Source organism: Streptomyces rimosus subsp. rimosus, from assembly GCF_000720725.1.
Lineage (GTDB): Bacteria > Actinomycetota > Actinomycetes > Streptomycetales > Streptomycetaceae > Streptomyces > Streptomyces rimosus_A.
Window position 1 is genome coordinate 56,471 of sequence record NZ_JOCQ01000021.1, and the last position, 47,587, is coordinate 104,057.

General features: G+C 71.8%; 44 protein-coding genes, 1 tRNA gene and 1 riboswitch (1 of these 46 only partly in view). Of the genes, 12 read left to right on the forward strand and 33 right to left on the reverse strand.

All coding sequences use genetic code 11. The features are described from left to right. Window positions 1–142 carry the 3' portion of a DUF4287 domain-containing protein gene (locus tag IH45_RS0113680; RefSeq protein WP_003984087.1) on the forward strand. It extends 86 nt beyond the left edge of the window, so the window shows 142 of its 228 coding nt (coding positions 87–228); the start codon falls outside the window, past its left edge; its stop codon occupies window positions 140–142. 103 nt (window positions 143–245) lie between these two features. Here IH45_RS0113680 and IH45_RS0113685 read toward each other — a convergent pair whose 3' ends face one another. Continuing rightward, window positions 246–1,106 carry a Bax inhibitor-1/YccA family protein gene (locus IH45_RS0113685; RefSeq protein WP_030666645.1) on the reverse strand — a complete coding sequence of 287 codons (861 nt, stop codon included), beginning with the start codon at window positions 1,104–1,106 and terminating at the stop codon, window positions 246–248. A gap of 260 nt (window positions 1,107–1,366) precedes the next feature. Beyond that, window positions 1,367–1,765 (reverse strand): rodlin, encoded by a 399-nt coding sequence (locus IH45_RS0113690; protein WP_030666649.1) that lies wholly within the window; start codon window positions 1,763–1,765, stop codon window positions 1,367–1,369. A gap of 210 nt (window positions 1,766–1,975) precedes the next feature. Between IH45_RS0113690 and IH45_RS1000000148695 the strand changes: the two genes are divergently transcribed. Beyond that, window positions 1,976–2,149: a hypothetical protein gene (locus tag IH45_RS1000000148695; protein ID WP_158813073.1), complete on the forward strand. Its 174-nt coding sequence runs from the start codon at window positions 1,976–1,978 to the stop codon at window positions 2,147–2,149. Between the two features lie 99 nt (window positions 2,150–2,248). On the opposite strand, the gene IH45_RS0113700 is transcribed toward IH45_RS1000000148695, so the two are convergent. The 5 genes from IH45_RS0113700 to IH45_RS0113720 all read right to left on the reverse strand — a co-directional run bounded on the left by IH45_RS0113700 (window position 2,249) and on the right by IH45_RS0113720 (window position 4,994). Further along, a complete protein-coding gene (locus IH45_RS0113700) occupies window positions 2,249–2,650 on the reverse strand; it encodes a rodlin (protein ID WP_030666650.1) in 402 nt (133 codons plus the stop codon). Between the two features lie 208 nt (window positions 2,651–2,858). Next, window positions 2,859–3,167 carry a hypothetical protein gene (locus IH45_RS01000000143610; protein ID WP_032917391.1) on the reverse strand — a complete coding sequence of 103 codons (309 nt, stop codon included), beginning with the start codon at window positions 3,165–3,167 and terminating at the stop codon, window positions 2,859–2,861. Between the two features lie 238 nt (window positions 3,168–3,405). Then, the gene (locus IH45_RS0113710) at window positions 3,406–3,639 is read right to left on the reverse strand and encodes a chaplin (protein ID WP_030666654.1); all 234 of its coding nucleotides are present in this window, start codon (window positions 3,637–3,639) and stop codon (window positions 3,406–3,408) included. Between the two features lie 281 nt (window positions 3,640–3,920). Beyond that, entirely contained in the window at window positions 3,921–4,322 is a 402-nt protein-coding gene (locus IH45_RS0113715) for a rodlin (protein ID WP_003984093.1), read from the reverse strand. A 381-nt stretch (window positions 4,323–4,703) separates the two neighbouring features. Further along, window positions 4,704–4,994 carry a hypothetical protein gene (locus IH45_RS0113720; protein ID WP_003984094.1) on the reverse strand — a complete coding sequence of 97 codons (291 nt, stop codon included), beginning with the start codon at window positions 4,992–4,994 and terminating at the stop codon, window positions 4,704–4,706. A gap of 352 nt (window positions 4,995–5,346) precedes the next feature. On the opposite strand from IH45_RS0113720, the gene IH45_RS0113725 reads away from it, so the two are divergent. Continuing rightward, window positions 5,347–5,844, forward strand: coding sequence for an STAS domain-containing protein (locus tag IH45_RS0113725; RefSeq protein WP_030666656.1), 498 nt, complete (start codon window positions 5,347–5,349; stop codon window positions 5,842–5,844). Between the two features lie 158 nt (window positions 5,845–6,002). Here the strand turns inward: IH45_RS0113725 and IH45_RS0113730 are convergent. Then, window positions 6,003–6,084: transfer RNA gene (locus IH45_RS0113730), tRNA-Leu, on the reverse strand. A gap of 426 nt (window positions 6,085–6,510) precedes the next feature. Between IH45_RS0113730 and IH45_RS0113735 the strand changes: the two genes are divergently transcribed. Both IH45_RS0113735 and IH45_RS0113740 read left to right on the forward strand, forming a co-directional pair. Next, on the forward strand, window positions 6,511–7,290 hold the full coding sequence (locus tag IH45_RS0113735; RefSeq protein ID WP_030666658.1) for an ABC transporter ATP-binding protein: 780 nt from the start codon (window positions 6,511–6,513) through the stop codon (window positions 7,288–7,290). 46 nt (window positions 7,291–7,336) lie between these two features. Continuing rightward, entirely contained in the window at window positions 7,337–9,880 is a 2,544-nt protein-coding gene (locus tag IH45_RS0113740) for an ABC transporter permease (RefSeq protein WP_030666659.1), read from the forward strand. A gap of 80 nt (window positions 9,881–9,960) precedes the next feature. On the opposite strand, the gene IH45_RS0113745 is transcribed toward IH45_RS0113740, so the two are convergent. From IH45_RS0113745 to IH45_RS1000000149885, 5 genes are all read right to left on the reverse strand, one after another. Next, the gene (locus IH45_RS0113745; RefSeq protein ID WP_030666662.1) at window positions 9,961–11,271 is read right to left on the reverse strand and encodes an SAM-dependent methyltransferase; all 1,311 of its coding nucleotides are present in this window, start codon (window positions 11,269–11,271) and stop codon (window positions 9,961–9,963) included. A 225-nt stretch (window positions 11,272–11,496) separates the two neighbouring features. Then, window positions 11,497–12,906, reverse strand: a complete 1,410-nt coding sequence (locus IH45_RS0113750; RefSeq protein WP_030666664.1) for an NAD(P)/FAD-dependent oxidoreductase — start codon at window positions 12,904–12,906, stop codon at window positions 11,497–11,499. A 450-nt stretch (window positions 12,907–13,356) separates the two neighbouring features. Next, a complete protein-coding gene (locus tag IH45_RS0113755) occupies window positions 13,357–13,932 on the reverse strand; it encodes an HD domain-containing protein (RefSeq protein ID WP_030666666.1) in 576 nt (191 codons plus the stop codon). A gap of 22 nt (window positions 13,933–13,954) precedes the next feature. Then, the gene (locus IH45_RS1000000149880; RefSeq protein WP_234440533.1) at window positions 13,955–14,347 is read right to left on the reverse strand and encodes a hypothetical protein; all 393 of its coding nucleotides are present in this window, start codon (window positions 14,345–14,347) and stop codon (window positions 13,955–13,957) included. Window positions 14,348–14,697: 350 nt separating this feature from the next. After that, a complete protein-coding gene (locus tag IH45_RS1000000149885; RefSeq protein ID WP_234440534.1) occupies window positions 14,698–15,108 on the reverse strand; it encodes a helix-turn-helix domain-containing protein in 411 nt (136 codons plus the stop codon). A gap of 225 nt (window positions 15,109–15,333) precedes the next feature. Here IH45_RS1000000149885 and IH45_RS0113765 point away from each other — a divergent pair, with 225 nt between their 5' ends. Continuing rightward, complete coding sequence (locus tag IH45_RS0113765; RefSeq protein WP_030666668.1) at window positions 15,334–15,762, forward strand: ATP-binding protein; 429 nt, start codon at window positions 15,334–15,336, stop codon at window positions 15,760–15,762. Next, window positions 15,753–16,259 carry a hypothetical protein gene (locus IH45_RS01000000143620; RefSeq protein WP_050514813.1) on the forward strand — a complete coding sequence of 169 codons (507 nt, stop codon included), beginning with the start codon at window positions 15,753–15,755 and terminating at the stop codon, window positions 16,257–16,259. The genes IH45_RS0113765 and IH45_RS01000000143620 overlap by 10 nt, the downstream gene beginning before the upstream one ends. Window positions 16,260–16,310: 51 nt before the next feature. Here the strand turns inward: IH45_RS01000000143620 and IH45_RS0113775 are convergent, their stop codons facing one another. The 9 genes from IH45_RS0113775 to IH45_RS0113815 all read right to left on the reverse strand — a co-directional run bounded on the left by IH45_RS0113775 (window position 16,311) and on the right by IH45_RS0113815 (window position 25,471). Then, on the reverse strand, window positions 16,311–17,306 hold the full coding sequence (locus IH45_RS0113775) for a Ppx/GppA phosphatase family protein (protein WP_030666672.1): 996 nt from the start codon (window positions 17,304–17,306) through the stop codon (window positions 16,311–16,313). Then, entirely contained in the window at window positions 17,303–17,860 is a 558-nt protein-coding gene (locus IH45_RS0113780) for a DUF501 domain-containing protein (RefSeq protein ID WP_394298674.1), read from the reverse strand. Before IH45_RS0113780 ends, IH45_RS0113775 begins: the two co-directional genes overlap by 4 nt. Window positions 17,861–17,923: 63 nt before the next feature. Then, a complete protein-coding gene (locus IH45_RS0113785; protein WP_030666676.1) occupies window positions 17,924–18,373 on the reverse strand; it encodes an FtsB family cell division protein in 450 nt (149 codons plus the stop codon). A 157-nt stretch (window positions 18,374–18,530) separates the two neighbouring features. Next, entirely contained in the window at window positions 18,531–19,817 is a 1,287-nt protein-coding gene (gene eno, locus IH45_RS0113790) for a phosphopyruvate hydratase (RefSeq protein WP_030666678.1), read from the reverse strand. A gap of 438 nt (window positions 19,818–20,255) precedes the next feature. Beyond that, window positions 20,256–20,945, reverse strand: coding sequence for a transglycosylase family protein (locus IH45_RS0113795; RefSeq protein WP_030666680.1), 690 nt, complete (start codon window positions 20,943–20,945; stop codon window positions 20,256–20,258). A gap of 3 nt (window positions 20,946–20,948) precedes the next feature. Next, a riboswitch (cyclic di-AMP (ydaO/yuaA leader) is annotated at window positions 20,949–21,116 on the reverse strand. Window positions 21,117–21,361: 245 nt separating this feature from the next. Next, window positions 21,362–22,366, reverse strand: coding sequence for a LysM peptidoglycan-binding domain-containing protein (locus IH45_RS0113800; protein WP_030666682.1), 1,005 nt, complete (start codon window positions 22,364–22,366; stop codon window positions 21,362–21,364). Between the two features lie 228 nt (window positions 22,367–22,594). Continuing rightward, the gene (locus IH45_RS0113805) at window positions 22,595–23,944 is read right to left on the reverse strand and encodes a cytochrome P450 family protein (RefSeq protein WP_050514814.1); all 1,350 of its coding nucleotides are present in this window, start codon (window positions 23,942–23,944) and stop codon (window positions 22,595–22,597) included. A 9-nt stretch (window positions 23,945–23,953) separates the two neighbouring features. Next, complete coding sequence (locus IH45_RS0113810) at window positions 23,954–24,352, reverse strand: DUF6479 family protein (RefSeq protein ID WP_234440536.1); 399 nt, start codon at window positions 24,350–24,352, stop codon at window positions 23,954–23,956. A 108-nt stretch (window positions 24,353–24,460) separates the two neighbouring features. Continuing rightward, window positions 24,461–25,471 carry a LysR family transcriptional regulator gene (locus IH45_RS0113815; RefSeq protein ID WP_234440537.1) on the reverse strand — a complete coding sequence of 337 codons (1,011 nt, stop codon included), beginning with the start codon at window positions 25,469–25,471 and terminating at the stop codon, window positions 24,461–24,463. 153 nt (window positions 25,472–25,624) lie between these two features. Here IH45_RS0113815 and IH45_RS0113820 point away from each other — a divergent pair, with 153 nt between their 5' ends. Further along, window positions 25,625–26,893, forward strand: coding sequence for an MFS transporter (locus tag IH45_RS0113820; protein WP_030666690.1), 1,269 nt, complete (start codon window positions 25,625–25,627; stop codon window positions 26,891–26,893). Here the strand turns inward: IH45_RS0113820 and IH45_RS0113825 are convergent. The 5 genes from IH45_RS0113825 to IH45_RS0113845 form a co-directional block, all read right to left on the reverse strand. Continuing rightward, the gene (locus IH45_RS0113825; protein WP_030666692.1) at window positions 26,839–27,834 is read right to left on the reverse strand and encodes a nucleoside triphosphate pyrophosphohydrolase; all 996 of its coding nucleotides are present in this window, start codon (window positions 27,832–27,834) and stop codon (window positions 26,839–26,841) included. The two genes, IH45_RS0113820 and IH45_RS0113825, sit on opposite strands and share 55 nt — an antisense overlap. Before the next feature lie 93 nt (window positions 27,835–27,927). Next, window positions 27,928–28,575: a SurA N-terminal domain-containing protein gene (locus IH45_RS0113830; RefSeq protein WP_030666694.1), complete on the reverse strand. Its 648-nt coding sequence runs from the start codon at window positions 28,573–28,575 to the stop codon at window positions 27,928–27,930. A gap of 260 nt (window positions 28,576–28,835) precedes the next feature. Next, on the reverse strand, window positions 28,836–30,497 hold the full coding sequence (locus tag IH45_RS0113835; RefSeq protein WP_030666696.1) for a serine/threonine-protein kinase: 1,662 nt from the start codon (window positions 30,495–30,497) through the stop codon (window positions 28,836–28,838). Next, window positions 30,494–31,132, reverse strand: a complete 639-nt coding sequence (locus IH45_RS0113840) for a hypothetical protein (RefSeq protein WP_030666698.1) — start codon at window positions 31,130–31,132, stop codon at window positions 30,494–30,496. The genes IH45_RS0113835 and IH45_RS0113840 overlap by 4 nt, the downstream gene beginning before the upstream one ends. 122 nt (window positions 31,133–31,254) lie before the next feature. Further along, window positions 31,255–33,378: an N-6 DNA methylase gene (locus tag IH45_RS0113845; protein ID WP_234440538.1), complete on the reverse strand. Its 2,124-nt coding sequence runs from the start codon at window positions 33,376–33,378 to the stop codon at window positions 31,255–31,257. A 351-nt stretch (window positions 33,379–33,729) separates the two neighbouring features. Here IH45_RS0113845 and IH45_RS0113850 point away from each other — a divergent pair, with 351 nt between their 5' ends. Next, window positions 33,730–34,512: a DUF4190 domain-containing protein gene (locus tag IH45_RS0113850; protein WP_030666703.1), complete on the forward strand. Its 783-nt coding sequence runs from the start codon at window positions 33,730–33,732 to the stop codon at window positions 34,510–34,512. Window positions 34,513–34,639: 127 nt separating this feature from the next. On the opposite strand, the gene IH45_RS0113855 is transcribed toward IH45_RS0113850, so the two are convergent. After that, window positions 34,640–35,428: an HNH endonuclease family protein gene (locus IH45_RS0113855; protein WP_050514815.1), complete on the reverse strand. Its 789-nt coding sequence runs from the start codon at window positions 35,426–35,428 to the stop codon at window positions 34,640–34,642. 79 nt (window positions 35,429–35,507) lie between these two features. Between IH45_RS0113855 and IH45_RS0113860 the strand changes: the two genes are divergently transcribed. Next, window positions 35,508–36,971 carry a DUF2079 domain-containing protein gene (locus IH45_RS0113860; RefSeq protein ID WP_030666707.1) on the forward strand — a complete coding sequence of 488 codons (1,464 nt, stop codon included), beginning with the start codon at window positions 35,508–35,510 and terminating at the stop codon, window positions 36,969–36,971. 93 nt (window positions 36,972–37,064) lie between these two features. Next, window positions 37,065–37,634: a chloramphenicol phosphotransferase CPT gene (cpt, locus tag IH45_RS0113865; RefSeq protein ID WP_030666710.1), complete on the forward strand. Its 570-nt coding sequence runs from the start codon at window positions 37,065–37,067 to the stop codon at window positions 37,632–37,634. A 24-nt stretch (window positions 37,635–37,658) separates the two neighbouring features. On the opposite strand, the gene IH45_RS1000000148700 is transcribed toward cpt, so the two are convergent. Then, the gene (locus IH45_RS1000000148700) at window positions 37,659–38,201 is read right to left on the reverse strand and encodes a hypothetical protein (RefSeq protein WP_050514816.1); all 543 of its coding nucleotides are present in this window, start codon (window positions 38,199–38,201) and stop codon (window positions 37,659–37,661) included. 196 nt (window positions 38,202–38,397) lie between these two features. Beyond that, a complete protein-coding gene (gene mfd, locus IH45_RS0113875) occupies window positions 38,398–41,934 on the reverse strand; it encodes a transcription-repair coupling factor (protein ID WP_030666712.1) in 3,537 nt (1,178 codons plus the stop codon). 324 nt (window positions 41,935–42,258) lie between these two features. Here mfd and IH45_RS0113880 point away from each other — a divergent pair, with 324 nt between their 5' ends. Next, window positions 42,259–43,893, forward strand: a complete 1,635-nt coding sequence (locus IH45_RS0113880; protein WP_463607450.1) for an MFS transporter — start codon at window positions 42,259–42,261, stop codon at window positions 43,891–43,893. 84 nt (window positions 43,894–43,977) lie between these two features. On the opposite strand, the gene IH45_RS0113885 is transcribed toward IH45_RS0113880, so the two are convergent. The 3 genes from IH45_RS0113885 to IH45_RS0113895 form a co-directional block, all read right to left on the reverse strand. After that, complete coding sequence (locus IH45_RS0113885; RefSeq protein ID WP_324607939.1) at window positions 43,978–45,147, reverse strand: coiled-coil domain-containing protein; 1,170 nt, start codon at window positions 45,145–45,147, stop codon at window positions 43,978–43,980. Between the two features lie 108 nt (window positions 45,148–45,255). After that, the gene (locus tag IH45_RS0113890) at window positions 45,256–46,314 is read right to left on the reverse strand and encodes an LCP family protein (RefSeq protein WP_394298675.1); all 1,059 of its coding nucleotides are present in this window, start codon (window positions 46,312–46,314) and stop codon (window positions 45,256–45,258) included. Between the two features lie 75 nt (window positions 46,315–46,389). Next, the coding region (locus IH45_RS0113895) for an SUKH-4 family immunity protein (protein WP_030666720.1) at window positions 46,390–47,587 on the reverse strand (1,198 nt) is incomplete at its 5' end.

Genomic DNA, 47,587 nt, shown 5'->3' on the forward strand with positions numbered 1-47,587 from the left:
TCGCACGGTAGATGAAGGCCCCGCTCTCTTCCGCTTCGAGGAGAAGGTCAGCTGGCTCCGGGGCGAGCACAACCTCGCCTACGGGCACGCCAAGGCGATCGTCCACGAGTACGACCTCAGGCGCGCAGCGCGCAAGCTCTAGCCGTGCCCGCCCGGAACGCCGAAGGGCCCGTGGGGAGTCCCCCACGGGCCCTTCGTCACGTCCGTGCGCCGGGCGCCGGATCCGGTCACCCGGCGGCGCCGCGTCAGTCCCGCAGGATCGAGATCAGCCGCAGCAGCTCCGTGTAGATCCACACCAGGGTCACCGTCAGGCCGAACGCGGCCAGCCACGACTCCTCGCGCGGAGCGCCGTACGCGATGCCGTCCTCGACCTGCTTGAAGTCCAGGGCCAGGCACAGCGCGCCGAGCACCACGCCGACGACGCCGAACAGGATGCCGAGGCCGCCGCTGCGGAAGCCGAGGCCGTCACCGCCGCCGAAGACCATGAACAGCATGTTGACCATCGACAGCAGCACGAAGCCGAGCATCGCGATGAGCAGGTAGCGCGTGAAGCGGGCGGTGACCCGCACGATGCGGGTCTTGTAGGCGACGAGCATGGCGACGAAGACCGCCATCGTGCCCATCACCGCCTGCATGGGCGCGCCGCTGAGCTTCGGGATGTCGTTGATCGCGCCGCTGAGCGCCCCGAGGAAGATGCCCTCGAAGGCCGCGTACGTCAGGATCAGGGCCGGCGACGGCTTGCGCTTGAAGGACTGGACGAAGCCCAGCACCATCGCGATCAGACCGGCGCCGACGGCGAAGCCGAGGCTCTTGGTCAGGAAGATCCAGCCGACGGCCGCGCCGGCGATGACCGTGCCGAGCGTCACGCCGGTGCGCAGCACGACGTCGTCCATCGTCATCCGGCCGGCCTGCGGCGCGTACGACGGCGCCTGGGTGGCCTGCGCGGCGTCCTGGGCGTAGGGGTTGCCGGACTGGGCGTACGGGTTCGTTCCGGCGTAAGGGTTCGCTGCGGGGCCCCCGGCCTGCGGCGGCGCGTTGAAGCCGGCGTAGCCGTTGTTGTCGCGGCTGAACCCCCGTCGCGAGAAGACCGGGTTGCTGCTCCTCATCTCACTCCTCCATGGCCGCCGTGCGCGGCCTTCCCACAAGGGTAATGGCTTGGCAAAAGCACGTTCTAGTTCTTGAGCAGGATCTTCACCCCCGCCATCGGTGGTCAATCCTGCCCGAGAACGATTCGCGCCGGTGGATCTCCGTATGGAGGACGTACGGGAGGCCGGGAAGGTGCCCGGACGCCGTGGAGGGACCGTACGCGGGCGGCGTGCGGTCCCTCAACGGATTTCGGCGGCCGGTGGCCGGCCGCCGACGACGGTCACTGGTTGTTGGTGCCGTTCTGGGAGAGCAGCGGCAGCTTGTCGATGAGGTGCGACAGCGCCTGGTCCTGCTGGCTCTCGGTCGAGTTCTCGACACACTGCTGGTTCTGGTCCGAGGACAGGATGTCCTGAACACCGACGTTGACCAGCGCCACGATGTTCTGCACGTTCGTGATCGGGATACCGATGCACAGCTTGTTCAGCGAGTTGCCGATGAGCGTGGCGCTCGGGCTCATGTCGCCCTCGGTGCGGTTGTTGCCGAACGACTGGGCCGAGTGGTTGCCGTTGGCCGTCCCCGTGTTGCGGCCGTCGCCCACCGCCATGGCCTCCGGAGTGGCCGCCGCGGAGATACCGACCAGAGACGCGGCAACCGCCACGCCCGCCATCATCTTGTTCATCTCGAAACCCCTTCAGGAAATGAACTCCCATGACGAAGGGAGCCCTGTAAGCAACAACCCGTCACGGCCGGGAAAGTTGCGCATCATCACCCGAACAGATCGACATTCCAGTTCCCGGGCCGGTGTCCCACTCTTCCGTGTGGCTTTCGGCGGCACCGGGCGGGGACGATTCCCTGGCCCGCCGGACAGCGAAAGGACAAAGATTTCCGTATGGCCGCCCACCTGGACGCGACGCACGTGCAAGAGGAAATCGTCGACGCGGTACGCCGCGGCGACGATGCCGGAGTCGACACCCTGCTCGGCCGTTTTGCGCGGGTCGCCGATTTCGAGGCGCTGATGAGCCTGCGCAGGGCGTTGCTGGAGGAGCCGGACAAGACCGGCTGACGGTGGCGCGGCCACCGGTGGCGGCACAGGAAAAGGGCCCGCCTTGCCGGCCGGCGGCATTGCGGGCCCTCGTGCTGTTTCACGCGGCGGCGGCGCCCGTCACTCGTTGTTGGTGCCGTTGACCGAGAGGACCGGGAGCTTGTCGATGAGGTGCGACAGCGGCCCGTCGCCCTGGACCTGGGACGAGTTCTCGACACACGTCTGGGTCTGGTCCGAGGACAGGATGTCCTGCACACCGACATTGACCAGGGCCACGAGGTTCTGCACGTCCTGGACCGGCAGCGCGATACAGGGCTTGTTGAAGGAGCCCTGAATGAGCGCGAACTGCGGGCTCATGTTCCCCATCGTGGACATGTTGCCGTACACCTGGGCCGCACCGTTGCCGTTGTACGTGCCGACTTTACGGCCGTCACCGACCGCTGACGCCTGTGGGGCGGCGGCGGCCGCGACACCTACGACGGAAGCAGCCGTGGCTACTGTTGCCAGCGCCTTCTTGATCATGTGTGATCCTTCGCGTTTCGGGATGCTCTTTACCCGGGGCAGTGTGAACAACTCGGTGTGACGAGCTTGGTTTTGCTCCATCACTCAAATGATTTCGCACTCAACTGAGGGGAACAGCTGTGCCGCCGGCCTGCACACCGGCCGCCTGAATACTGACCGTGACGCTCCGGGAATTCGGCCGCGGCCGGCAGCGGAACCGCGGGACGGACTACTTTCCGGACGACCTGGCAACCTCGACGCCCTTGAGCCCCGGCGTCTTCTGGGCGACATCCCCGACGGCGTGCACCAGCTTCCTCGTGGCCGGGGAATCCTGGAGGTCGCTGGAAGTCTCCTCGACCGTCCTGACCACCGGGTCGAGCTGCCGGCCGTCCAGCTGCTTGTTCTTCAGAGCTTCCGCAAGCCCACCGTTGATGCTGAAACTCGGCCCTTGGCCCGGGGCGCCGGCAAAAACAGGGGACGCCACTCCCAGGGCCATGGCGGAGCCGGCCAAAAACGCGGCAGTCTTCGCGTACTTCACTTTCCGCTGTCCTTTCCTGGGCGGCGCTTCCGGCAGTCGGCGGCGAATGCGCCGCACGACGGCCTTTCCGGCATTGCCCGGACCACCGCCTTTTGGGTGTTCAACGATTTCGGCCCGAAAGAGAAACCCATCCGTTTCGCCGCTTCCCGGCCCCCTCGAACGCGACCGGCCCCGGCACGCTTGGCTGGCGCGCCGGGGCCTTTCGCTCCATCCTCTGCTACCCGTCCGACGCGATACGTCAGTCGTTGACGCAGGTGTTGCCGAACGCCGGGTTCAGCAGCCCGATGATGTCGATCGAGTTCCCGCAGAGGTTGATCGGGATGTGGATCGGGATCTGCAGGACGTTGCCGGAGAGGACGCCGGGGGAGTTCTGCGCGGCGCCCGAGGTACCCGCGTCGGCGAACGCCGGGGTGGCGGCCCCGACCGCCATGAGCGTTCCAGCAGCGACTGCGGCAACCTTCGCGTACTTCACTTTCAGCCCTTTCCGCAGCGGAGTCTGAAACGGTCACGTCCTTCGTGCCGCACGGGCGCCCTCATGATTGCCCGTAACACCGCCACCAATATTCGTAACGATTTGTCCGCGCTGACGAAACTCTCGAGAAGTCGATTTTCACGAGGAATCGCCCAGATGGTTCAGCGCGGGCCAGGATAGAAGACCATGGGCAGGAACTGCGCGCTTTTTCACAAAGCGCAAAGGCCCGAGCCGATCAGGAGGAGAGAACCGACGTCCCGGGCCTTTTACGGCAGTCCGGCTCAGCTGTTGTTGACGCCGTTCTCGGACAGCAGCGGGAGCTTGTCGATGATGTGCGACAGCGCCTGGTCGCCCTGCGACTCGGTCGAGTTCTCGACACACTGCTGGTTCTGGTCCGAGGACAGGATGTCCTGTACGCCGATGTTGACCAGGGCCACGATGTTCTGAACGTTCGTGATCGGGATGCCGAGGCAGGGCTTGTTGAGCGTGCCTTGGATCAGGCTCAGCTGCGGGGACATGTCGCCCTCGGTGTCGGAGTTGCCGAATGCCTGTCCCGCGCCGTTGCCGTTGGCGGTCGACGTTCCGCGTCCGTCGCCGACCGCCATGGCCTGCGGAGCCGCCATGGCCGATACGCCGACGATGGACGCAGCTACGGCCGTCGTGGCCAGGAACTTCTTGATCACGATTCACCCTTCTCGAAGCGGAGTGCCCGTTTCCGGAGCGTCCTGGACAACTCGCGACCGCCAGTTCAGTTTCGCCGGTTCACCCGAATGCCACGAAACCGTAGACACATATCACCGCATCGCCGGGCGGCCGGCCGGGCACCGGGCAATCGAAAGTCCGGATACCGGCCGCGGGCGTCGGTGTCGCGTAAATGAACGAGACCGCCACCGCCGCACTCGCCGCGCCTTTTCCCGGACCTGCTGTCATAATCCCGCCGCACAGAGATCCCTACAGGGATGTGCACGTGGCTGCGCACAGAGAAAGGCCCCGCGCGCCGCGGGGCCTTTCGAGGTCTCAGCGGACCGGCGGCACGCGGTGCCGCCCGTCCCGCCGGAGCCGGTTCACTGCTCGACGTTGCCGATCGCCAGGCCGACCTTGGTGACGTTCTTCTTGTACTTGAACTTGTACGTGTCGTTGTCGTTGTACGTGTACGCCTTGTTGTCGTTGTACTCGTTGTGCTCCTTGTGCACGCGGTCACAGTGGAACTTGCCGTACTTGGCAGCGCAGTTGCTGCCGGAGGTGTGGCGCGGCGCGTCGTCCCAGGACGCTGCGGAGGCCATGCCCGAGAGCGGAACGATGGCAAGGGCGGCGATGGCGACCGAGCCGGCGGTACGACCGATGAACTTGCGCATGCTTTCTCTCCTCGTGCGCAGAAATGTGACACCGGATGTCTACCGCGGCCGCATCCGATCGAACACGCGCTGCCATGTGATATATCTGTTCGGGTCCGAAGTGCGACCATTTGCAGCACCAGCGTTTCCCCCGTGGAAATGCTTGCGCTATCCACGGCCGCGCGCATTCGCGGGGTGCGCCGAATGCGGCCCCGCCCGGCTCCCTGACCGGCGCCGACGGCCGCCGGGCGGCACCGGCGCCGTACCGGAGCGACCCGGCGCCGCGGGCCCGGACGGCCCGCCCGGCACACTGGGCGGTAACGGGGACGCGCCCCGGGAGTCCGGCCCGTCCGGGCGCACACGTGGAGGAGCGATGTCCCAAGGCAAGCGGCGCTTGACGATCACCACGGTCGTCGACGCCGAGGAGTGCGCGGTGCTCCGGGTGGCCGGGGAACTGGACGTGCACGCCGAGCGGCAGTTCCTGGACGAGTCCGGGGCGGTGATCGCCGCCGGGCACCGGTTCCTGGTGCTGGACCTGACCGCGCTGAGGTTCTGCGACTCCCGCGGTCTGAACTGCCTGCTCGCGCTGGAGTGGCTGTGCCGGCGGATGAACGGGCGGCTGCTGCTCGCCTCCCTGGGCGTCCGTGTCCTGCACGTCCTCCTGGTCACCCGGGCCGTGGACGCGCTGGCCTGCTTCCCCACCGTCGGCCATGCGCTCGCCGCCGTACCGGCCGAGGTCCGTCCGGCCTGGCCGCCCGGCGGCGCGGCGTCCGCCGACGGGGCCGCGGGCGGCGGGGACGCCGGTGACGCCGATGACGTCAAGACCGGTGACGAGGACGCGCACCGGTCGTACGATCGGGAGCAGCCGTAGCGCGACGGCCGGGAACGGGAGCCGGCCGGGGCCGCGTCCAGGGCTCCGCGGAGCGCCGCGTCCGGGCGCCTGCCGACGACGGGCCGGCCGTGGAGCGGACGCCACGCAGCGGCCGCGCGCCGGGCGGGCCGGTCCACGGCACCGGCGGCCATGTGCTGTGCCCGGAGCCGGACTTGAACCGGCACGGCCCGAAGGCCAGCGAGGTTTAAGCTCGCCGTGTCTGCATTCCACCATCCGGGCCTGGGATCCCCCATGCCACCTCAAAGGGGGCAGCACGAGCCTAGCCCGCAGTACCGTCTGAACAGGGGGCCGTCTTCCCGAGGTTGTCTTATTTTATTGGCAACTGAGGGGCCATCAGCGGATGGTACGGGCCTTCGGCACATGCCTGCGGCCCACCCTCGCCGCTCCGGCGCCTGCTGTGGGACGTGTCCCGATTGACGGAAACTCGATGCCGTGCGCGCGCCCCCGCGAGCGCCCTTCCCGCCCCCTTCTCCTCAGGGTCGCGGTCATACCCAGGGATGACCGAAGGACCGTTCGGATACCTCGCAAGGCTCCCCCAGGACCGGCTCACGGGCTGACGTTGCCGTACCGGGGCCTCCCCCACGATGGAAGGGGCCGCGTTCCACCGGCCCCGACGGTCCCGACGTTCGACAGGAGTCCCTTCCCGTGACCACCACCCACACCGGCGTCCCCACCGCCACCCGCGCCACGGTGGCCGCACGCGCCACGGATCTCACCAAGGTCTACGGACAGGGCGAGACCCAGGTGGTCGCGCTGGACCAGGTCTCGGTCGAGTTCCGGCAGGCCGAGTTCACCGCGATCATGGGCCCGTCCGGCTCCGGCAAGTCCACGCTCATGCACTGCATGGCCGGACTGGACGCGGTCTCCCGCGGCTCGGCCCTGATAGGCGACACCGAGCTGAACGGCCTGAAGGACAAGCATCTGACCCGGCTGCGCCGCGACAAGATCGGCTTCATCTTCCAGGCGTTCAACCTGCTGCCGACGCTGACCGCGCTGGAGAACATCACGCTGCCGATGGACATCGCGGGCCGCAAGCCCGACCGGGAGTGGCTGGACCGCGTCGTGCAGACCGTCGGCCTGTCCGGGCGCCTCAAGCACCGCCCGAGCCAGCTCTCCGGCGGCCAGCAGCAGCGCGTGGCGGTGGCCCGCGCGCTGGCCTCCCGTCCCGAGATCATCTTCGCCGACGAGCCGACCGGCAACCTCGACTCCCGCTCCGGCGCCGAGGTCCTGGGCTTCCTGCGCAACTCCGTACGGGAACTGGGCCAGACCGTGGTGATGGTGACCCACGACCCGGTGGCGGCGGCCTACGCGGACCGGGTCGTCTTCCTCGCCGACGGGCGGATCGTCGACGACATGCGCGACCCCACCGCCGACCGGGTGCTGGAGCGCATGAAGGGCTTCGACGCCAGGGGCCGGGTCAGCTGACCCGCGCCCGCAGCCCGTCCACCGCCCTTCTCCCACAGGACTGACGATGTTCCGTACCGCCGTGCGCAACGTGCTCGCGCACAAGGCCCGGCTGCTGATGACCGTCCTCGCCGTCATGCTCGGCGTGGCCTTCGTCTCCGGCACCCTGGTCTTCACCTCCACCCTCTCCGACGCCCAGCAGAAGAGCTCGCAGAAGGGCTTCGCCGGGGTCGACGTGGCCGTCCAGCCGCACCGCTCGGACGCCGCCGACGCCAAGCCGGGCGCGGCGCCCAAGCTGAGCCGGGCGCTGCTCGACCAGGCCGGCAGGGTCCCCGGCGCGGCCGGCGCCACCGGCACCGTCGAGGGCTTCACCGCCATCGCCGACAAGAGCGGCAAGCTCGTCGGCAACGGCTTCAGCTCCCGCGGCCGCAACTACTTCCCGGGCCCGGACGGCAAGGACGCCCGCTTCCCGATGACGTCGGGGACCGCGCCCAAGGGCGCCGGCCAGGTCGCCCTGGACTCCGGGACCGCCGAGAAGACCGGCTACAAGGTCGGCGACACCGTACGCCTGTCCGTCGACGGGCCGGTCCGCGAGGCGAAGGTGTCCGGCGTCTTCACCACCGAGGACGGCGCGGTCGCCGCGGGCGGCAGCCTCGCGCTGTTCGACACCGCCACCGCGCAGCAGCTGTTCCACATGCCCGGCGGGTTCAGCGAGATCGACGTCAAGGCCGCGCCCGGTACGTCCCAGGACGCGCTGAAGTCCGCGGTCGACAAGGTCCTGCCGGACACCGCCGAGGCCGTCACCGGCAAGAAGCTCGCCGACGACCAGGCCGAGATGATCGCCAAGAGCATGGACAGCATGAAGACCGGCCTGCTGGTTTTCGCCGGCATCGCGCTCTTCGTCGGCATCTTCATCATCGCCAACACCTTCACCATGCTGGTCGCCCAGCGCACCAAGGAACTGGCCCTGATGCGGGCGGTCGGCGCCAGCCGCCGCCAGGTCACCCGCTCGGTGCTCATCGAGGCGTTCGTGGTCGGCGCGGTCGCCGCCGTGACGGGCCTGCTCGCCGGTATCGGCATCGGCGCCGGACTGCGCGCGCTCACCGGTGCCCTCGGCACCGTCCCCGACGGCCCGCTGGTCGTCGCCCCGTCGACGGTCGTCGCCTCGCTGGTGGTCGGCATCGTGGTGACGGTCCTCGCCGCCTGGCTGCCGGGCCGCCGCGCCGCGAAGATCCCGCCGGTCGCCGCGATGAACAGCGTGCACGCGGCGGCGACCACGAAGTCCCTGGTGGTACGCAACGCCATCGGCGCGGTGCTGGCCGCCGCGGGCATCGCCTGCGTCCTGGGTGCCACGGCCGTGGGCTCCGACCAGGGCAAGGCGCTGATGAGCCTGGGCGCCGGACTGCTGCTGATCGGTGTCTTCGTCCTGACCCCGCTGCTGTCCCGCCCGCTGATCGCGGCCGCCGCGCCCGTCCTGCGCGCCTTCGGCATCTCGGGCAAGCTGGCCCGGCAGAACGCGGTGCGCAACCCGCGCCGTACGGCCGCCACCGCCTCCGCCCTGATGATCGGGCTCACCCTGGTCACCGGCCTGACCGTGATCGCGGGCAGTGTCCAGAAGGGCGTCGACAAGATGGCGACCGACGCCCTGAAGGCCGACTACGTCGTCGGCATGGCCAACCGCGGCCCGCTCTCCCCGGATGTGGCGAAGACGCTGGCGGCCGACCCGGAGGTCACCGCCTCCAGCCCGCTGCGCAACGCCCCCGCCCGCATCGGCGGCGAGACCGAGTACCTGACCGGGGTGGACGGCAAGGCGATCGGCGAGCTGACGAACCTGAAGTTCACCGCGGGCTCCTTCGACGGGCTCGGCGACCCGAAGGCGAACCGCGCGGTCGTCGACAGCGGCACGGCCAAGCAGCACGGCTGGCAGGTCGGCTCGTCCTTCGCGACGACGTTCGAGGACGGCAAGAAGGGCCGGCTCACCGTCTCCGGCATCTACGAGGGCAACGAGATGCTCCGGGGGATCATGCTGGACACCTCCGTGCTGGCCCCGCACCAGAAGCACCCCACCGACATGCAGGTGATGGTCAAGACCAAGGACGGCGCGACCGACGCCGCCAAGGACTCCCTGGTCGAGACCCTCGGCAAGAACCCGGCGATCACCGTCCAGGACAAGAAGGACGTGTCCGAGGACATCGCCCGGATGATCAACCTGATGCTGAACATGCTCTACGGGCTGCTCGCCATGGCCGTGATCGTCGCGGTGCTCGGGGTGGTCAACACCCTGGCGATGTCGGTCTTCGAGCGGCAGCAGGAGATCGGCATGCTGCGGGCGATCGGCCTGGACCGGGCCGGCATCAAGCGGATGGTGCGGCTGGAGTCGCTGGTGATCGCGCTGTTCGGCGGGGTCCTCGGCATCGGCCTGGGCGTCTTCTTCGGCTGGGCGGCCGGTGAGCTGATCGGCGCCTCGCTGGACACCTACGAGCTGGTGCTGCCGTGGGGCCGGATGGGCATCTTCCTGGCGCTCGCCGCGGTGGTCGGCATGCTGGCCGCGCTGTGGCCGGCCCGGCGGGCCGCGAAGCTGAACATGCTGGCGGCGATCAAGGCCGAGTAGCCGGCACCCGTACGAAGGGCCCCGGGCCCGGACCGCGCGCGGCGGTCCGGGCCCGGGGCCCATCCGTATGCTCCCTGCCTTCAGCCGCGCCACTCGCGGGCGCGCAGCGGCAGCCCCGAGGCGCCGGACTCCGGCGTACGGACGGCCAGGACCTGGTTGACCCCTATCCGGTTGCGCTCGAAGGACAGCGCGGAGGCGGCCATGTAGAGCCGCCACACCCGGGCCCGGCCCGGCGTCGTCAGCCGCACCGCTTCCTTCCAGCGCGCCTCCAGGTTCGCCACCCAGGCGCGCAGCGTCAGCGCGTAGTGCTCACGGATCGCCTCCACGTCCCGTACCTCGAACCCGGCGTCCTCCAGCTGTCCGACGGTGCGGCCGACCGGGGCCAGCTCGCCGTCCGGGAAGACGTACCGGTCGATGAACTCGTCGACGTGGTAGGAGTCCTCGTCCGCCAGCGGGCGGCGGGCGATCTGGTGGTTGAGCAGCCGGCCGCCGGGCTTGAGGAGCGCGTACAGGTCGGCGGCGTACTCGGCGTAGCGGGCGCGGCCGACGTGCTCGGCCATGCCGATCGAGGAGATCGCGTCGAACGGCTCGTCGTGGACCTCGCGGTAGTCCTGGACGCGGATCTCGACGCGGTCCGCGAGGCCGGCCTCGGCGACGCGCTTGCGGCCGTAGGTGGCCTGCTCCTCGGAGAGGGTGATGCCGACGACCCGTACGCCGTACTCCCGGGCGGCGTGCAGGGCCATCGAGCCCCAGCCGCAGCCGACGTCCAGCAGCCGCTGCCCCTCTTCCAGGCGCAGCTTGCGGCAGATCAGGTCCAGCTTGTCGCGCTGGGCCTCCTCCAGGGTGGCGTCCGGGCTCTCCCAGTACGCGCACGAGTAGACCATCGACGGGCCGAGCACCAGCTCGTAGAAGTCGTTGCCGACGTCGTAGTGGTGGCTGATGGCTTCCTTGTCGCGGCGCAGGGTGTGCAGCGGGCCGTGACTCTTGGGGGCCTCTTCAGCAGGCGGCTTAGGAGGTACGGGGATGCCCGCCAGGGCCACCAGGTCGCGGGCGGCGGCACGGATCTCCGGCTTGGCCAGAGCACGCAGGGCAGCGGCACGCTGGGGCTTCTCGGCCGCCGTACCGCGTTCCCAGATCAACCCGGACAACATATCCAGGGCCTCGTACAGATCACCCTCGATGTCGATGTCACCGGCCACCCAAGCGCGCGCGAGACCCAACTCGCCCGGCTTGAACAGGAGACGACGCAGGGCACGGCGGTTGCGAATAATCAGAACAGGTGCGCCCGGCGGGCCGTACTCGCTGCGGTCCCAGGCGCGGATACGGACCGGGAGCGGGGCTCCCAGCACCTCCTCGGCGAGCTTGGAGAGCCGTCCAGCGGCGTCGGCCATGTCGCACACCTCCGTGTTGACGGGAAGGGCGAAGAAGTTTCACCCACCACGTAAACGCCGTTCGGGAGCCCGGGTAGTCCCGCTCGTTCGTAAGGGAACAGCAAAACGGCCACGGTGCGCCACAACGAATACGCCGAAGGGGCGGCTGCACCACGGATGGCAGCCGCCCCTTCGGCGGTGGTGTGCGGGTGACGCGCGCCGGACGGCGTCACCCCAACGGGAAGGTCAAGAAGCCTTGGCCTTCGCCTTGTCGCTCTCGTCGGCCTTCGCCTTGTCGTCGGCCGCGGCGGCGGGCGCCGGGGCCGGCTTGGCGGCCTCGTAGAACTCCTCGCGGGGGTTCTCCATGGCGCCGAGCGAGGTGATCTCGCGCTTGAGGAACATGCCGAGGGTCCAGTCGGCGAAGACGCGGATCTTGCGGTTGAAGGTCGGCATCGCCATGCCGTGGTACGCGCGGTGCATGTACCAGGCCAGCCGGCCCTTCAGCTTGATCTTCGTCTTGCCGACGACGATCATCGCGACGCCCTTGTGCAGACCGAGGCCCGCGACCGCGCCCTTGTTGGCGTGGCTGTACTCCTTCTGCGGGAAGCCCCGCATACCGGAGATCACGTTGTCGCCGAGGACCTTGGCCTGGCGCAGCGCGTGCTGGGCGTTCGGCGGGCACCAGGCGTTCTCGTTGCCCGCCTTGCGGCCGACCAGGTCCGGGACCTGGGCGTTGTCGCCCGCGGCCCAGATGTAGTCGGTGCCCTGCACCTGGAGGGTGGCCTGGGTGTCGACGTGGCCGCGCGGGCCCAGCGGCAGACCGAAGCGCGAGAGCGCCGGGTTCGGCTTGACGCCGGCGGTCCACACGATGGTGTTGGAGTCGACCTCCAGGTCGTTGCTCAGCACCACGTGGCCGTCGACGCAGGACTTGGTGCTGGTGCCGAGGTAGATCTCGACCCCGCGGCTCTCCAGGTGCTCCTTGCCGTACGCGCCGAGCTTCGGGCCGACCTCGGGGAGGATCTTGTCCGCGACGTCGACCAGGATGAAGCGCATGTCTTCGCGCTTGACGTTCTTGTAGTACTTGGCGGCGTCGCGGGCCATGTCCTCGACCTCGCCGACGGTCTCCGCACCGGCGAAGCCACCGCCGACGAAGACGAAGGTCAGCGCCTTGCGGCGGACCTCCTCGTCGGTCGTGGAGTCGGCCTTGTCGAGCTGCTCCAGCACGTGGTTGCGCAGGCCGATGGCCTCCTCGACACCCTTCATGCCGATGCCGTTCTCGGCGAGGCCGGGGATCGGGAAGGTGCGCGAGACCGCGCCCATCGCGATGACCAGGTAGTCGAAGGGCAGCTCGTACGCCTCGCCGACCAGCGGCGCGATCGTGGCGACCTTGCGGTCCTGGTCGATGGTGGTGACGCGGCCGGTGAGGACCTCCGCCTTCGGGAGCACGCGTCGCAGCGGCACCACGACGTGGCGGGGAGAGATGCTGCCGGCAGCAGCTTCAGGGAGGAAGGGCTGGTACGTCATGTACGAGCGCGGGTCGACGACCGTGACCGTCGCCTCGCCGTACCGCATCTTCTTGAGGATGCGGCGTGCCGCGTACAAACCTACGTACCCACCGCCTACAACGAGGATCCTGGGACGCTCCGTGGTGCTCATGCAATCGAGTATCCACCCCCACTCGGAGCACCCCTCGTGAGCCCCTTCACAAGGTTGCGGGGGGCGTCTGCTACACTCCGCGCCTTCGTGATCGACGCCATAGCTCCACGGGGGAACCACCGTACCCTCCGAAGCGTTGGACACCCCTGTTGATCAGGGATTGCGACCTCGTGAGCGACTGAACCACCCGCCCCGTAAGGATCTCTTTAACACCGCTGAAACCGCACATTTTTGTGGCGGTAGGGGCCTACGGCCTCAGAACCAGGACCTGGTGCCCGGTTTGTGCGGTCGATGGGCGGGTTTTTCATGTGAAGAGTTTCACGAAGTTTTCTGCGGAACGGGTCGCTCGGACGCCGGGGAAGGGCCTGAAGGGCCCTGGACGCGGGGCGGGCGACCACCCGCGGGAACCACGGCCGAAGCCTGCGAAACGCCTCCCGAGCCCCCGTCACCTCAGCGCAGATACACCCGCTGCCAGTCGGCGGAGCTCATCCCCTGCGCCGCTTCGGCGAGTTCGACGGCCGAAGCGGTCTTCAGCTTCGCCCGTGTGCTGTCGACCCACTCCTGGGCGTTGCGATAGCCCTGCTCAAGGTACTCGATCCCCTGGATCATGCACTCCAGCTTGTCCGCGTCGTGCGCGACCGCGACCTCCGGCGAGTCGCCGTTCTCGTACTCCTCGACCACCGCCCGGATGCCCGCCGCGACGGCCGGATGGGCGTCGGCGACCTGGTCGGCCGTGACGTCCTCGTTCTTCGTGGCCTTCAGGTAACGACGGCCGATCCAGGGAATGTCGCCGACCCGTGTCTCCTGGGTGTCGTGGAAGGTGCACAGCAACGCGACCTTCGCCGGGTCGGCTCCTTCCATCATCGCCAGCACCGAGCCGATGACCGCCGTACGGAAGCTGTGCTCGGCGATCGTCTCCGGATCCTTCACCCCTGCGATCCACCAGCCGGACCGCTTCGCGCGCTTCAGCGCCCCCATCTCCATCAGATAGCTCATGGAACCCTTGGCGTACTGGTCGTCGCTCATCCGGCCCGTCCTCTCAGATGGATCATGGGTGACTCAGCCTCAGACCGTATTGCACGGCGTCGAGCTCGCGCCGGGATTGCCGGGAGACCGCGCCACCGTCGAGCAGGCGCTCGACCCGTTGCCGCAGGTCTGCGGTGAGCCCGGGGTGAGCGGCCACGGCACCTGGACGAGCCGCGATCAGCGCCCACACCGAATGAACATTCAGATCCACGCAGGCGAGGCCGGGGTCGAGGCGATCCGCGAGGCTGCGGAGCAGAGCGCCCGCGTCCCAAGACGGAGTGCGATCCGCCATGAAGGAATCGTCGGGCCGCAGGACACGGTCCAGCCCGAGCCAGTACGCCCAGTAGTTGAGATTCGCGATCTCGCCCGAGTCGTTTCCCATCCCGCGCTCGATGAAGGCGTGCAGCACCTCCATATCGCCGTATCTGGTCAGTGAGGTGGCGAGGGACCGCACATCGGCCCAGGCCGGCGTCCATGCCGTATTCCGCAGCTGCAACGGCCTGCGGCTTCGCATGTCGGCGAGCCACGCGCGCGTGTCCGGGGCCGAGTCGTAACTGCAGAGGTAGACGGCCTGTCGTCGCAGGAGCGCTCCGTCAGCACCGGCCCGGTCCGCGATCTCGGCGTATCTCCGCAGATGGTCGAAGAACCTCTGACGCTCCAGTGCGGGAAGGATCGGAGAGACGGGAGACGGCCCCCGCCTGCGTGGTGTCGTCCCAGGAGTTGGCGGGACGGCCAGGGGCGCCACCCCGGTAAGCGCCCAGGCGATCATGTGAGGGCTGTCCGCGTGCACACCCACCCGGACAGCGGGTGGCTACGGAACTCGTCCGCCGCCCCGGCCCCGGCCGCCAGCGCATGAGCGATCACCGAGTCGGCTTCCAGCGCGACATCGAGCAGCGCCAGCAGGGCGGGGTCACCACCGCGCCTGAGCAGGTGACGGCGGATGAGCAGGAACTGCGCGGACGGCACCGCCGCCAGCGAACGGCGGCCGGACTCCCACCCCTGGACGGTCGCGGGGTCCACGTCGAGCAGCTCGGCCAGGCCACGCTGTGTGCAGGGCATACGCTCGCGGATGATCTTGAAGAGATGGCCGGTGACAGCCCCGTCACCGGCCTGCCTACGGGAACCCCGCACACCGGTCAGCTTTCCCGACCCGATGGGCGAACGCGTTGATGTCATGGCCTGCTCCTGTGTGCGTGGCCGCAGACAACTCGTACGGTGCGTCAGTTTTTCGGTGTCCGCCGCGCCCATAGCGTCGAAGGCGGCGAGGAACCAGCGGCGCACGCTGAGCATAGTGGCGCTGAGCAACCGCGTACTTACGGTCTGGAGCATCCCCGTCCAAGGACCGATCAGGGGTCATGCCGAGCGCGTGGAGGTCGCCAGGTGGAACAGCAACCGGCGAGTGTGTCCAGGACCGGGCACGGGCGGAGAGCCCAAGTCGCACCCGTAGCGTCGCCCCGGACCTTCGCGGGCGACGCGAAGGCACCCGGGCGCGCCCGGAAACATGCCCGCGAGGTGATCGAGGCCGCCGTTCCCGATATCACCGGGGACCGGCTCGCGATCGCGCAGCTGGTCGTATCCGAGCTGGTCACCAACGCCTACCGGTACGGCACCGAGCCGGGCGACCGGATCGCCGTCACCGTGGACGCGGCACCGGAGGGAGCACGGATCGAGGTGCACGACCCGGCACGGCGCCGCCCCAAGCTCAGGGCTCCCGGCCGGGGACGTGAGAGGGGGCGCGGCCTGTACGTCGTGCAAGCGATCGCCGACAGGTGGGGCGTCGACGACCGCCCGTTCGGCAAGGTCGTGTGGGTGGAGCCGGCATGGCACTGACGCCGGTCCGGCCGGCGCCGGGCCCCGGTTTCATCGCCGGTGTGGTCACCAGTACCTGGCTCGACACGGCCTCTCCGGCGGGACATGTGGCGTGGCTGCTGATGGCGCACCCCTCGCCGCGACGGCCGGGAGAAACCGCTCAGGGCATCGAGGACCAGATACTCGGCATCGCGGATGCGCTCGGTCTGCGTACGGCGTCCCGGCGCTTGACCGTGATCGGCGACCGGCTGTCGGTCCGCGGACCGCGTCTCGTCCTCGATTACGGGCACCCGAGATTCGCCCTACGGGTGCCGAACCCGTCGCCCCGTTGGCTCGACCACATCCTGCACGGCGGGTATGTCTGTCTCGCCCTGGGACTCGATCCGGTTCCGCCCGGCGCCGGGCCCGACGCCATTGAGGCGTATCTGCGCCGCTCCTTCACCCGTGATCGTGTTTTCGTCGGCGTCACGGGGGTTCGGGCCGATAGCGCGCCACGTCCCGCGCTGCCCCATTCCTGAGCGCGCGCAGCCGTCCGGATGCCAGGCATCCGGGCGGCCGGCCCGCACGCCCTACACGCAACTCCAGGCGATCCCGTCCAGAATGTCGTGCTCCGACACCACGACCTCCTGTGCCCCGATCCGTTCCATGATCGACAGGAGGACCAGGGCGCCTGCGGCGATGACGTCCACGCGGCCGGGGTGCATCGACGGGATGGCGGCGCGCTCCTCGTGGGTGGCGGTCAGGAGGCGGTGGGTGATGTCGCGGACCTGTGGCAGGGGGATCCGCGTGTGGTGGATGGCGGTGGAGTCGTACTCCGTCAGGTTCAGGGCGATGGCGGCGACCGTGGTGACCGAGCCGGCCAGGCCGACCAGGGTGCGGGCCTCGGAGAGGGGGACGGTTTCCGCCGCCTCGTCCAGGGCCTGGGCGATGTCGGCCTTGATGGCGCTGACCTGCTCCTCGCCGGGCGGGTCGGCGATGATCTTGCCGTCCCGTACGAGGTGGCGTTCGGTCATGCGGACGCAGCCGATGTCCACGGAGCGGGCGGCGCGTACGGAGTCGGAGCCGAGGACGAACTCCGTCGAGCCGCCGCCGATGTCCACGACCAGATAGGGGGTGGTCAGGCCCGCCCGTCGCCCGCCACCGCCCTCCGCGGGAAGGCGCTCCGCGCCTGCTGTCTCTCCGCCGGTCAGTTCCTTCGTCGCGCCGGTGAAGGAGAACTCGGCCTCCTGGTCGCCGGTGATCACCTCGGGCTCGACGCCCAGGATGTCCACCACGCCGCGTACGAAGTCGTCGCGGTTCTCGGCGTCGCGGGAGGCGGAGGTGGCCACGAAGCGGAGGGATTCGGCGCCCAGGTCCTCGATGACGGCGGCGTACTCGCGGCAGGCCGCGAAGGTGCGCTCCAGGGCCTCGGGGGCCAGGCGGCCGGTACGGTCCACGCCCTGGCCCAGGCGGACGATCGTCATCCGGCGGTCCAGGTCCTTCAGCTCGCCGGTCGCCGGGTCGAGGTCGGCGACGAGCAGGCGGATGGAGTTGGTGCCGCAGTCGATGGCGGCTACGCGCTTCACTCGCCTTCTCCTTCGCCCGGCTCCTGGCAGGGGGTCACGCACGGGCCCTTGCGCCACCACTGCGGCAGCATCGCCAGCGCCTCGTCGCCGAGCGGGTTGACGCCGGGGCCGGCCGCCAGCGAGTGGCCGACCAGGACGTGCAGGCACTTGACCCGGTCCGGCATGCCGCCGGCGCTCGGGAAGCCCTGGAGGACCTCGATCTCGTCGCGGCGCCGGATGTAGTCCTCGTGGGCGGCGCGGTACTTCGCGGCCAGCTCCGGGTCCCGGCCCAGCCGCTCGGTCATCTCCTTCATCACGCCGTTGGCCTCCAGCGTGCCGATCGCGGAGGCCGCGCGCGGGCAGGTGAGGTAGTAGAGCGTGGGGAAGGGGGTGCCGTCCTCCAGGCGCGGGGCCGTCTCGACGACGTCCGGCTGCCCGCAGGGGCAGCGGTGCGCGATGGCGCGCAGGCCGCGCGGCGGGCGGCCGAGCTGTTCCTTGAAGGCCGCGATGTCCGCCTCGGTCGGTTCGGTGCGCTCGGTCTGCGGCGGGGGCATGCGGTGTTCAGACACGGACATGATGCTTTCGGTTGTGTGGTGGTGCCGGGCAGGGGGCGGGGCGGCTCGGGTGCCCCGGTCAGGCTACTTGTCGGCGGAGTCCAGGCCGTTCCAGATGTTGTCGTACCAGGGGCGTTCCGCGGCGCCCTGACCCGTGCGCCGCTTCCCGTCGCCGGAGCCGTCCTGGACGATGTAGCCGGTCTCCCCCGGCATGACGTAGTGCAGGTGCAGCCGGGCCTGCTGCCGTACGTACTCGGGGTCCTGCCAGCGGGCCTTCTCGTCGCGCAGCTCGTCGGCCCGCTGCCCGGCCCGGTCGGCCTGGCGGCGCTGGTCGGCGATCTCGGCGCGCTGCGAGATGTACTGCCGGGTGGGGTAGGCCAGGGCGACGACCAGCGAGCACAGGACCAGGGCGAGCAGCGCCGCGCGGCCGGTCAGGCGGCCGCGGCGGCGCGGGCGGGCGCGCTGGACGCGGGCGGCGGCCTGCTCGCCGAGCGCCTTGAGCCGGGTCGCGGTGGAGAACCGTTCCGCGGACACGTCGCCCTCCCTGGGTGAGCGGCCCGGACCGGTGCGGCCCGGAGCACGTACGTCCCCGGCAACGGTACGGGACCGCCGCCGGGGACGTACGTCATTGGCTGCCGCCGGGGCCGCGCGGCCCCGGACGGATCAGCCCGATCAGCCCTTGCTGTGCTTGTCAGTCCGCGAAGCGGAACCGCGGGAAGGCGGAGCGGCCCGCGTACACGGCCGCGTCGTCGAGGATCTCCTCGATGCGCAGCAGCTGGTTGTACTTGGCGACGCGCTCGGAGCGGGCCGGGGCGCCGGTCTTGATCTGGCCGCAGTTGGTGGCGACGGCCAGGTCGGCGATGGTGACGTCCTCGGTCTCGCCGGAGCGGTGCGACATCATGCACTTGAAGCCGTTGCGCTGGGCCAGCTCGACGGCGTCCAGGGTCTCGGTCAGCGAGCCGATCTGGTTGACCTTGACCAGCAGGGCGTTGGCGGAGCCCTCCTCGATGCCGCGGGCCAGGCGCTCCGGGTTGGTGACGAACAGGTCGTCGCCGACCAGCTGCACCTGGGTGCCCAGGCGGTCGGTGATGACCTTCCAGCCGTCCCAGTCGTCCTCGAACAGCGGGTCCTCGATGGAGACCAGCGGGTAGGCCTCGACCAGCTCCGCGTAGTACGCGGTCATCTGCTCGGCGGTGCGCTGCTGGCCCTCGAACTCGTAGACGCCGTCCTTGTAGAACTCGGAGGCGGCGACGTCCAGCGCGAGCGCGATGTCCTGGCCGGGGGTGTAGCCGGCCTCCTTGATGGCCTCCAGGATGAGGTCCAGGGCCTCGCGGTTGGAGCCGAGGTTCGGGGCGAAGCCGCCCTCGTCGCCCAGGCCGGTGGCCAGGCCCTTGCCCTTGAGCACCTTCTTGAGGGTGTGGTAGACCTCGGCGCCCCAGCGCAGCGCCTCGGAGAAGGACTCCGCGCCGATCGGGGCGATCATGAATTCCTGGATGTCCACGTTGGAGTCGGCGTGCGAGCCGCCGTTCAGGATGTTCATCATCGGGACCGGCAGCACGTGGGCGTTGGGGCCGCCCAGGTAGCGGAACAGCGGCAGGTCGCTGGCCTCGGAGGCGGCGTGCGCGACGGCCAGGGAGACGCCGAGGATGGCGTTGGCGCCGAGCGAGCCCTTGTTGTCGGTGGCGTCCAGGTCGAACATGGCCTGGTCGATCAGGCGCTGCTCGGTGGCGTCGTAGCCGACCAGCTCCGGGCCGATCTGCTCGATGACCGCGAGGACGGCCTTCTCCACGCCCTTGCCCTGGTAGCGGTTCGGGTCCCCGTCGCGCAGCTCGATGGCCTCGAAGGCGCCGGTGGAGGCGCCGGACGGGACGGCGGCACGGCCGGTGCTGCCGTCGTCGAGGCCGACCTCGACCTCGACCGTGGGATTGCCTCGCGAGTCGAGGATCTCGCGAGCTACGACGACGTCGATGGACGGCACGTTGTCTCCTTCATGGGTGTCTGGAGTTCTGCAGCACGAGCCTAACGGCCTCCCGGGGTTCCGCTCGCCGCCAGCCCGGTCCTTGGGATGAACCCACTCACAAAGGCCCTGTTCACGGGACGTATGGGCGCAATGTTCGCTGTACGGGGAAGTCGGCGCGTGGGGCGGTACGGGGCCGGTGGGGCGGGTGGCGGGTCCGGGCGGGGCGGGCGGCCCGCGCGGCTCGCCCGGGTCCCGGCGGGCCGGAGCGGCCGGGGCGGAAACGGAGAAGCCCCGCCGCGGCGCGTGCGGGGGTTCACGCGCCGTGGCGGGGCGGTCTCACGGGATGAGCGGTTTCCCGGTGCGAGCGGCCCGGCCCCGGGTGTGTGCCGTGCCGTACGTACCGCCGTACGTACGGGGTGACACGGTCACCCGGGAGCCGTCAGGGTTTCAGCGGGCTCAGACGGCCAGCTTCTGACCCGGGAAGATCAGGTTGGGGTTGCCGCCGATGACCGACTTGTTGTTCTCGTAGACCGACTTCCAGTTGGTGCCGTGGGAAGCGGCGATCTTGGCGAGGGTGTCACCGGACTTGACGGTGTAGTTGCCCTTGGGGTTCGACTTCGGCGTCGACTTGTGGGACGGGGCCGGGGTCTTGCGGGCCAGGTCCTGGCCCTGCTTCCGGGCCTCGGAGCGCGAGGAGTGCTGCGGCGCCGAGTAGGAGCGCTGCGACTTGTACGACTTGTGGGAGCCCTGCGAGGAGCCGCCCTCGGCCGTGGCGTTCGAGTTGCCCTTGCCCAGGTGGCCGCCGGCGCAGGTCCAGGCGCCCGGGCCCTGGATGGCGAGCAGGCGCTCGGCCGCGGCGATCTGCTGGCTCTTGCTGGCCTGGTCGGCGCGCGGGGCGTACTTGGTGCCGCCGGCGGCCTTCCAGCTGGAGTTGGTGAACTGCAGGCCACCGTAGTAGCCGTTGCCGGTGTTGATCGACCAGTTGCCGCCGGACTCGCACTGGGCGACGGCGTCCCAGTTGTTCGCGGCGGAGGCAGAGGTGGCGCCCATCAGCGGGACGGCCACAGCGGCACCGGCAACGCCGGCCAGCGTGGCGACGCGGACGGCCTTGGAGGGACGACGGTGCTTGCCCTTGGAGTTCAGCATGGTTCGTTTCCTCACCGACGCCTACGAGGTGAGCTGTCGGGTTCGGGCTGTGAGTGGCCCGGCCGCGTGAGCTTCCACGCGGCTTCACCCCAAGCCGGCTGTCCCGCTTCCGCGGGCGGGGCCGGCGACTTACCTTGGGTCCCCCGCTCCTGCCTTCGGCGCTGTCGCGACGTATGACCTCCGACCACCGGCAGGATTCGGCGTGTGGTTGAAGGGCCCGCTTTGGCGAGCGATGAAGACGGTAAACACGAACGGCCCGCTGGTTCAAACCCCTACATCTGAGGCCAGTTGGCCCCCAGACATCACAGGATCATCACATTTCCGCAGGTCGTCGCAGGTTTGGAAACAACGGACAGGCCGGACGGCGGGTTGCCGAACGAGATCCATGTCTCACTTTCACCAAACCGGGCAATTGCTTATGAACTGCTCTGTTCGGAGGCCAGATCGAGGCGCTGGCCAGGGTGGATCAGGTCCGGATCGCCCCCGATGACACCTTTGTTGGCCTTGTAGAGCGCCGGCCAGCCACCGGAGACCCCGTGGTCCTCGGCTATGACTGACAGGTTGTCACCCGGCCGCACGGTGTAGTCGCCCGGCGACGCCGGGTCCGTACGGTGCGCGTCGCCGCCGCGCGACGGGTGCTCCCCGCCGGACCGGCCCGCGTCGCCCGTGCCGCTGCCCGCGCCTCCGGGGTCCGTGACGGGCCCCTCGTCCTCGCTGGGCCTGCCGCGGTGCTTGCCGCCCTGGGACGGGGGCGTGGTGGGCTCCGTGGCCTCGTCGCCACCGGGGGTGGCCGGGTCCTCCGTACGGCCCGTACCGGAGGACGGGTCCGGCGTACGGGACGCGTCACCGGCGCCGGACGGGTCCGTCGGCGACGGCTTCGGCTCCGGGGTCCGCGTGCCGCCGGGCTCTGGCGTCCGGGACGGCTTGCCGGACCCGGAGGAGGGCGACGGCTTGCCGGGGGTGGAAGGGGAGGGCTTGGTGGAGGGGGTTGACGGGGAGGGCTCCGGCGACGGGGTGGTGCCCGGGTCCACGTCCGGCCCGCTGCCGCCCCGCTTGAGCCCCGCGTTCACCGCGCAGCTCGGCCAGGTGTCCGGCCCCTGCGCGGCGAGGATCGACTCGGCGACGGCTATCTGCTGCGAGCGGCTGGCCAGGTCGGGGCGCGAGGCGTATGCCGCGCCGCCGTTCTTGTCCCACATCTCCTGGGTCAGCTGCAGCCCGCCGTAGAACCCGTTGCCGGAGTTGGCGCTCCACACGCCGCCGCTCTCGCACTGCGCGACACGGTCCCAGGTGGCGGTGTCGGCGGCCTGTGCGCTGCTCGCGGCGAGCAGGGGCATGGCGAGTGCGCCGCCGACGGCTCCCGCCGTGACGAAGATGGCCGGAGCCTGGCGGGGGCGACGGTGTCGGCCTGTCCCGGAGCGCATGCGGTTGCCTTTCGAGCGGCGGTTGAGTTGTCGTCGAAGGGCCGGGACCGTGGGCCGCACGGCCCGCCCCGGCTCTTCAAACGGTTGAAAGTAGCGGCGCGGCCCGCTCATCACAAGCCGGTGTAGCGGAGATCACGCGGAGGTCACGGACTGACGTGGCGTCACTTCCGTACGCCGCGTCACCTCGCTTCCGTACAGCCGGGACATCACTTCCGTACGGCCGGTACCTCACTTCCGTTCGGGCGTGAACTCCACGGGCAGGGCCCGCAGGCCGCGCATGATGAGCCCGCCGCGCCAGCGCAAATCGTCCGGTTCCGCGCCGAGTCGGAGGTCCGGCAGCCGGGTCAGCAGCGTGGCGATGGCGGTCTGGCCTTCGAGGCGGGCCAGCGGCGCGCCCAGGCAGTAGTGGATGCCGTGGCCGTATCCGAGGTGCTGGTTGTCGCGGCGGGACAGGTCCAGTACGTCCGGTTCCGCGAAGCGCCGCGGGTCGCGGTCGGCGGCGGCGAGGACGACCAGGACCGGGTCGCCCTCGGCGATGCGCTGCCCGCCCAGGGTCAGGTCCCGGGTGGCGAAGCGCCAGGTGGCCAGCTCGACCGGGCCGTCGTAGCGCAGCAGCTCCTCGACCCCGGCGGCGAGCAGCTCCGTATCGCCCGCCGCGGCGGCCTTCTGGAGCAGTTCGCGCTGGCCGGGGTGGCGCAGCAGCTGGTAGACGCCGTTGCCGATCAGGTTGACGGTGGTCTCGAAACCGGCGAACAGGAGGATGAAGGCCATCGCGGCGGCCTCGTTCTCCGTCAGGTGCTCGCCGTGGTCGGAGGCGCGGATGAGGCCGGAGATCAGGTCGTCGGCCCCTTCGTCGCCGAGGCTTTCGCGCTTGCGGTGGATCAGCTCGGCGAGGTAGCCGCGCATCTTCTTCACCGACCGGGCGACGCCGCCGCGCGGCCCGCCGCCGTGCCGGATCATCATCCCGGCCCAGTCCCGGAAGTCGTCCTGGTCCTCGCGCGGGACGCCGAGCAGGTCGCAGATGGCGTAGATGGGGAGCGGGAAGGCGAATTCATGGATGAGGTCGGCCTCGCCGCGCTCCGCGAAGGAATCGATGAGCGCGTCGGTCAGTTCCTGTACGCGCGGCGCGAACCGCGCGATGCGGCGCGGGGTGAACGCCTTGGAGACCAGGCGGCGCAGCCGGGTGTGGTCCGGCGGGTCGATGTTGAGCAGATGGGTCATCAGGTTGGCGCCGCGCTCGCCGGGAATGCCGACCTTGCCCTTGCCGTGCGCGGCCTCGCTGTGGTGCACCGGGTTCTTCGACAGCCGGGTGTCGGCGAGCGCCTGCCGCGCGTCCGCGTACCGGGTCACCAGCCAGGCTTCGACGCCGCTGGGCAATTGGGTGCGGTGTACGGGCGCGTGCTCGCGCAGCCAGGCGTACGCCGGGTACGGGTCGGAGGCGAACTCCCACGTGAACAGTTCCGGGCAGGGCGGGACGGGCGCCGGTCCCCGGCCGGATCCGGATACGGGGCAGGCGGGCCCGGCCCCGGAAGGGGCCTCGGAGCGCTCGTCGGAGGGGGAGGGGGTCTGCGGTCGCACCCCTCGACGTTAACCCCCGCCGAAGGACCCGCTGTGCCCGTCCTGCCAGCGCTTGCGTTCCCGGCCCTGGTCCTCGCCGTGGCGGGTGGGGGCGTTGCCGTAGTCGGGCAGCTCGTGGGGGGTCAGCCGGTGGTCGCCGTCGCGCGGCACCTCGTTGGGGTCGCGCAGTTCGCTCTCGTACCCGGTCGGGTTCTTGGGCGGCGTCGGCTGGGTCTCCGGCTCGGGCGGGGCGGGCTCACGGTCCCGGCGGCGCCTGCCGTAGACCACGGCGAGGATCAGCCCCAGGACGATGACGATCCCGGCGACCAGCGGACCGGTGCCGACGACCATGTCCCGGGTGAAGTCCACGGCCTGCTGCACGGAGCTGAGGTCCTGGGCCGGTGTGGCCGAAACGATCGTTGCTGTCATTCGACCCGGGTACCCGGGTGGGCGGGGACGATGCGCGGGCGGGGGCGGTAGCGGGCCGCCGGGCCGGTACGGGAGTGAAGGCGCAGGTCAGGGGCTCGGCGTGGGGGCTCATGTCCCCCGGACGGCGGATCCGGGGGGCGGCTCGGCAGGGCTCCGCTCGGCGGGGTCCGGCCCTGCGGGGTCCGGCCCTGCGGGGTCCGGCCCTGCGGGGTCCGGCCCTGCGGGGTCCGGCTCGGCACGGCCCGCTCCCAGGTCCACGCCCAGCGCCTCCAGAAAGGCCGCAGCCGCCGGGGAAGGCCCCCGGGCGCTCCAGACGACGCGCTCGACCCGGGCGGGAGCGTTGCGGACGCGCACCACGCTCAGCCCGGCCAGTTCCGCGGCGAACGCCCGCGGCACCATGCCGATGCCCAGCCCGGCGCGGACCAGCTTGGCCAGGAACTCCACGGTGGTCACCTCGAAGGCCACCTCGGTCGTCAGGCCCGCCGCACGGAACGCCTCGTCCCGCTGGCGGCGGGCCGCCGACCCCGCCGTGAAGTCCACGAAGGTCTCCTCGGCCAGCCGCGGCAGGTCCGTCCACTCCCGGCCCGCCAGCGGGTGGTCCGGCGGTACGACGGCCACCAGCTCGCCGTGGGCCAGTGCCCGCTCCCGTACGCCCGGGCTGCGGGCGCCCGGCACCAGGCCGACGAAGGCGACGTCCAGCGTGCCCTGCCGGACCTGCTCGATCAGCTGTTCGCTCATTTCCGTGCGCAGGCTGATCCGCACCTGTGGGTAGCGGGCGCGGTAGGCGCCCAGCTCGCGGGCCAGGTCGACGGCCGCGACGGTGGAGATCGCGCCGACGGCGAGCCGGCCGCGTACCTCGCCGGCCGCCGCCTCCACCTCGGCCCGGGCCCGTTCCGCCGCCTCCAGCGCCTGCCGGGCGACCGGGACGAACGCCTCGCCCGCGGCCGTCAGCCGCACGCTGCGGCTCGTACGGTGGAAGAGCCGGGCGCCGAGCTCCTTCTCCAGGCGGGCGATCTGGTGGCTGAGCGCGGACTGCACCACATGGCAGCGCTCGGCGGCCCGGGTGAAGCCGCCGGTTTCGGCGACCGCGACCACGTACCGCATCTGTTGCAGCTCCATACAGCGAGCGTAGCCAGCGCCCGGCACCGGCCATCGATCGCGGTTCACGATGGGTGGGATGACAACTATGTGTTGGACTCATCGACCATCGGCGGCGGAGGCTGGCCGTCGGGCATCACCACCGGGGTGACGCGCCGTGCGGGAAGGGACCTGATGACTTACGGGAAAGAGGGGCAGGGCCGGCTGGGGCGCGGCACGCTGCTGCTGATGTCCGTGGCGACCGGCCTGTCGGTCGCGGGCAACTACTTCGCCCAGCCCCTGCTCGACGTCATAGGCCACGACCTGCACATGGGGTCCGCCGCCACGGCCCTGGTGGTGACCGTCGCGCAGGTCGGCTACGGCCTGGGGCTGCTGTTCCTCGTCCCGCTCGGCGACCTGCTGGAGCGGCGGCGGCTGGCGGTGACGCTGTGCGCGCTCACCGCGCTCTTCCTGACTGTCACGGCCAGTGCGTCCAACGGTGCGCTGCTGCTGACCGGCACCGCGCTCACCGGCCTGACCTCCGTCGCGGCCCAGGTCGTCGTTCCCTACGCGGCCTCCCTCGCGGCGCCCGCCGAGCGCGGCCGTACGGTCGGCACCGTCATGACCGGGCTGCTGCTGGGCATCCTGCTGGCCCGTACGGCGGCCGGACTGCTGGCCGACCTCGGCGGCTGGCGCACCGTCTACTGGGTCAACGCCGGACTGATGCTGCTGATGGCCGTCCTGCTGCGGCTGCGACTGCCCGCGCTGCACACCGGCGCCGGGCTGCGCTACCCGGCGCTGATCCGCTCCACGCTCGCCCTCTTCGTACAGGAGCCGGTGCTGCGCTGGCGGGCCGTGCTGGGCGCGCTGTCCTTCGCCGCGTTCAGTGTGCTGTGGACGGCGATGGCCTTCCTCATGTCCGGCCCGTCCTACGGGTGGTCGGAATCGGCGATCGGGCTGCTGGGCCTGGTGGGCGCGGCCGGTTCGCTGTCGGCCTCGGTCGCCGGACGGCTGGCCGACCGCGGCCTGGCCCACCGGGTCACCGGCCTCGGCGGGTTCCTGCTGCTCGGCTCCTGGGCGCTGCTGGCGGCCGGCGGCGCGGGCGGCCCCTGGGCGCTGGCCGCCCTGCTGGCCGGTGTGGTGATCCTGGACGCGGCGGTGCAGGCCGTGCACATCAGCAACCAGAACCTGGTCTACGCGGTGCGCCCCGAGGCCCGCAACCGCCTCAACTCCGCCTACATGACCAGCTACTTCGTCGGCGGCGCGGTCGGCTCGGCGCTCACCTCGGCGGTGTGGGGCGCGGCCGGCTGGGGTGGGGTGTGCGCCGTGGGCGCGGCGGTGAGCGCGGCCGTCGCCGCCGTCTGGACGGCCGAACGGCTGCGGCACCGCGGCGACGCGCGGCCCGGGGCTCAGTCCGCGGCGCCGGAGGCGGCCTCCTCGGCGGACCGGATCGCGTCCCGGTAGGTACGGGCGGCGGCCCGCAGCGCGGTCTCCGGGTCGGTGCCGGACGCCTCGGCCCGCACGGCGAGGGCCAGCAGCTCGTACCCGATGCCCTCGCCCGGCGGGAGGGCGTCGATGCCGGCCGTACGCGCCCGGGAGGCCAGCTTGCCGGCCAGCGCCAGGGCGGGCTGGCCGAGCGGGATGCCTTCGGTGACCGAGGTGCGCTGCTTCTCGACCGCTTTCTCCCGCAGCCAATGCGCCTTCACGTCCTCGGGGGTGTGCGCGGCCTCCTCGCCGAAGATGTGCGGATGGCGGCGGATCAGCTTGTCCACGAGGGTGCCCGCCACGTCGTCCACGGCGAACGGCTCGTCCGGGTCGTCCTGGGCGATCCGGGCGTGGAAGACGACCTGGAGGAGCACATCGCCCAGCTCCTCGCGCAGCGCCTCCCGGTCGCCCTCCTCGATCGCCTCGACCAGCTCGTACATCTCCTCGATGCCGTACTTCGCCAGGTCCTCGTGGGTGCGCACGCCGCTCCACGGGCACTGGCGGCGGATCCGGTCCATGACCTGCACGACATCGAGCAGGCGGGCGCCCGGCAGGTCGTACGAGCCGGGCAGCAGCTCCAGGTCCGGCATGGTCTCCCGGCCGGAGCCCGCCATCCGGGCCAGGCCGTCGGTCAGCTCCGAGTCCCCGTCGGCGGAGGTGATCACGACCGCCGTACGGTCCTCGCTCCGGCAGTACTCGACCAGCTCGCGGGCGCCGGGCACCGCCGTCTCGACCGCTATGCCCGCCTCGCGCAGATACGGGAGCTGCGGATGGGCGTCGTCGGCGCACAGCACGCGGTCGGCGGCGCGCAGCGTCTGCCACGCGGGCCAGGACAGCAGGCCGGGCGCGACCCGGTGGCTGGTCGTGAGCAGGACCAGGCGGCCGGGCGCGGGCGTGGTGTCGGTGGCGTCAGCGTTCACCCGACGAACGTAACGCACGGCACCGACAACGCGACGGCCCGGCCGGACGGGGCCCGCACACGGCGGCCCCTCCCGCCCTCTCCCCGGCCCGGCTCAGGTCTGCTGCTGCTCCGCCGCGCCGGACACGTTCTTGACCCACGGTTCCTTGGTCCGGCCGAGGATGACCTGGCCGTTGTCCCACTTGCCGTAGCGCGGGTTGACGTCGATGCCCATCGTGCGCGATGTCCTGGCCAGCTCCGTGGCGAGCTGCTGCTGGCCCTGCGGCCGGCCGCGGTCGGCGCCGATGTGCTTGGCGATGCCGTCCAGCAGGAGCTGGTTGCGGACCACCGCGTTGATCTCGCCGGGCGCGATGGCCTGCTGGAGCCACATCTGCTTCAGCCGCTCCGCGCCGCCCGCGCTGCGCTCGGCCGCCGCGCGCCACTTCTGCACGTCGCCGCGCGAGACCGTGACCCCGGCGTCCTTCGCGTTCCGCTCCAGGACCCGGTCGAAAATCATGCCGTTCAGCATGGCGGGCCCCAGCCTCCCGGTGTTCTCCACCAGTTGGGCGGCCTGCGGCGACTTCTCCTGGGCGCTGCGCACGTCGTGGACCCGCGACTGGAGCTGCGCGACGGTGATCCGCTGCCCGTCCACGACGGCCGCGGCGCCGGGGCGCGCGTCCGTACCGCAGGCGGTGAGCAGCGGGGCGGCGGCCAGCAGGGCGGCAGCGGCGGAAACGGGAAGCGCGGTCCTACGGCGGAACATCAAGCCTCCTGGCGGGGTGCAACGACGGTGCGGCGGCGGTGCGGCTTTTCCTACCTGGCGTTGATCGATGCCGGTGCTGTTGATCGATGCCGATGCTAAAGAGTCCGCGTGATCCGGGCCACTGATTCGCACAACGAGTTGCCCGGAAGGCGGTTTCTCTCCTGTTCTCACCTGAAGGTATGCCCGTACGAACCGCCCGCACGTACCGTCCGTACGAACCGCCCGTACGCACTGACCGCACGTACCGTCCGTGACACGGCTCAGCCGCGGACCTGCCCGAGCCAGTACAGCGTGCGCCGGACCTCCGCGGGGAAGGCGCCGTGCGGGCCGTGCAGCCGCTCCGCGTCGTACAGGAGGCGGGACAGTGCCTCGTGGGCGGCGCCGCGCTCCCCGAGGGCGAGCAGCAGGTGGCCGATGGACCGGCGGATCTCCAGGGGCCGCACGGGGTCGTCCGGATAGCGCTCGAAGTGCGGCAGCAGGGCCCGGTACTCGTCCAGCGCCTGCGTCACCTCGCCCAGCTGCTCCAGGCACTGCGCGGCCTCGTAATGGAACTGGAGCGCCTGGCGCGCCGCCCCCGGCCCGCTGTCGCGCGCGTATTCCTCGGCGAGCGCGCGCAGTTCGGGCAGCGCCCGCCGGTACTGGCCGTCGTCCATGAGCGTGGCCGCGTACTGCTTGCGCAGCGTCCGTACGACCGGGGAGTGCGCGCCGTGCCGGGCGGCCGCGGCAGGCAGGATGCCGCCGAGGATGTCCACGGCGTGGGTGATGCGGCCCTGGTCCAGGAGGCGCTTGACCTCGTCCACGGCGGCGGCGACATCGGGGCCGCCGCCCGGTCCGGAGGATCGCGGGTCGGCGCCCGTCTCCGGGATCCGCGGGTCGATGCCCGCCCCCGGGGTCCACGGGTCGGCGCCCGGCCTTGAGGTCCGCGGGTCGGCGCTCATGCCGGATACGCGCGGATCGGCGGGCGGCGGTACGGAGGCGAGCGGCGGTACGGGCGGGGCCGTGGCGCGCACCGGCCACGGCGCGTGCGGGTGCAGGAACGGCCGGGTCGGGTCCATCGGCGCGCCCGCTCCGGACTGCCCCTGCGACGCGGTCGGCAGCAGCGGCACCAGCGCCTGGTAGACCTCCTGCGCGTCGGCGGGCCGCTCCTGCGGGTCCTTGCCGAGCAGCCGCAGCACCAGCGCCTCCAGCTGTTCGGGCACGTCGGCGCGGAGCCTGCGCACCGGGACCGGTGGCTCGTACAGATGGCGGTGCAGCACGCCCAGCGCGGTCGAGCCGGCGAACGGCACCTCGCCGCTGAGCAGTTCGTGGAGCAGCACGCCGAGCGCGTACAGGTCCGTGTACGGGCCGACGGTGCCGCCCATGGCCTGCTCGGGCGCCATGTAGGCGGGGCTGCCGATGGGTGAGCCGGTGTGGGTGAGGCGGGTGGTGTCGGTGTCCAGGGCGGCGGCGATGCCGAGGTCCAGGACGGTGAGGGTGCCGTCCGGCTTGACCATCACGTTCCGCGGCTTGAGGTCGCGGTGGATGATCGGTACGGCGTGTACGGAGGCCAGCACGGCGCACAGCTGGGCGGCGACGCTGACCGCCCACTGCCAGGGGTACGGGTCGTGCTCGGCCAGGTGGTCGGCGAGGTCGGCGCCCTCGACGTACTGCATGACCAGGTACAGGTCGTCGCCGTCGCTGCCCGCGTCGTGGACGGTGACCAGGCCGGGGTGGTCGACCTGCGCGGTGACCCGGCACTCGCGCACGAAGCGGCGGCGCATCTCCTCCGCGTCCGGGGTGCCGGAGACCCGGTCGGGGCGCAGCAGCTTGACGCCGACCCGGCGGTCGAGGCGCCGGTCGTAGGCGATCCAGACCTGGCCCATGCCGCCTTGGCCGAGCAGCGCGGAGAGTTCGTAGCGCTCGGCGACGACGCGGCCGTTCAACGCCCTTCCTCCCTGCGGAGGTAGTCACTCAGCTCGTCCAGTTCGGCGCGCACCTGGTTGATGCGCTGCGGCTGGCCGCCGTACGGGGCGGCGGGCTGGTCGTACTGGGTGGCGGGCGGGTTGTACTGCGTGGCGGACGGGCCGTACTGGGTGACGGGCGGGGCGTACTGCGTGGCGGGCGGCTGCTGCGCTCCGGCGTACGGGTTCGGGGCGGGCGGCATGGCGGCCGGGGCCGGTCCCGTACCAGGGTGGCCGCCGTACGCGGGGCCCGCGCCGGGCGGCCCGTACGGCGGCCAGCCGGGCGCGACACGGTGCGCGCGCACATCCGCGACGAGGTAGTACGCCACAGCCGCGGCCATCTGGAAGACGATCAGACCCACGCCGGTGTTGGCCTGCCAGGAGTTCTCGTCCGCGCTTCCGGTCAGGATGAACGCGCCGGTGAACAGCACCAGGTCCGCGCCGAACACCCACCAGCCCAGCGGGCGGCGCTGCACGACGGCGGCGCGCAGCAGCGTCAGCCAGGCCAGAAAGCCCAGGCTGAGCACGGCCACCGCCACGAAGACCACCCGCAGCAGGACGACTGTCCTGCGCGCTGCGGGACGGTGCGGCGGCGGTGCCGTAACGGGGCCGTGCATTACTGCTCCTGACGGATCGGGACCCCGGCGCGCCGTGGTGGGCGCGGCGCCGGGAACATACTGCGGGTGCGTGCGTTCGAGCGTATATACGACACCGCTGATGCCGCCGGGGTTGTAGGAAATCAGCCGGGCGTGACCGAGCCCTCCGTCAGGCCGTCGTGCAGGCCCTGCACGAGCTGTTCGCCCAGGCGGGCAGCGAGACGCAGGGTCTCCTCGAAGGCGGCCAGTTCGCGGAAGCGCTGTCCGTAGCGCTGCTGCTCGGCCAGCGGCAGCCGCGGGAGCTGGAGGCGGCGCACGTCCAGGCGGGTGGCGGTGGAGGCGTAGCTGCTGGCCTGCCGGGTGTTGGCGGTGCCGCGCAGGAACCCGGCCAGGAACCACGGGTCGAGGGCGGCCGGGTCGGGCCGCAGGAGGAAGAGGTTGCGGCCCAGGGCGGCCCCGGCGGTGGCCTTGTCCACGACGCGGGCGACGGCGCCGCCGCCCAGCACGGGCACCACCACGTCGCCCGCCGCGACGAGCACCGGCTCCTCGGCAGGCCCGGTGGACCCGGCGTGTTCGGGCAGCGCGCCGCTGGGGGCCGTACCGCCGATGACATCGTGCTCGGTGAGGACGGCGGGCGCGGCGCCATCGGTCGCCGTCCCGGGGCCGCCTGCGCGCAGCACCAGGGCGCCCGCGCGCGCCAGTTCCCCGACGGTCGTCAGCGGCCAGCGCGCGGGCGGGGACTGCGGGGCCGCGGCCGGGTCGGGGGTCAGCTCGGCTGTACGGGCAAGGGTGTCGGCCAGCCGGTCGCGCACCTGGGCCAGTCCGGCGGGGCCGCCGGCGGCGGGCGGGGGCGGCAGGTGGCGGGCCGGTGCGAGGTCCACGTCGTCGCCGAGGAGGTCGATGGCGGCCAGTGTCCGCCGTACTCCGGGCTGTTCCTCGACACCGCCGTCCCGGTCGAAGGCCTCCCACGCCTCCAGCGCGGTGGTCCGTACGGCCTGCCAGTCCACGTTGTCCCGGCCGGGGGCGCCGCCCGCGGTGAGCGCGGCCGTGTCGACGACGAGCAGGTGCGGCGAGGGCTGCGCGGCGGCGCCGGGCTTGCGCAGGACCCACAGGTGCAGCGGGATGCCGTACGGGGGTGCCGCCCCGGCGGGCAGGGCGATGACGGCGCGCAGGGCGCCGCGGCGCAGCAGGTCGGCACGGATGCGGCGCCCGGAACGGCGGGAGGCGGCGGCCGGCGGCATCAGCAGGACGGCGGCGCCGCCCGCGCGCAGCCGGGCCAGCGCGTGCTGCACCCAGGCCAGTTCGGACTCCGTACGGGCCGGGAAGCCGTACTCCCAGCGCGGGTCGTAGGCCAGTTCGTCGTGGCCCCAGTTGCGTTCGTTGAACGGCGGGTGGGCGAGGACGGCGTCGGCGGCCAGCCGGGGGAAGGCGTCGGCCCGGAGGGTGTCGGCGGCGTGCACGCGCACCTGGGCGCCGGGGGCGCGCAGCGCCAGCCGGAGCGCGGTGAGCGCGGCCAGATCGGGGTCGGCCTCCTGGGCGTACAGCTCCTCGGCGCTCTCGGCGGCGTCCAGCAGGCCGCCCGTGCCGCACGCCGGGTCGAGGACGCTGCGGGGCGCGCCGGCCAGTGCGGCCATCAGGGCGGCCGGGCCGGGCGGGGTGAGGGTGTACTGCCGGGGGTTGGCGTCCAGGTGGCGGCCGAGCAGGAACTCGAACGCCGGGACGGCACCGGCCCCTTCCTCTCCGTCGCCGCCAGTGCCGGTCTCGCTGCCTTCGGCGGCGAGTCCGGCGGTGGCCCGGACGAGGGCCGCAGACGGCAGCAGGGCGTCGCGGGTCAGGCCGTGTACGGGGTGGTGGCGGCCGAGGTGCGCGGTGAGAACCGATTCGAGGATGGCGGGCAGCATGCCGGCCAGCTCGATGTCGTTGGCGGCGTGATCCAGCCGGCGCCAGGCGGAGGGCCGGTCGCGGACGAACAGCAGGACGGCGCCGGCGTGCCGCAGGGCGGTGGCGGCGCCGGCCGGGTGCGAGACGACCTGCTGCCAGACCCGCTCGCGCAGCGGCACCTCGGCGAGTTTGCCCTGCTCGCGCAGCCACTGCTCGACCTCGGCGAGGGCGAAGGTGGGGCTGGTCTCGGTGCCGCCGACGGGTTTGGGGAAACCGGCGTGCCGACGGCGCCAGTTGCTGACCGCGGCGCGGCCCACCCCGGCCAGCCGCGCGATGCCGGCGGCGGTCACCTCCGTCGCGTGCCCCGCTGCTGCTTGCTCCGCCACCTGGCCGGCTCCCGTCCGCTCGCCCCTGACCTGCTTGGCCTGCTGTGGCGCCGAGCATACCCACGAATGCGGCATCACCCCCTTCACGGCGTGAATCACCTTGGACCCGTTAACCGTGTTGACTCGGTTCACAGCTAGTGTTCTTATTGACCCACCGCACCACCGGTTCACACGAGGGCGTCGGTTCACCCCGGTGTCCAGTACGCCGCCGTACGCCGATCCACCGCGCCATCGGTCCACCGCGCCATCGGTCCACCGCGCCAGCGATCCACCGATTCAGCGATCCACCGATTCACCGATTCACCGATTCACCGATTCACCGCTCCAGCGCCCGGAAGGGGCCGTATCTCCATGTCGCACCAGATGCACCACCCGCACGCGCCGCAGGCTCCGATGGGCATGCCGCCGCAGCAGGCCGCCCGCAACGGGCTGGGGATCGCCGCGCTCGTCCTCGGCATCATCGGCACGCTCAGCGGCCTACTCCCGCTGCTCTTCTGGCTGGCCGGCATCCTCGGCCTGCTGGCCCTGATCTTCGGACTGGTGGGGCTCGGCCGTGCCCGGCGCGGGCAGGCCACCAACAAGGGGGTGGCCATCACCGGCACGGTCTTCGGCGTCCTCGCGCTGATCGCGGCGGTCGTCGGCCTGGTGATCACCGTGGCCGTGGTCGACAGCGCGGTGAAGGAGGTCAACAAGTCCCTCCAGGACGCCAAGGCCAAGCCGAAGGGCGGCGGCGGCACGTCCGTCAAGGAGGCCAAGGGCGGCGACACCGCCGTCTACGGCACCGGCCTGAACGTGACCGTCTCCAAGCCGAGCCCGTACAAGGCCGGTGAGTTCGCGGCGGGTCACAAGAACGGCAACAGGTCCTACAAGGTCACCGTGCGCCTGGAGAACAAGGGCGGCAAGGAGTTCTCCGGCGATCTGGTGATGGTCGAAGCGCGGGCCGGCAAGGACGGCAAGACCGCCGAGAAGATCTACGACGACAAGATCGGCTCCGGCTTCAACGGCACCCTGCCGGCGGGCAGGACCGCCACCGCCGACTTCGCCTTCGACGTGCCGGCCGGCGCGAAGACCCTGGACGTGGAGGTCCGGCCGGGCTTCGACCACGAGAGCACCCGCTGGCAGCTCACCCTCTGACCGCCCGGCACCCCGGTCACACACCGGCCACAGACCTCACCCGCACATCAACAGGCCGCCGCCCCGGAACCGCACCACGCGGAACCGGTCCGGCGGCCTGCCGTACGCCTGCACCCCGAACCGGCGCCTACTTCGCCGCGAACCGCTCCGGCGCCTCCGTAGGAGCCCCGCCCGACGGCAGCTTCAGCGTCGGGCACCCCTTCAGCACCCCCGTCATCGCGTCCTTCTCCGCCTGCGTCACCCACAGCCCGTACTTCTTCTTCACGGCCACCTGGTGCGCCACATAGTCACAGCGGTACGCCTTGTTCGGCGGCAGCCACGTCGCCGCGTCGCCGTCACCCTTCTGCCGGTTGGCGGAGGCGTCGGCCGCGATCAGGTTCAGCGGGTCGTTGGCGAGCGCGACCCGCTTGCGCCCCGGCCACTGCTGGGCTCCCTTCTGCCACGCGTCCGACAGCGCCACGAGATGGTCTATGTCCACCTTGCTGCGCCCGCGCTCGTACGTGACCGCCCGGCCGGTGTACGGGTCGTCGGCCAGCTTTCCGGACGCCACCTTGCAGTGCCCGTCGGTGAACCGCACCCCGGTCAGATCCCGCTTGAGGATGTCGTCGCGCGTGCCGCAGTGGTTGCCGTCGGTGTCGGCCCAGGCGGTGCCGAAGCGGTCGCGCGCGTAACCGGTCTTCGGGGCGCGGCCCTTGACGGTGAGGGACGCGACGGCGTGCAGCGCGGTGCCCCCGGCGGCCGGTTCCCCGCCGCCGTCTCCCCCGGTACTGCCGCCCTTGCCACTGCCGGGCGTACAGCCGGTGAGGGCGAGCAGCGCGGCCAGTCCGGCGGCGGCGACGGCGCCGCCCCGGCGGGTGCGGGGCTGGTTCCGTACGCGGGACAACGCGGCGTTCCGTATCCGGAGCAAGAGGGACATCCCATCTCAAATAAGGCGGCAATACCGGCCGGTTCGTCGGCCTCGGATATCTTTTCGGAAGTTGAGAGTGAGGACGCGCATGGACACGGCCACAGCAACCGCGGCGGGCAGCAGGACCCCGGCCCTGCCCGTCGCCGGGGCCGGATCCGCCCCCGCCCCCGGCCGGCTCCGTACCCGTACCGCCGCCCTGTTCGCCCCGCGGTCCGTCCCGTACTGGACCGCCGCGGCCCTCTTCGTCGTCTTCTTCACCGTCTCCGGCCTGCGCTTTCGCGCGATGGCGACGTCCTCGTGGGATCTCGGGATATTCGAGCAGGCGGTACGGGCCTACGCGCATCTGCGGGCGCCCGTCGCCGACCTCAAGGGGCCGGGCACCAACCTCCTCGGCGACCACTTCAGCCCCGTCCTGGTCCTGCTCGCCCCCCTATACCGCATCTTCCCCAGCGCCCTGACCCTGCTGGGCGCGCAGGCGTTCCTCTTCGCGCTGTCCGCCGTGCCGGTGACCCGGACCGCCATCCGCTTCCTCGGGCGCGGCCGCGGCCTGGCCGTCGGCGTGGCGTACGGACTGTCCTGGGGGCTTCAGAAGGCCGTCGACTTCGACTTCCACGAGATCGCCTTCGCCGTACCGCTGATCGCCTTCGCGCTCGAAGCGGTGCTGCGCGGGTGCTGGACCGCGGCGGTGTGCTGGGCGGCGCCGCTGGTGCTGGTCAAGGAGGACCTGGGGGTGACGGCGGCCGTCATCGGCGCGCTGGTCCTCGTCCGCGCGCGGCAGGCCGTGCCGCTCGCCGTCGGCCTGGTCGTCTTCGGGCTGGCCGCCACCGCCGTCACCCTCGGCGTGATCATCCCCGGCTTCAACGGCTCCGGCTCGTACGACTACTGGAACAAGATCGGCGGCGGGGACGGCCCCACCCAGCGCATCCCGTTCGACACCGCCGTACGCACTCTGCTGTGGATCCTGCTGCCCACCTCCGGGCTGCTCGCGCTGCGCTCCCCGCTGCTCCTGGCCGCGCTGCCCACCCTCGGCTGGCGTTTCATCTCCCACGAGCCGCACTACTGGGGCATCGACTGGCACTACAACGCCGTCCTGATGCCGGTGGTCTTCCTGGCCCTGGTGGACGCCCTGCCGCGCGCACTGGTCTCCGCGCGCCCCTGGGTCCGTTCGTACGCCCACCACCTGCCCGCCGCCGTACTGGCCGCCGCGCTGGCGCTGACCACCACGCTCCCGCTGGCACGCCTCACCGAGGCCGGCACCTACCGCAAACCGCCGTCCGTGACGGCCGCGGAACATCTGCTGGAACGTATCCCCGACGGTGCCACGGTCGAGGCCGACATACGGCCCATCTCCCGGCTGACCGACCGCACCCGGGTCTTCTGGATAGGGGACACCCGCGGCATCTCCCCTGACTACATCGCCGTCGAACTGCACGACGACCACAAGGCCGGACAGGCCCTGGACGACGCCCGCAAGCGCCACCCGCGGGCCGTGTACGGCATCGTCGGCACCGCCGGTGACGTCACGGTGCTGCAGCGGACGGGCCGGCTCTGACCTCGTATCCGCGGAGGGCGGGCCCGGGAACAGCGCGGGGCAGGCCCGGAATTACGCAGGACAGGCCCGGACCCGCCTGCGTACGGTGACCCGATGACCACCGGCCACCCGCGCACCCGCACCGATGTCGTCGTCCTGAACGGCGGCTCCAGCTCCGGCACTTCGACCATCGTCCGGCAGCTCCAGGAGATCCTCCCCCGGCCCTGGCTGACCTTCGGCGTCGACTCCTTCATCGAGTCCCTGCCGCCGTCGCTCGTCACACCGGAAGCGTCCGGGACGGCCCCCGGCCTCGGCCTCGCGCCCGACGGCAGCATCACCGTCGGCCCGGTCTTCCGCGCCCTGCAGGCCGACTGGCAGGAGGGCGTCGCGGCCGTTGCCCGCACGGGCACCGGCGTCCTCCTGGACGAGGTCTTCCTCGGCGGTGGCGCCGGCCAGGAACGCTGGCGCAGCGCGCTGAAGGGCCTGTCGGTGCTGTGGGTCGGCGTGCGCTGCGCGGCGGAGACGGCCGCCGCGCGCGAGGCCGCACGCGGCGACCGGGTCACCGGCATGGCGGCCTCCCAGGCCGAACTGGTCCACCGGGGCGTCGCCTATGACATCGAGGTGGACACCACCGGCACCGACCCCGCCACCTGTGCCCGGCTGATCGCCGCACACGTGGTGTGAGCACGGCCGGGCCGCCGGGAAGGCTCACTGCCAGTGCGGGCGCCCGCTCTGCATCTCGCAGGTGAGGGTGGCGCCGTGGGCGTCCTTCGTGGTCAGCCCGAGGTGGGCCTTCTTGCAGAACTGGCCGCGGCGGTAGTGGTTGCCGGACGGTGCGAGGATCACCCCGTCCGACGCGCTGGAGCCGGAGCCGCCGGAACCGGAACCGGAGCCGGAACCGCCGGACGAGCCACCGGAGCCGGACCCCCCGGAGGACGAGCCACCGGAACCGGAGTCCGAGCCCCCGCCCGTCCGGTGCGTCTTGCGCGTCGGCGCGGGCGGCTCGGCGGCCTCGGGCGTGGGCGCCGCGGACGTCGGCGCGGCGGACGACGGTGTGGCACTCGGGCTCGGGCTGTCGGACGGCGACGCGGACGGCGAAGGCGTGGCCGTGGCCGACGCGGAGGCCGTCGCGGACGGGCTCGCCGCACCGTCCTTGTCCGCACCGCCGTCCGGCGTGCAGCCGGAGAGGGCGACCAGGGCCGCGGTGATCAGGGAGGCGGCGGACAGGGCGGCGCGGCGGGGTCTTATCACGGTGGGAGGTCCAGTTCTCTAGGGCCAGGTTGCCTCCTGCGACGCATGAGGCAACCTGAAGATAGAGCGATATCTCCCACCGGTCACCGCCAAGATGCCTGAATCGGGCGGAAGACGGGTCAAACCGCGTTACGCCGCATTCCCGCGCGGGACCGGGGCGGCCGGGGCAGCAGCCGCAGGGCCGCCCCGGCCCCGCTCAGCCCAGCACCGAGGTCAGGAACTCCCCCACCCAGGCCAGCAGTTCCCGCCCGACCAGCGGCTTGCCACCGATCTTGCCGGTGGTCGGGCGCGGGACCAGGGCCTGGCGGGTGGCCGGCTTGAGGACCGTACGGGGGTACAGGCGCTTGAGGCGGAGTTCCTGGGACTCGCGGAGGTCCACCGGGGAGAAGCGGACGTTGGAGCCCTGGAGGGTGATGTCCGTGACGCCGCAGGAGCGGGCGAGCATGCGCAGGCCGGCGACCAGGAGGAGGTTCTCGACCGGTTCGGGCAGCTTGCCGTAGCGGTCGGTCAGCTCCTCACGGACCGCCGCGATGTCCTCCTCCGAGGACGCGGCGGCGATCGCGCGGTACGCCTGGAGGCGCAGCCGCTCGCCGGGCGCGTAGTCGTGCGGGACGTGCGCGTCCACCGGCAGTTCGATCTTCACCTCCAGCGGCGGCTCCTCCTCCACACCGCCTTCCAGGGAAGCCCGGTAGTCGGCGACGGCCTCGCCCACCATCCGTACGTACAGGTCGAAGCCGACGCCCGCGATGTGCCCGGACTGTTCGCCGCCGAGGAGGTTGCCCGCGCCGCGGATCTCCAGGTCCTTCATCGCGACGTACATGCCCGCGCCCATCTCGGTGTGCTGCGCGATGGTCGCCAGGCGCTCGTGGGCGGTCTCGGTGAGCGGCTTCTCCGGCGGGTAGAGGAAGTACGCGTAACCGCGCTCGCGGCCACGGCCGACCCGGCCGCGCAGCTGGTGCAGCTGGGACAGGCCGAAGTTGTCGCCGCGCTCGACGATGAGGGTGTTGGCGTTGGAGATGTCGATGCCCGACTCGACGATCGTCGTGGAGACCAGCACGTCGAACTTCTTCTCCCAGAAGTCCACGACGACCTGCTCCAGCTGCGATTCGCCCATCTGCCCGTGCGCGGTCTGGATCCGTGCCTCCGGCACGATCTCCCGCAGCCGCGCCGCGGCCCGGTCGATGGACTCGACCCGGTTGTGGATGTAGAAGACCTGGCCCTCGCGCAGCAGTTCACGGCGGATGGCGGCGCCGATCTGCTTGTCCTCGTACGGCCCGACGAACGTCAGGACCGGGTGCCGCTCCTCCGGCGGGGTGGTGATCGTGGACATCTCGCGGATGCCCGTGACCGCCATTTCGAGCGTACGGGGAATGGGCGTGGCGGACATCGTCAGCACGTCCACGTTGGCGCGCAGCTTCTTCAGCTGCTCCTTGTGCTCGACGCCGAACCGCTGCTCCTCGTCCACGATGACCAGGCCCAGGTCCTTGAACTTGGTCTCGGACGAGAACAGCCGGTGGGTGCCGATGACCAGGTCGACCGAGCCGTCCTTGAGGCCTTCGAGGACCGCCTTGGCCTCGGTGTCCGTCTGGAAGCGGCTGAGCGCCTTGACCACGACCGGGAACTGGCCGTACCGCTCGGTGAACGTACCGAAGTGCTGCTGCACCAGCAGCGTCGTCGGCACCAGCACCGCGACCTGCTTGCCGTCCTGGATGGCCTTGAAGGCCGCCCGCACCGCGATCTCCGTCTTGCCGTAACCGACGTCGCCGCAGATCAGCCGGTCCATCGGGACGGACTTCTGCATGTCCTCCTTGACCTCGGCGATCGTCGTGAGCTGGTCGGGCGTCTCCGCGTACGGGAACGCGTCCTCCAGCTCGCGCTGCCAGGGCGTGTCCGGGCCGAAGGTGTGGCCGGGCGCCGCCATCCGCGCCGAGTACAGCTTGATCAGGTCGGCGGCGATCTCCTTGACGGCCTTCTTGGCGCGCGCCTTGGTCTTCGTCCAGTCGGCGCCGCCGAGGCGGTGCAGCGTCGGCGCCTCGCCACCGACGTACTTGGTGACCTGCTCCAGCTGGTCGGTGGGGATGTACAGCCGGTCGCCGGGCTGGCCGCGCTTGGCGGGCGCGTACTCCACCAGCAGGTATTCGCGGGTGGCGCCCTGCACCGTGCGCTGCACCATCTCGATGTAGCGGCCCACGCCGTGCTGCTCGTGGACGATGAAGTCGCCCGCCTGGAGGGTCAGCGGGTCGATGGTCTTGCGGCGGCGGGCCGGCATCCGGCCCAGCTCCTTGCTGGCCGCCTTCTGGCCCGTGAGGTCCGTCTCGGTCAGCACCGCCAGCTTCAGGCCCGGGTCGAGGAAGCCGGTGTCGACGGACCCGCACGAGACGTGCACGACGGACGGCGACAGCTCGCCCAGCTCCGGGTCCAGGCGGGCCGCGATGCCCTCCTCGCCCAGCACCTCGACCGTACGGGCCGCCGGGCCGTGCCCCTCGGTGATGAACACCGAGCGCCAGCCGTCCGCGACCCAGCGCTTGGTGTCGGCCAGCGCGCGCTGGGTGTCGCCGCGGTACGTCTCCGGGGCGTGCATCCCCAGCTTGAGGGTGTCCCCGTCCAGCTCCTCACCGGCGGCGAACGGACTCACCGTCCACCACATCATGCCCAGCTCGCGCGCGCGGTCCCGGACGTCGGCGATGCCCCAGAGGGAAGCCGCACCGACATCGATCGGGGCCTCCCCGCCACCGGCACTCGCCGCCCACGACGCCTGCAGGAACTCCTGCGAGGTGGCCACCAGGTCGGCCGCGCGGGTGCGCACCCGCTCCGGGTCGCACACCACCGCCATGCTGCCCCCGGGCATGACGTCCAGCAGCAGCTCCATCTCGTCAACCAGCACCGGAGCCAGCGACTCCATGCCCTCGACGGCGATCCCCTCGGAGATCTTGCCCAGCAGCTCGCCCAGCTCCGGATGCCGCTCCGCGAGGTCGGCGGCGCGCGCCCGTACCTCGGCGGTCAGCAGCAGCTCCCGGCACGGCGGCGCCCACAGGCCGTGCTCGGCCACCTCCAGGGACCGCTGGTCGGCGACCTTGAAGTAGCGGATCTCCTCGACGTCGTCACCCCAGAACTCGATCCGCAGGGGGTGTTCCTCGGTCGGCGGGAAGACGTCCAGGATGCCGCCGCGCACCGCGAACTCGCCGCGCTTCTCGACCAGTTCGACGCGGGCGTAGGCGGCCGCCGCCAGCCCGTCCACGATCTCTTCCAGGTCCGCCGTCTGCCCGGACCGCAGGCTCACCGGCTCCAGCTCACCCAGGCCCTTGACCTGCGGCTGGAGTACGGAACGGATGGGCGCCACGACCACCGAGACCGGGCCCGCCGTCGGATCGTCCTGACTCGGGTGGGCCAGCCGGCGCAGCACCGCCAGGCGGCGGCCGACCGTGTCGGAGCGCGGCGAGAGCCGTTCGTGCGGCAGCGTCTCCCAGGAGGGGTACTCCACGACCGCGTTCTCCTCGCCGGACGGCATCAGCGAGCGCAGCGCGGCGGCCAGGTCCTCGGCCTCACGGCCGGTGGCGGTCACCGCCAGGACCGTACGGCCGCTGCGCCGGGCGAGCGCGGCGATGGAGAAGGGACGGGCGGCCGGCGGGCCCACCAGGTCCACATGGGGACGGTTGCCGTCGCCCGCGGCCCGCACGGCTTCGGCGAGCGCCGGGTCCTGGGCGACGGCGTCGAGCAGACCAGTCAGGCTCATGAGATGTCAGGCTTCCCGTCCTGGTGAGGCGAACAACGCGAGCAGCCCGGCACGTGTGACGGGCCGGGTTTCAACAAGAGTACGGCTCCCCGCTGACACCCGCGTTCCACTCGCCCCGACGGCCGGGGCACGGCCCGTCGCGAGGCGGCGTTCCGGATACCGCGCCCGCGTGGAAGGGTGTCAGGTACACGGAACAGCCGAGGGGGGCGTGGGCACGTGCGTCGCAGCGGGACGGGACGGGGAACGGGCGAGGGGCCGGGCCGGGAGACGGGCGGCAGCCGGTATACGGACGCGAAGGCGGCGCCCGCGGCGGACGGCGGGCGAATACCGGAGGCGGGCAGGCCGCCATCCGATGCAGGCGCGCCCGCACCGGCGACCAGCGCCCCCGCACCCGACACCCCCACCCCCGCCAACCGCGGCCGCATCGTCGCCGCCCTCATGCTCTGCATGGCGCTGGCCGCCCTCGACTCCACGATCATCGCCACCGCCGTCCCCCGGATCGTCGGCGACCTCGGCGGCTTCGCCGTCTTCTCCTGGCTCTTCTCCGGCTATCTGCTCGCCGTCACCGTCAGCCTGCCGGTCTACGGCAAGCTCTCCGACACCTTCGGCCGCAAGCCCGTCCTGATCACCGGCGTGATCGTCTTCCTCGCCGGATCGCTGCTGTGCGCGGGCGCCTGGGACATGGGCTCCCTCATCGCCTTCCGCATCCTCCAGGGCCTCGGCGGCGGCGCCCTCCAGGGCACCATCCACACCATCGCCGCCGACCTGTACCCGATGCGGGAGCGCCCCAGGATCCAGGCCAAGCTGTCCACCGTGTGGGCGACCTCCGCGGTCGCCGGGCCGGCCCTCGGCGGCCTGCTCACCGCGTACACCGACTGGCGGTGGATCTTCCTGGTCAACCTGCCGGTCGGCGCCCTGGCCCTGTGGCTCGTCGTACGGCACTTCCGCGAATCGCTGCCCGCACGCGAACGCGACCGGCGGCCCCGCGTCGACTGGCCCGGCGCGCTCGCCATCTTCGCCTGCGGCGGCCTGCTGCTGAGCGCCCTCGTCCAGGGCGGCGTCGCCTGGCCCTGGTTCTCCGTGCCCTCGCTGCTGCTGTTCGCCGGCAGCGCCCTGTGCGCCGCCGCCACCGTCGTCATCGAACGCCGCGCCGCCGAGCCGATCATCCCGGGCTGGGTCTGGCGCCGCCGTACGATCTCGGCCGTCAACCTCGCGCTCGGCGCCGTCGGCCTGCTCATGGTCGCGCCGACCGTCTTCCTGCCCACCTACGCCCAGGCCGTCCTGGGCCTGGGCCCGATCGCGGCCGGGTTCGTGCTCTCCGCGATGACCCTGAGCTGGCCGGTCTCCTCCGCCCTGAGCAGCCACGTCTACAACCGGATCGGCATCCGCGCCTGCGCCATGACCGGCATCGGCGCCGCCACGCTGATCCTGCTCGCCTTCCCGCTGCTGCCCTACCCGGGCGCCGCCTGGCAGCCCGCGCTGATCATGCTGGCGCTGGGCGCGGCACTCGGGATCTTCCAGCTGCCGCTGATCATCGGCGTGCAGTCCTCGGTCGGCTTCGAGGAGCGCGGCACCGCCACCGCGTCCATCCTCTTCTGCCGCCAGGTCGGCCAGTGCGTCGGCGCCGCCCTCTTCGGCGCGGTCGCCAACGCCACGCTCGGCGCCCGCCTGGCCGGCGCGCCCGCGGACATCCGGCCCGGCCTGCCCGGCGACCTGGACTCCGTCTCGCACGCCCTGGCCCGCGCGGGCGCCCTCACCGACCGCGCCGCGGACTACCTGCGGCGCGCGGTGGACGTGGCCGTGGAGCACGTCTACATCGGCGCCGCGGTCGCCGCCGCCCTCGCCTTCCTGATCCTGCTGCTGCTCGCACCGCGCCGCTTCCCGGTCCACGGGGAGGCGGCATCCGGTACGGCCGTACCGAACACCCGCGGGAAGGGCCGCAAGAGCCGCAAGGGCTGACGGCCACCGGTCAGGGCGGCCGCCGGGGAAGGAACCGGCGCCCCTCGGCGCCCGCGCCCCTCCCCGTCCGCCCCGGGGCGCCCGTCACTGCTGCTCGGGCGGGCGGGGCAGCTGGTTCTCCAGCGTGTCCTCGTTGTCGGGATCCACCGGCGCCCGCTCATCGGACGGCGCTCCGGCAGCGGTCCCCTCCGCACCGGCCACCGCCGCACCAGCCGCCGCATCGCCATCCGTACCGGCCCCGGCGTCCGCCGCGTCCTCAGCCGCGCCGCCGGCCTTCTCCAGCAGCACCGTGCCGCCTTCCGCATGCGAGGTGGCGCCCGCCTCCCCGGCGCCCTCCACCGCCGCGCCGGCCGCCTCGCCCGTCGGCTCGTCCTCGTCCGGGGCCTTGCCCGTGAGCGCGGCGAGGGTGTTGCGGACGTGCGTCATGTGCTCGCGCACCTTCTCGCGCCGGTCCGCGTGCTCGCGCAGTATCCGCTCCGTGGCCCGCTCGATCCGCTCGACCTCGATACGGGCCTGCGCCAGCAGGTCGGCCGCGCGCGCCTCGGCGTCCTCGTCACGGTGGCGCGCCGCCTCCTCGGCCTCCGCACGGAACCGCTCCGCCTCGGCGACCTTGGCCCGGCCCAGCTCCTCCAGCTCCGCCACCCGCTGTTCGAGGTCGGCCTCCTGCGCGGCGAGGTCACGGCCGAGCGCGTCCCACTGCTCGGTCTGCTCCTCCTCCTGCTCCTGGAGCAGCTGCGCCGTACGCCGCTCCATCTGACGCAGCGCCTCCGCCGCCTCGGACCGCCACTGCTCGGCGTCCTTGCCCGCCGCCGTCTCGATGGCGTCCGCCTCGGACCACGCCGCCGCCACCCGGCGCCGGGACCAGTCCTCGGTCTCGTCGCGCAGCTCCTGCGCCGCCCGGCCGGCGGCCTCCGTGATCTGCCGCTCGTACGCCTCGGCCTCCTCGCGCGCCCGCCCGGCCGCCTCCTCGGCGTCCTTGCGCAGCCGCGCCGCCTCGGACTCCGCCGTCGTCAGGATCAGCCGCGCCTGGTCGCCCAGCGACTCGTACGTCTGCGGGGGCAGCTGCCGTACGTACTCCCGCAGCTCAGCGAGCTCGGCCGTCATCTCGTTGGCGAGGACCGTCAGCCGCGCCGCGCGCTCCCAGCAGGAGTCACGGTCGATCGAGAGCCCCTCCACCCGCCGGTCCACGTCCTCGGGACGGTAGCCACGCCCTCGTACGATCTCGAACCCGTGAGGCGAAACCGATGCACTCATCCCTCAAGCCCCTTCCCGGCGTACGGCGCGATGGTGCGCACAACTTTCTGGATCGATTCGAAGCGACCGTTACGCGACACTCCGCCCCTCTCAATGCTCCAGGATGCGTTAATTGTTGCCAGAAGTCGGAATCGGGACATCTTCACGAAGAGCCCGGAAGAGTCGCCGTGCTCCCTTCTCGTCCCACTCCACCACATCTCCGACACCTCCCAGGTCCACCCCGGGACGAGCCACCGGAACGGTGGTAGCCGCGCCCTCACCGTCCGCGATCTCCTTCATCGACCAGCCCAGGCGCGCCAGGTCCGGCACCCCCGCCCGCCGGTCCACCGTCAACGCCGACAGCGCCGCGTCCAGCGCCGGCACCAGCGCGAACGGGTTCAGCAGCACACCGGCCCCGAGCATCTTGTCGCCCAGCGCGCCGATCAGCTGCCGCTGCCGCCGCACCCGGCCCAGGTCGCCCTCCGGATCCGTATAGCGCGCCCGTACGTACGCCAGTGCTTTCACCCCGTCCATCTTCTGGCACCCGGCCCGGAAGTCCGCCCCCGACTTCTCGTCCTTCAGCGGCTTGTCCGGACACATCCGTACGCCGCCGAGCGCGTCCACCACCTGCACGAACCCCAGGAAGTCGATCTCGGCGTACCGGTCGATCCGCAGCCCGGTCGCCTGCTCGACGGTACGGGTCAGCAGCTTCGGGCCGCCCTCCGCGAACGCCACGTTGACCTTGTTGCGGCCGTGGCCCGGCACCGCCACATAGCTGTCCCGCGGCAGGCTCACCAGGTACGGGCCGCTGTCCCCACGGTGCAACATCATGATCGTGTCGGTGTTCAGTCCCTCCTCGTTGCCCACGTGCAGCCGCTCGCGCTGCTCCGGCGTCAGGCTCTGCCGGCTGTCCGAGCCGACCAGCAGCCAGTTCGTGCCCTTGCCGGACGACGGTCTGCCGGAGTAGTCGGCGAGCGCGTCCGTACGGCGCACCTGGCCGCCCGCCCACACGTACAGCGCCACACCACCCGCCACCGCCAGCACCACCAGAATCAGCAGCACCAGCGCGATCCGCTTGGGCCAGGACAGCGGGCGCCGCCCGCGCGGCCGGCGCCCCCGCCGCCCGGCGCGGTACAGCGCCGTCGTCCCCTGCGGCGACGGCGGCGATGACCAGGACGGCTGACCCATATACGAAGGATCATGGTGACCCGGCCGTCCCGCAGGTCGAGCGCCGCCACCGGCGGCACACGCAGCGATCCGCGCCTACAGCAGCCCGTCCCACATCTGTTCGAGCAGCACCGACCACCAGGTCTCCGGCGACCCCAGCGCCGGCGCGTCCAGCGCCACCAGCTGCGCCTGGAAGTCCACCGTCCAGCGCCCGGCCTGCTCCGGCGTCAGCCCGTACCGCAGCCGCCACATCCGGCCCAGCATCGCCATACAGCGCACGAACTCCGGCAGCCCGCTGTTCACGAACTGCGGCACCGCGGGCTGACCGTTCGGGGCGGCCTCCAGCGGCACGGCGACGATGTGCGCCGTCCCGTACTGCACACACAGCTGACGCCCGAAGTCATTGCCCATGACCAGGTACGACCCCGCGTCCGCCGCAGGACGCACCCCGCGCTCCGCCGCCAGCTCCGCCAGCGTCGGCACCGGACGGCCCGGCTGCGCCTGCGCCCAGAAGAACGGCCCGAAATCCACCGGCAGCCCGGCCCACACCAGCGTCTGCGCCACCACGTCCGGCACACCCTGCCGGGAAACCGCCCGCTGGTCGAAACGGAAGAGGCCCTGCGGACCGAAGGACTGCTCCAGCTCCTGCCCGAGCACCTGCGGCGGCACCGGCGGGACCGGCTGCACCTGCGACGGGTGCGGCAACGGCACCCGCACCGGCGCCGGCCGCGCCGGACCGTCCGCCACCTGGTGCAACTCGCCGTGATGCTCCAGCAGATGCCGCATGCCCTGCTGCCGCGATGCGTGCTCCGTCCCGTACGGCGCGGTGTGGCTGATGCGCACCTGCGGCCAGGTCTCCCGGACCATCCGCGCGCAGTAGCCGCCCGGCAAGTCGCACGACTCCAGCTCCGTGTGCAGCTCCACCACCTGCTGCGGCGGGATGTTCATGCCCCGCAGCTCGTGCAGCAGCTGCCACTCCGGATGCGGCGCACCCGGCGCGGAACGCCGCACGATCTTCTGCTCCGAACCGTCCGGCGCCCGGTAGCTCAGTACGGCCATGTAGCCGGGGCCCACCGTCGGCTGCCCGGACGGCGCTTGCGGATAGCCGTACGAGCCCGAGCCGCCCTGCGGCACACCGGGCGACTGCTGTACGGCCGGGCCGGACGCGGGCGGACCCGGAACGGCGGGCGGCGGCATGCCGGGGCCCGGCACGGCCGGACCGCCCGCGCCGTCGGCGAGCATCGTCGCCGCCGCGTGCACACCGCCACCGGGCGGGGCGGACGGCGGCGGGGGC

What these genes read in the sequence shown, in the direction of transcription:
- IH45_RS1000000148695 (WP_158813073.1), top strand. Translation starts at nt 1,976, where the DNA reads ATGGCCGCCCACCTGGACGCGACGCACGTGCAAGAGGAAATCGTCGAC.
- IH45_RS0113720 (WP_003984094.1), bottom strand. Translation starts at nt 4,994, where the DNA reads ATGCGCAAGTTCATCGGTCGTACCGCCGGCTCGGTCGCCATCGCCGCC.
- IH45_RS0113725 (WP_030666656.1), top strand. Translation starts at nt 5,347, where the DNA reads ATGTCCCAAGGCAAGCGGCGCTTGACGATCACCACGGTCGTCGACGCC.
- IH45_RS0113820 (WP_030666690.1), top strand. Translation starts at nt 25,625, where the DNA reads ATGACTTACGGGAAAGAGGGGCAGGGCCGGCTGGGGCGCGGCACGCTG.
- IH45_RS01000000143620 (WP_050514813.1), top strand. Translation starts at nt 15,753, where the DNA reads ATGGCACTGACGCCGGTCCGGCCGGCGCCGGGCCCCGGTTTCATCGCC.
- IH45_RS1000000149880 (WP_234440533.1), bottom strand. Translation starts at nt 14,347, where the DNA reads ATGGAGGTGCTGCACGCCTTCATCGAGCGCGGGATGGGAAACGACTCG.
- IH45_RS0113830 (WP_030666694.1), bottom strand. Translation starts at nt 28,575, where the DNA reads ATGTTCCGCCGTAGGACCGCGCTTCCCGTTTCCGCCGCTGCCGCCCTG.
- IH45_RS0113840 (WP_030666698.1), bottom strand. Translation starts at nt 31,132, where the DNA reads ATGCACGGCCCCGTTACGGCACCGCCGCCGCACCGTCCCGCAGCGCGC.
- IH45_RS0113750 (WP_030666664.1), bottom strand. Translation starts at nt 12,906, where the DNA reads ATGAGCACCACGGAGCGTCCCAGGATCCTCGTTGTAGGCGGTGGGTAC.
- cpt (WP_030666710.1), top strand. Translation starts at nt 37,065, where the DNA reads ATGACCACCGGCCACCCGCGCACCCGCACCGATGTCGTCGTCCTGAAC.
- IH45_RS0113885 (WP_324607939.1), bottom strand. Translation starts at nt 45,147, where the DNA reads ATGAGTGCATCGGTTTCGCCTCACGGGTTCGAGATCGTACGAGGGCGT.
- IH45_RS0113795 (WP_030666680.1), bottom strand. Translation starts at nt 20,945, where the DNA reads ATGCTGAACTCCAAGGGCAAGCACCGTCGTCCCTCCAAGGCCGTCCGC.
- IH45_RS0113690 (WP_030666649.1), bottom strand. Translation starts at nt 1,765, where the DNA reads ATGAACAAGATGATGGCGGGCGTGGCGGTTGCCGCGTCTCTGGTCGGT.
- IH45_RS0113685 (WP_030666645.1), bottom strand. Translation starts at nt 1,106, where the DNA reads ATGAGGAGCAGCAACCCGGTCTTCTCGCGACGGGGGTTCAGCCGCGAC.
- IH45_RS0113745 (WP_030666662.1), bottom strand. Translation starts at nt 11,271, where the DNA reads ATGGCCGACGCCGCTGGACGGCTCTCCAAGCTCGCCGAGGAGGTGCTG.
- IH45_RS0113780 (WP_394298674.1), bottom strand. Translation starts at nt 17,860, where the DNA reads ATGTCCGTGTCTGAACACCGCATGCCCCCGCCGCAGACCGAGCGCACC.
- IH45_RS0113755 (WP_030666666.1), bottom strand. Translation starts at nt 13,932, where the DNA reads ATGAGCGACGACCAGTACGCCAAGGGTTCCATGAGCTATCTGATGGAG.
- IH45_RS0113700 (WP_030666650.1), bottom strand. Translation starts at nt 2,650, where the DNA reads ATGATCAAGAAGGCGCTGGCAACAGTAGCCACGGCTGCTTCCGTCGTA.
- IH45_RS0113810 (WP_234440536.1), bottom strand. Translation starts at nt 24,352, where the DNA reads ATGACAGCAACGATCGTTTCGGCCACACCGGCCCAGGACCTCAGCTCC.
- mfd (WP_030666712.1), bottom strand. Translation starts at nt 41,934, where the DNA reads ATGAGCCTGACTGGTCTGCTCGACGCCGTCGCCCAGGACCCGGCGCTC.
- IH45_RS0113890 (WP_394298675.1), bottom strand. Translation starts at nt 46,314, where the DNA reads ATGGGTCAGCCGTCCTGGTCATCGCCGCCGTCGCCGCAGGGGACGACG.
- IH45_RS0113860 (WP_030666707.1), top strand. Translation starts at nt 35,508, where the DNA reads ATGGACACGGCCACAGCAACCGCGGCGGGCAGCAGGACCCCGGCCCTG.
- IH45_RS0113800 (WP_030666682.1), bottom strand. Translation starts at nt 22,366, where the DNA reads ATGCGCTCCGGGACAGGCCGACACCGTCGCCCCCGCCAGGCTCCGGCC.
- IH45_RS0113740 (WP_030666659.1), top strand. Translation starts at nt 7,337, where the DNA reads ATGTTCCGTACCGCCGTGCGCAACGTGCTCGCGCACAAGGCCCGGCTG.
- IH45_RS0113815 (WP_234440537.1), bottom strand. Translation starts at nt 25,471, where the DNA reads ATGGAGCTGCAACAGATGCGGTACGTGGTCGCGGTCGCCGAAACCGGC.
- IH45_RS0113850 (WP_030666703.1), top strand. Translation starts at nt 33,730, where the DNA reads ATGTCGCACCAGATGCACCACCCGCACGCGCCGCAGGCTCCGATGGGC.
- IH45_RS1000000149885 (WP_234440534.1), bottom strand. Translation starts at nt 15,108, where the DNA reads ATGACATCAACGCGTTCGCCCATCGGGTCGGGAAAGCTGACCGGTGTG.
- IH45_RS0113855 (WP_050514815.1), bottom strand. Translation starts at nt 35,428, where the DNA reads ATGTCCCTCTTGCTCCGGATACGGAACGCCGCGTTGTCCCGCGTACGG.